The organism is Pseudocitrobacter vendiensis, assembly GCF_943590815.1.
Taxonomy (GTDB): Bacteria; Pseudomonadota; Gammaproteobacteria; order Enterobacterales; family Enterobacteriaceae; genus Pseudocitrobacter; species Pseudocitrobacter vendiensis.
Genome location: NZ_CALSBS010000027.1, coordinates 1 through 57,622, shown reverse-complemented (window position 1 = coordinate 57,622; position 57,622 = coordinate 1). Strand labels below are relative to the sequence as shown.

The 57,622-nt window shown below is 54.3% G+C and carries 51 protein-coding genes; 16 read left to right on the top strand and 35 right to left on the bottom strand.

The window, feature by feature from the left end:
- Positions 1 to 182 precede the first annotated feature (182 nt).
- On the bottom strand, positions 183 to 746 hold the full coding sequence (gene gmhB, locus NMC31_RS21245; RefSeq protein ID WP_253899008.1) for a D-glycero-beta-D-manno-heptose 1,7-bisphosphate 7-phosphatase: 564 nt from the start codon (positions 744 to 746) through the stop codon (positions 183 to 185).
- Between the two features lie 189 nt (positions 747 to 935).
- Between gmhB and metN the strand changes: the two genes are divergently transcribed.
- From metN to proS, 6 genes are all read left to right on the top strand, one after another.
- On the top strand, positions 936 to 1,967 hold the full coding sequence (gene metN, locus NMC31_RS21240; protein WP_108476946.1) for a methionine ABC transporter ATP-binding protein MetN: 1,032 nt from the start codon (positions 936 to 938) through the stop codon (positions 1,965 to 1,967).
- On the top strand, positions 1,960 to 2,613 hold the full coding sequence (locus NMC31_RS21235; protein WP_015965818.1) for a methionine ABC transporter permease MetI: 654 nt from the start codon (positions 1,960 to 1,962) through the stop codon (positions 2,611 to 2,613). Before metN ends, NMC31_RS21235 begins: the two co-directional genes overlap by 8 nt.
- A 39-nt stretch (positions 2,614 to 2,652) precedes the next feature.
- The gene (gene metQ / locus NMC31_RS21230) at positions 2,653 to 3,468 is read left to right on the top strand and encodes a methionine ABC transporter substrate-binding lipoprotein MetQ (RefSeq protein WP_149463200.1); all 816 of its coding nucleotides are present in this window, start codon (positions 2,653 to 2,655) and stop codon (positions 3,466 to 3,468) included.
- Positions 3,469 to 3,576: 108 nt separating this feature from the next.
- A complete protein-coding gene (gene rcsF, locus NMC31_RS21225; RefSeq protein ID WP_149463199.1) occupies positions 3,577 to 3,981 on the top strand; it encodes an Rcs stress response system protein RcsF in 405 nt (134 codons plus the stop codon).
- Positions 3,978 to 4,685, top strand: a complete 708-nt coding sequence (gene tsaA, locus NMC31_RS21220) for a tRNA (N6-threonylcarbamoyladenosine(37)-N6)-methyltransferase TrmO (protein ID WP_253899007.1) — start codon at positions 3,978 to 3,980, stop codon at positions 4,683 to 4,685. The genes rcsF and tsaA overlap by 4 nt, the downstream gene beginning before the upstream one ends.
- 110 nt (positions 4,686 to 4,795) lie before the next feature.
- Positions 4,796 to 6,514 carry a proline--tRNA ligase gene (gene proS / locus NMC31_RS21215; protein ID WP_149463197.1) on the top strand — a complete coding sequence of 573 codons (1,719 nt, stop codon included), beginning with the start codon at positions 4,796 to 4,798 and terminating at the stop codon, positions 6,512 to 6,514.
- A gap of 93 nt (positions 6,515 to 6,607) precedes the next feature.
- Here proS and nlpE read toward each other — a convergent pair whose 3' ends face one another.
- The 3 genes from nlpE to NMC31_RS21200 are packed head-to-tail and all read right to left on the bottom strand — an operon-like array spanning position 6,608 to position 8,299.
- Positions 6,608 to 7,306 carry an envelope stress response activation lipoprotein NlpE gene (gene nlpE, locus NMC31_RS21210; protein ID WP_436650899.1) on the bottom strand — a complete coding sequence of 233 codons (699 nt, stop codon included), beginning with the start codon at positions 7,304 to 7,306 and terminating at the stop codon, positions 6,608 to 6,610.
- Positions 7,307 to 7,343: 37 nt separating this feature from the next.
- A complete protein-coding gene (arfB, locus tag NMC31_RS21205) occupies positions 7,344 to 7,757 on the bottom strand; it encodes an alternative ribosome rescue aminoacyl-tRNA hydrolase ArfB (RefSeq protein ID WP_015965824.1) in 414 nt (137 codons plus the stop codon).
- Positions 7,754 to 8,299 carry a YaeQ family protein gene (locus tag NMC31_RS21200; RefSeq protein ID WP_231825322.1) on the bottom strand — a complete coding sequence of 182 codons (546 nt, stop codon included), beginning with the start codon at positions 8,297 to 8,299 and terminating at the stop codon, positions 7,754 to 7,756. The genes arfB and NMC31_RS21200 overlap by 4 nt, the downstream gene beginning before the upstream one ends.
- A gap of 194 nt (positions 8,300 to 8,493) precedes the next feature.
- On the opposite strand from NMC31_RS21200, the gene NMC31_RS21195 reads away from it, so the two are divergent.
- Together NMC31_RS21195 and rof are read left to right on the top strand one after the other, a co-directional pair.
- The gene (locus NMC31_RS21195; protein WP_015965826.1) at positions 8,494 to 8,694 is read left to right on the top strand and encodes a YaeP family protein; all 201 of its coding nucleotides are present in this window, start codon (positions 8,494 to 8,496) and stop codon (positions 8,692 to 8,694) included.
- Positions 8,681 to 8,941 carry a Rho-binding antiterminator gene (rof, locus tag NMC31_RS21190; RefSeq protein ID WP_149463194.1) on the top strand — a complete coding sequence of 87 codons (261 nt, stop codon included), beginning with the start codon at positions 8,681 to 8,683 and terminating at the stop codon, positions 8,939 to 8,941. The genes NMC31_RS21195 and rof overlap by 14 nt, the downstream gene beginning before the upstream one ends.
- A gap of 16 nt (positions 8,942 to 8,957) precedes the next feature.
- Here the strand turns inward: rof and tilS are convergent, their stop codons facing one another.
- The 21 genes from tilS to rpsB form a co-directional block, all read right to left on the bottom strand.
- Positions 8,958 to 10,253, bottom strand: coding sequence for a tRNA lysidine(34) synthetase TilS (tilS, locus tag NMC31_RS21185; protein WP_253899006.1), 1,296 nt, complete (start codon positions 10,251 to 10,253; stop codon positions 8,958 to 8,960).
- A gap of 61 nt (positions 10,254 to 10,314) precedes the next feature.
- Positions 10,315 to 10,704 carry a VOC family protein gene (locus NMC31_RS21180; RefSeq protein ID WP_253899005.1) on the bottom strand — a complete coding sequence of 130 codons (390 nt, stop codon included), beginning with the start codon at positions 10,702 to 10,704 and terminating at the stop codon, positions 10,315 to 10,317.
- A gap of 45 nt (positions 10,705 to 10,749) precedes the next feature.
- A complete protein-coding gene (gene ldcC, locus NMC31_RS21175) occupies positions 10,750 to 12,903 on the bottom strand; it encodes a lysine decarboxylase LdcC (RefSeq protein WP_149463187.1) in 2,154 nt (717 codons plus the stop codon).
- Between the two features lie 164 nt (positions 12,904 to 13,067).
- The gene (locus NMC31_RS21170) at positions 13,068 to 13,322 is read right to left on the bottom strand and encodes a DUF4282 domain-containing protein (protein ID WP_149463186.1); all 255 of its coding nucleotides are present in this window, start codon (positions 13,320 to 13,322) and stop codon (positions 13,068 to 13,070) included.
- 190 nt (positions 13,323 to 13,512) lie between these two features.
- Entirely contained in the window at positions 13,513 to 14,472 is a 960-nt protein-coding gene (gene accA, locus NMC31_RS21165) for an acetyl-CoA carboxylase carboxyl transferase subunit alpha (RefSeq protein ID WP_015965831.1), read from the bottom strand.
- 12 nt (positions 14,473 to 14,484) lie between these two features.
- Positions 14,485 to 17,967, bottom strand: a complete 3,483-nt coding sequence (dnaE, locus tag NMC31_RS21160) for a DNA polymerase III subunit alpha (RefSeq protein ID WP_253899004.1) — start codon at positions 17,965 to 17,967, stop codon at positions 14,485 to 14,487.
- 39 nt (positions 17,968 to 18,006) lie between these two features.
- On the bottom strand, positions 18,007 to 18,603 hold the full coding sequence (rnhB, locus tag NMC31_RS21155) for a ribonuclease HII (protein ID WP_149463183.1): 597 nt from the start codon (positions 18,601 to 18,603) through the stop codon (positions 18,007 to 18,009).
- Positions 18,600 to 19,748 carry a lipid-A-disaccharide synthase gene (lpxB, locus tag NMC31_RS21150; RefSeq protein ID WP_149463182.1) on the bottom strand — a complete coding sequence of 383 codons (1,149 nt, stop codon included), beginning with the start codon at positions 19,746 to 19,748 and terminating at the stop codon, positions 18,600 to 18,602. Before lpxB ends, rnhB begins: the two co-directional genes overlap by 4 nt.
- The gene (lpxA, locus tag NMC31_RS21145) at positions 19,748 to 20,536 is read right to left on the bottom strand and encodes an acyl-ACP--UDP-N-acetylglucosamine O-acyltransferase (RefSeq protein WP_253899003.1); all 789 of its coding nucleotides are present in this window, start codon (positions 20,534 to 20,536) and stop codon (positions 19,748 to 19,750) included. The genes lpxB and lpxA overlap by 1 nt, the downstream gene beginning before the upstream one ends.
- 3 nt (positions 20,537 to 20,539) lie before the next feature.
- A complete protein-coding gene (gene fabZ, locus NMC31_RS21140) occupies positions 20,540 to 20,995 on the bottom strand; it encodes a 3-hydroxyacyl-ACP dehydratase FabZ (RefSeq protein WP_015965836.1) in 456 nt (151 codons plus the stop codon).
- Between the two features lie 145 nt (positions 20,996 to 21,140).
- Positions 21,141 to 22,166, bottom strand: a complete 1,026-nt coding sequence (gene lpxD, locus NMC31_RS21135; RefSeq protein ID WP_253899002.1) for a UDP-3-O-(3-hydroxymyristoyl)glucosamine N-acyltransferase — start codon at positions 22,164 to 22,166, stop codon at positions 21,141 to 21,143.
- Between the two features lie 3 nt (positions 22,167 to 22,169).
- Positions 22,170 to 22,655: a molecular chaperone Skp gene (gene skp / locus NMC31_RS21130; protein WP_149463179.1), complete on the bottom strand. Its 486-nt coding sequence runs from the start codon at positions 22,653 to 22,655 to the stop codon at positions 22,170 to 22,172.
- Positions 22,656 to 22,779: 124 nt separating this feature from the next.
- Complete coding sequence (bamA, locus tag NMC31_RS21125; RefSeq protein WP_149463178.1) at positions 22,780 to 25,200, bottom strand: outer membrane protein assembly factor BamA; 2,421 nt, start codon at positions 25,198 to 25,200, stop codon at positions 22,780 to 22,782.
- A 29-nt stretch (positions 25,201 to 25,229) separates the two neighbouring features.
- On the bottom strand, positions 25,230 to 26,582 hold the full coding sequence (rseP, locus tag NMC31_RS21120; protein WP_149463177.1) for a sigma E protease regulator RseP: 1,353 nt from the start codon (positions 26,580 to 26,582) through the stop codon (positions 25,230 to 25,232).
- Between the two features lie 11 nt (positions 26,583 to 26,593).
- Positions 26,594 to 27,451: a phosphatidate cytidylyltransferase gene (cdsA, locus tag NMC31_RS21115; RefSeq protein WP_149463176.1), complete on the bottom strand. Its 858-nt coding sequence runs from the start codon at positions 27,449 to 27,451 to the stop codon at positions 26,594 to 26,596.
- Between the two features lie 18 nt (positions 27,452 to 27,469).
- On the bottom strand, positions 27,470 to 28,222 hold the full coding sequence (ispU, locus tag NMC31_RS21110) for a (2E,6E)-farnesyl-diphosphate-specific ditrans,polycis-undecaprenyl-diphosphate synthase (protein ID WP_015965842.1): 753 nt from the start codon (positions 28,220 to 28,222) through the stop codon (positions 27,470 to 27,472).
- Between the two features lie 189 nt (positions 28,223 to 28,411).
- A complete protein-coding gene (gene ispC / locus NMC31_RS21105; protein ID WP_149463174.1) occupies positions 28,412 to 29,608 on the bottom strand; it encodes a 1-deoxy-D-xylulose-5-phosphate reductoisomerase in 1,197 nt (398 codons plus the stop codon).
- Positions 29,609 to 29,714: 106 nt separating this feature from the next.
- The gene (gene frr / locus NMC31_RS21100; protein ID WP_015965844.1) at positions 29,715 to 30,272 is read right to left on the bottom strand and encodes a ribosome recycling factor; all 558 of its coding nucleotides are present in this window, start codon (positions 30,270 to 30,272) and stop codon (positions 29,715 to 29,717) included.
- Positions 30,273 to 30,415: 143 nt separating this feature from the next.
- Positions 30,416 to 31,141, bottom strand: a complete 726-nt coding sequence (pyrH, locus tag NMC31_RS21095; protein ID WP_015965845.1) for a UMP kinase — start codon at positions 31,139 to 31,141, stop codon at positions 30,416 to 30,418.
- A 146-nt stretch (positions 31,142 to 31,287) separates the two neighbouring features.
- Complete coding sequence (tsf, locus tag NMC31_RS21090) at positions 31,288 to 32,139, bottom strand: translation elongation factor Ts (RefSeq protein ID WP_015965846.1); 852 nt, start codon at positions 32,137 to 32,139, stop codon at positions 31,288 to 31,290.
- 138 nt (positions 32,140 to 32,277) lie between these two features.
- A complete protein-coding gene (gene rpsB / locus NMC31_RS21085) occupies positions 32,278 to 33,003 on the bottom strand; it encodes a 30S ribosomal protein S2 (RefSeq protein ID WP_015965847.1) in 726 nt (241 codons plus the stop codon).
- Between the two features lie 321 nt (positions 33,004 to 33,324).
- Between rpsB and map the strand changes: the two genes are divergently transcribed.
- The 4 genes from map to NMC31_RS21065 all read left to right on the top strand — a co-directional run bounded on the left by map (position 33,325) and on the right by NMC31_RS21065 (position 38,266).
- Complete coding sequence (gene map / locus NMC31_RS21080; RefSeq protein WP_108476968.1) at positions 33,325 to 34,119, top strand: type I methionyl aminopeptidase; 795 nt, start codon at positions 33,325 to 33,327, stop codon at positions 34,117 to 34,119.
- 120 nt (positions 34,120 to 34,239) lie between these two features.
- The gene (glnD, locus tag NMC31_RS21075; RefSeq protein ID WP_253899001.1) at positions 34,240 to 36,912 is read left to right on the top strand and encodes a bifunctional uridylyltransferase/uridylyl-removing protein GlnD; all 2,673 of its coding nucleotides are present in this window, start codon (positions 34,240 to 34,242) and stop codon (positions 36,910 to 36,912) included.
- 31 nt (positions 36,913 to 36,943) lie between these two features.
- A complete protein-coding gene (gene dapD, locus NMC31_RS21070) occupies positions 36,944 to 37,768 on the top strand; it encodes a 2,3,4,5-tetrahydropyridine-2,6-dicarboxylate N-succinyltransferase (protein ID WP_108476970.1) in 825 nt (274 codons plus the stop codon).
- A 108-nt stretch (positions 37,769 to 37,876) separates the two neighbouring features.
- Positions 37,877 to 38,266, top strand: coding sequence for a DUF3461 family protein (locus NMC31_RS21065; protein ID WP_015965851.1), 390 nt, complete (start codon positions 37,877 to 37,879; stop codon positions 38,264 to 38,266).
- Between the two features lie 123 nt (positions 38,267 to 38,389).
- On the opposite strand, the gene cdaR is transcribed toward NMC31_RS21065, so the two are convergent.
- The 3 genes from cdaR to dgt form a co-directional block, all read right to left on the bottom strand.
- Positions 38,390 to 39,547, bottom strand: a complete 1,158-nt coding sequence (cdaR, locus tag NMC31_RS21060) for a DNA-binding transcriptional regulator CdaR (RefSeq protein WP_015965852.1) — start codon at positions 39,545 to 39,547, stop codon at positions 38,390 to 38,392.
- A gap of 159 nt (positions 39,548 to 39,706) precedes the next feature.
- Positions 39,707 to 41,140, bottom strand: a complete 1,434-nt coding sequence (gene degP / locus NMC31_RS21055) for a serine endoprotease DegP (RefSeq protein WP_253899000.1) — start codon at positions 41,138 to 41,140, stop codon at positions 39,707 to 39,709.
- 135 nt (positions 41,141 to 41,275) lie between these two features.
- Positions 41,276 to 42,790, bottom strand: a complete 1,515-nt coding sequence (gene dgt, locus NMC31_RS21050; protein ID WP_253898999.1) for a dGTPase — start codon at positions 42,788 to 42,790, stop codon at positions 41,276 to 41,278.
- 83 nt (positions 42,791 to 42,873) lie between these two features.
- On the opposite strand from dgt, the gene mtnN reads away from it, so the two are divergent.
- Genes mtnN through NMC31_RS21035 form a run of 3 tightly spaced genes read left to right on the top strand, consistent with a single transcriptional unit; the run spans position 42,874 to position 45,005 of the window.
- Positions 42,874 to 43,572 carry a 5'-methylthioadenosine/S-adenosylhomocysteine nucleosidase gene (mtnN, locus tag NMC31_RS21045; protein ID WP_253898998.1) on the top strand — a complete coding sequence of 233 codons (699 nt, stop codon included), beginning with the start codon at positions 42,874 to 42,876 and terminating at the stop codon, positions 43,570 to 43,572.
- On the top strand, positions 43,565 to 44,365 hold the full coding sequence (gene btuF / locus NMC31_RS21040; protein ID WP_253898997.1) for a vitamin B12 ABC transporter substrate-binding protein BtuF: 801 nt from the start codon (positions 43,565 to 43,567) through the stop codon (positions 44,363 to 44,365). Before mtnN ends, btuF begins: the two co-directional genes overlap by 8 nt.
- A 16-nt stretch (positions 44,366 to 44,381) precedes the next feature.
- Positions 44,382 to 45,005 carry a TRIC cation channel family protein gene (locus NMC31_RS21035; RefSeq protein ID WP_149463166.1) on the top strand — a complete coding sequence of 208 codons (624 nt, stop codon included), beginning with the start codon at positions 44,382 to 44,384 and terminating at the stop codon, positions 45,003 to 45,005.
- Between the two features lie 40 nt (positions 45,006 to 45,045).
- Here NMC31_RS21035 and erpA read toward each other — a convergent pair whose 3' ends face one another.
- Both erpA and clcA read right to left on the bottom strand, forming a co-directional pair.
- The gene (gene erpA / locus NMC31_RS21030; RefSeq protein WP_015965859.1) at positions 45,046 to 45,390 is read right to left on the bottom strand and encodes an iron-sulfur cluster insertion protein ErpA; all 345 of its coding nucleotides are present in this window, start codon (positions 45,388 to 45,390) and stop codon (positions 45,046 to 45,048) included.
- An 81-nt stretch (positions 45,391 to 45,471) separates the two neighbouring features.
- A complete protein-coding gene (gene clcA, locus NMC31_RS21025; RefSeq protein WP_253898996.1) occupies positions 45,472 to 46,890 on the bottom strand; it encodes a H(+)/Cl(-) exchange transporter ClcA in 1,419 nt (472 codons plus the stop codon).
- Between the two features lie 183 nt (positions 46,891 to 47,073).
- Here clcA and hemL point away from each other — a divergent pair, with 183 nt between their 5' ends.
- Complete coding sequence (gene hemL / locus NMC31_RS21020; protein ID WP_253898995.1) at positions 47,074 to 48,354, top strand: glutamate-1-semialdehyde 2,1-aminomutase; 1,281 nt, start codon at positions 47,074 to 47,076, stop codon at positions 48,352 to 48,354.
- A 184-nt stretch (positions 48,355 to 48,538) separates the two neighbouring features.
- Here the strand turns inward: hemL and fhuB are convergent, their stop codons facing one another.
- The 5 genes from fhuB to mrcB all read right to left on the bottom strand — a co-directional run bounded on the left by fhuB (position 48,539) and on the right by mrcB (position 57,251).
- The gene (gene fhuB, locus NMC31_RS21015; RefSeq protein ID WP_253898994.1) at positions 48,539 to 50,521 is read right to left on the bottom strand and encodes a Fe(3+)-hydroxamate ABC transporter permease FhuB; all 1,983 of its coding nucleotides are present in this window, start codon (positions 50,519 to 50,521) and stop codon (positions 48,539 to 48,541) included.
- On the bottom strand, positions 50,518 to 51,408 hold the full coding sequence (gene fhuD / locus NMC31_RS21010; RefSeq protein ID WP_253898993.1) for a Fe(3+)-hydroxamate ABC transporter substrate-binding protein FhuD: 891 nt from the start codon (positions 51,406 to 51,408) through the stop codon (positions 50,518 to 50,520). The genes fhuB and fhuD overlap by 4 nt, the downstream gene beginning before the upstream one ends.
- Complete coding sequence (gene fhuC, locus NMC31_RS21005; protein WP_436650885.1) at positions 51,408 to 52,310, bottom strand: Fe3+-hydroxamate ABC transporter ATP-binding protein FhuC; 903 nt, start codon at positions 52,308 to 52,310, stop codon at positions 51,408 to 51,410. Before fhuC ends, fhuD begins: the two co-directional genes overlap by 1 nt.
- Positions 52,256 to 54,466 carry a ferrichrome porin FhuA gene (gene fhuA, locus NMC31_RS21000; RefSeq protein WP_253898991.1) on the bottom strand — a complete coding sequence of 737 codons (2,211 nt, stop codon included), beginning with the start codon at positions 54,464 to 54,466 and terminating at the stop codon, positions 52,256 to 52,258. The genes fhuC and fhuA overlap by 55 nt, the downstream gene beginning before the upstream one ends.
- Positions 54,467 to 54,707: 241 nt before the next feature.
- Positions 54,708 to 57,251 (bottom strand): bifunctional glycosyl transferase/transpeptidase, encoded by a 2,544-nt coding sequence (mrcB, locus tag NMC31_RS20995; protein ID WP_253898990.1) that lies wholly within the window; start codon positions 57,249 to 57,251, stop codon positions 54,708 to 54,710.
- Positions 57,252 to 57,622: the final 371 nt, after the last annotated feature.

Sequence of the window (57,622 nt, the reverse complement as noted above, 5' to 3'; positions counted from 1 at the left end):
GCGGCTGTTTGTGTGAAGTAATTCACATCTGCCGTGTCGATGGAGGCGCATTATAGGGAGTTATCTCCAGGCCGCAATAGAAAAATGACAGAATAATGACTGACTGCTGCATTCCACAGCAACACCCCACTTTATACCCACTTACCCACAAAGTTATCCACAAAGCACCGTTTAAACAGGGCTTAGTGATGCGGTTTAACGAGTGCGGGAAGGTCTGCAAGGCTGTTAATCACGATATCTGCCGACTGTTCTGCTTCCGCGGTTACCGGCTTGCCGGTGCGAACCAGAACCTTCGTGCCGACATTGGCTGCCGCTGCGGCCTGCATGTCTTCCTGTTTATCGCCCACCATATAAGAAGAAGCCATATCGATGTGCAGATACTCCTGGGCGGATTTGAACATTCCCGGATGCGGTTTACGGCAATCACACACCTGGCGATACTCTTCTACCGTTCCCTGCGGGTGATGCGGGCAATAATAGATGCCATCCAGGTCAACACCACGATCGGCCAGCGACCAGTCCATCCACTCAGTCAGGGTTTCAAACTGCGCTTCGGTAAATTTGCCGCGCGCAATCCCGGACTGGTTAGTCACCAGCACCAGGGCATAGCCCATTTCTTTTAATTTACGCATGGCATCGATAACGCCATCGATAAATTCGAAATCATCGATTTCATGGACGTAACCATGATCGACATTAATCGTGCCATCACGATCGAGAAAAATAGCGGGTACAGACTTTGCCACCGTGTTGCTCCTGAATAAGGCGTGTGACGCTAGTATCTCATGTTTCGACGGGCAATAAAGTGCTGATCGTATAAAGCCGGATTGATTTAGACGTCTGGATGCCTTAACATCCGTTCAGTTGACGGCTATCGACCGTTTCTGGCAGAAGAAAATGCCACGGCAAACCCATAAGCGATAATAAATAGTCTAATGATTAAACTTTCGAATATCACCAAAGTGTTCCAGCAGGGGAACCGCACCATACAGGCGTTGAACAACGTTAGCCTGCATGTTCCCGCCGGGCAAATCTACGGCGTCATTGGCGCATCGGGCGCGGGTAAAAGTACGCTGATTCGCTGTGTGAACCTGCTTGAGCGCCCAACCCAGGGCAGCGTTGAAGTAGGCGGTCAGGAGCTGACCGCGCTTTCTGAAGGTGAGCTGACCAAAGCACGTCGTCAAATTGGCATGATTTTCCAGCACTTTAACCTGCTCTCTTCCCGTACCGTTTTTGGTAACGTGGCATTGCCGCTGGAGCTGGACAACACACCTAAAGAGGAAGTGAAACGTCGCGTCACAGAGCTGCTTGATCTGGTCGGTCTTGGCGATAAACATGACAGCTACCCGGCAAATCTCTCCGGTGGCCAGAAACAGCGCGTCGCGATTGCCCGCGCACTGGCAAGCAACCCGAAAGTGCTGCTGTGCGATGAAGCCACCAGCGCGCTAGACCCGGCGACCACCCGCTCGATTCTCGAACTGCTGAAAGACATTAACCGCCGTTTGGGGCTGACTATCCTGCTCATCACTCACGAAATGGACGTAGTGAAGCGCATCTGCGATTGCGTGGCCGTCATCAGCAACGGTGAGCTGATTGAACAGGATACGGTGAGCGAAGTCTTCTCCCATCCGAAAACCCCGCTGGCACAGCAGTTTATTCAGTCCACGCTGCATCTGGACATTCCGGATGACTATCAGGCGCGCCTCAAAGCCGAGCCGTTCGCCGACAGCGTGCCAATGCTGCGCCTGGAGTTCACCGGTCAATCTGTTGATGCGCCGCTGCTCTCAGAGACCGCTCGTCGCTTCAACGTCAACAACAACATTATTAGCGCGCAGATGGATTACGCCGGCGGTGTGAAGTTCGGCATTATGCTGACCGAAATGCACGGCGAACAAAACGATACACAAGCCGCCATTGCCTGGCTGCAACAACACCATGTAAAAGTAGAGGTACTGGGTTATGTCTGAGCCAATGATGTGGTTACTGGCGCGCGGCGTCTGGGAAACGCTGGCAATGACCTTTGTGTCCGGCTTTTTCGGTTTTGTGATAGGTTTACCGGCGGGTGTACTGCTGTATGTCACGCGTCCCGGGCAAATTATTGAGAACGCAAAGCTCTATCGCATTCTGTCGGCGCTGGTGAACATCTTCCGTTCTATCCCTTTTATTATCTTACTGGTGTGGATGATTCCGTTTACTCGCGTCATCGTCGGTACGTCAATCGGCTTGCAGGCGGCTATCGTTCCGCTGACCGTTGGCGCTGCGCCGTTTATCGCCCGTATGGTTGAAAACGCCCTGCTGGAAATCCCGACCGGGTTGATTGAAGCCTCCCGCGCAATGGGCGCCACGCCGATGCAGATCGTCCGTAAGGTTCTGCTGCCGGAAGCGCTGCCTGGCCTGGTGAATGCCGCAACCATCACGCTGATTACGCTGGTTGGCTATTCCGCGATGGGCGGTGCCGTTGGCGCAGGTGGCCTGGGCCAGATTGGCTACCAGTACGGGTATATCGGCTATAACGCGACGGTAATGAATACAGTACTGGTATTACTGGTCGTTCTGGTTTATTTAATTCAGCTATCTGGCGATCGCATCGTTCGGACTGTGACTCATAAATAACGTAATAGACAACACAACTCGAAGAGTTAAGGAAATAACATGGCGTTTAAGTTTAAAACTTTTGCGGCGGTCGGCGCTTTGATCGGTACTCTGGCACTGGCGGGTTGCGGTCAGGACGAGAAAGATCCCAACCATATTAAAGTCGGCGTGATTGTCGGCGCCGAACAGCAGGTTGCTGAAGTTGCGCAGAAAGTGGCGAAAGAAAAATATGGCCTGGACGTAGAACTGGTGACCTTCAATGATTACGTACTGCCTAACGAAGCGCTGAGCAAAGGCGACATCGACGCAAACGCCTTCCAGCACAAACCGTATCTGGATCAACAGATCAAAGACCGCGGCTACAAACTGGTCTCCGTTGGCGCGACCTTCGTTTACCCTATCGCGGGCTACTCGAAAAAAGTTAAATCACTGGACGAACTGCAGCCAGGTTCTCAGGTTGCCGTACCTAACGATCCGACCAACCTTGGCCGTTCCCTGCTGCTGCTGCAGAAAGTGGGTCTGATCAAACTGAAAGACGGTATTGGCCTGCTGCCAACCGTTCTGGATATCACCGAGAACCCGAAAAACCTGAAGATTGTCGAACTGGAAGCACCGCAGTTGCCGCGTTCTCTGGATGACGCGCAAATCGCGCTGGCGGTCATCAACACCACTTACGCCAGCCAGATTGGCCTGACCCCGGCGAAAGACGGCATCTTTGTTGAAGACAAAGACTCCCCGTACGTTAACCTGATCGTGACTCGCGAAGACAACAAAGACGCGGAAAACGTGAAGAAATTCGTTGAGGCTTACCAGTCTGACGAAGTGTACGAAGCGGCTAACAAAGTCTTCAATGGCGGCGCGGTAAAAGGCTGGTAAGTTACCCCTGCTAAGCACTATCTTTCAGGACGGGCGCATGCCCGTCTTGTCATTTCTGCAAGCACCTGATTCAATAAGCACTGGTCTATCATAATTCGAGGAAATACTATGCGTGCTTTACCGATCTGTTTAATAGCACTGATGTTAGGCGGCTGTTCGATGCTAAACAGATCTCCCGTTGAACCTGTTCAAAGCACCGCGTCTACGCCTAAAACGGAAACCGTAAAACCAAAAACTGTCCGCGCAACTCCGGTGAGAATCTACACCAAGGCGGAAGATTTGGTCGGTAAACCTTTCCGCGATTTAGGTGAAGTCTCCGGCGATTCCTGCCAGGCAACCAATCAGGACTCCCCGCCAAACATCCCAACTGCCCGCAAACGTATGCAGATTAACGCCTCTAAAATGAAAGCGAACGCAGTTCTGCTGCACAGCTGCGAAGTCACCAGCGGTACACCGGGCTGCTATCGTCAGGCCGTATGTATCGGTTCGGCGCTCAACGTTTCGGCGAAATGAGCACCTTTCAGTTCGAGCAGATAGGCGTTATCCGCTCACCGTATAAAGAGAAGTTTGCTGTGCCGCGCCAGCCAGGTCTGGTGAAAAGTGGCGGCGGCGAACTTCACTTGATGGCGCCTTATAACCAGGCCGACGCCGTTCGCGGCCTGGAAGGGTTCAGCCATTTGTGGGTGCTGTTTGTTTTCCATCAGACGATGGAAGGCGGCTGGCGCCCCACGGTTCGCCCTCCTCGTCTGGGCGGCAATGCCCGCATGGGCGTCTTCGCAACGCGTTCGACCTTTCGCCCGAATCCTATTGGTATGTCTCTGGTTGAACTGCGGGGGCTCCGCACCCACAAAGACCAGGTGATTCTGGAACTGGGGAGTCTGGATTTAGTGGATGGTACGCCGGTGGTGGATATCAAACCCTATCTGCCGTTTGCCGAAGCCCTGCCGCACGCCAACGCCAGCTATGCACAGGACGCGCCGCAGGCTGCGGTCGACATCGCGTTTACTGCAGAAGTACAACAGCAAATTTTATCCCTGGAAAAACGTTACCCGCGGTTAAAACAATTTATTCGCGAAGTTCTGGCACAGGACCCACGTCCGGCCTACCGTAAGAATGAAGAAGAGGGGAAAACCTACGCCGTGTGGCTGCTTGATTTCAACGTGCGCTGGCGCGTAACGTCCGCAGGCTTTGAAGTCTTTGCGCTGGAAGCCAGGTAAATTCACGACACTCTCTTTTGACATCCCCTTCTCGCTGGTAAACTAAATCACTTTTTTTGCGTCAGGCTTTATTTGAGCCTGTTCGATCGTCCAACTGGAACCGTAACAACATGCGTACTAGCCAATACCTGCTCTCCACTCTGAAGGAGACACCTGCCGACGCCGAGGTTATCAGCCACCAGCTGATGCTGCGCGCCGGGATGATCCGCAAGCTGGCCTCCGGGTTATACACCTGGCTGCCGACCGGCGTGCGCGTCCTGAAAAAAGTCGAAAACATCGTGCGTGAAGAGATGAACAACGCCGGTGCTATCGAGGTGTTAATGCCGGTAGTTCAGCCCTCTGAACTGTGGCAAGAGAGTGGTCGTTGGGAACAGTATGGCCCGGAACTGCTGCGTATTGCTGACCGTGGCGACCGTCCGTTCGTACTCGGCCCAACTCACGAAGAAGTGATTACCGATCTGATTCGTAATGAGCTCAGCTCTTACAAACAGTTGCCGCTGAACTTCTACCAGATCCAAACGAAATTTCGTGACGAAGTTCGTCCGCGTTTCGGCGTGATGCGTTCCCGCGAATTCCTGATGAAAGATGCATACTCTTTCCACACTTCTCAGGAATCCTTGCAGGAAACCTACGACGCCATGTACGCCGCTTACAGTAAAATCTTCAGCCGTATGGGTCTGGATTTCCGTGCTGTGCAGGCTGATACCGGTTCTATCGGCGGTAGCGCATCTCACGAATTCCAGGTCCTGGCGCAGAGCGGTGAAGATGATGTGATCTTCTCTGACTCGTCCGACTATGCGGCAAACATCGAATTCGCTGAAGCCGTAGCGCCGAAAGAACCGCGCGCTGCCGCGACTCAGGAAATGACGCTGGTTGATACGCCGAACGCAAAAACCATCGCCGAGCTGGTAGAGCAGTTTAATCTGCCGATCGAAAAAACCGTCAAAACACTGCTGGTAAAAGCGGTTGAAGGCAGCGCTTATCCGCTGGTTGCCCTGTTGGTTCGTGGTGATCACGAGCTGAACGAAGTCAAAGCTGAAAAACTGGCACAGGTTGCCAGCCCGCTGACCTTCGCGACCGAAGAAGAAATCCGTGCTGTTGTTAAAGCAGGCCCGGGTTCTCTCGGCCCGGTAAACATGCCGATTCCGATGGTTATCGACCGTACCGTTGCCGTCATGAGCGATTTCGGCGCTGGCGCGAACATCGATGGTAAACACTACTTCGGTATCAACTGGGATCGCGATGTCGCAACGCCTGAAGTGGCGGATATCCGTAACGTGGTTGCTGGTGACCCGAGCCCGGACGGTAAAGGTACGCTGCTGATTAAACGTGGTATCGAAGTCGGCCACATCTTCCAGTTGGGTACCAAGTACTCTGAAGCAATGAAGGCTTCTGTACAGGGCGAAGATGGCCGTAACCAGATCCTGACCATGGGCTGCTACGGTATCGGGGTGACTCGCGTGGTGGCTGCGGCCATCGAACAGAACTTTGATGACCGTGGGATCCTGTGGCCAGAAGCTATCGCACCGTTCCAGGTAGCGATTCTGCCAATGAACATGCACAAATCCTACCGCGTGCAGGAGCTGGCTGAGAAGCTGTACGCTGAGCTGCGTGCGCAGGGTATCGAAGTGCTGATGGACGACCGTAAAGAGCGTCCGGGCGTGATGTTCGCAGATATGGAACTGATCGGTATTCCGCACACCATCGTGCTGGGCGACCGTAACCTCGACAACGACGATATCGAATACAAATACCGTCGTAACGGCGAGAAACAGCTGATTAAAACCGGCGATATCGTTGATTACCTGGTGAAAGCCATCAAAGGTTAATTCGGGTTTACGATACGAAAAAGCCTCGCGATTGTGGATTGCGAGGCTTTTTTTTGTCGGGTGGCGCTACGCTTACCCGACCTACAGACTTGATCAGTTACAATCTTTCCCCGGAATAAATTTGGTGTTGCTATCCGGTTGCAACGTTTTCACCATCTCGCCCGTATCCGGGTTAGCTTCCAGGGTGAAATGCCCTTCCACCACCAGCAGTACAGGCTTAGTTTCCGTGCCGCGCGCCACCGCATAATCACGTTCTAACTGCGCATTGCTGGCCACCGCCATCTTCTTGCCCGTGGCGCAATCGGTAAAGATTGCCGCATCCGCCATGTAGAAATACATCCCGCGCATCGCCATTGGCGTTGTCGGCAGGCTCGCCTTCACCGGTGCCAGCGTGTAGTTAAGCGTGGACTCAATTGGATTACCTTCCTGGTCGAGCATCTCCAGGTTATCACCTTTCACCCGATACCAGGACTTCTCACCTTTACTGTCGGTTAACACCAGCTTCCCGGCGGTACGCGCCCAGGTACCATAGCTGGCAAACGATGACGGCTCTTTCGTCACGCCCTGATAACGTTCATTCATGACCCAGGTGCCGTCTTTGGCGAGGAACAGCGAGGTTTCGATACCTTCACAGTCGGCGCAAGGTAAGATACCGCGCCAGCTTTGCTGCATCGGCTTCAACTCGGCCATTTGGGTCGGCGTCAGTGTTTCCACTTCCGCACGATTGTTACACCCAAACAGTGCAAACAGCATACCGGCGGCCGCTATCGTCAATATTGCTTTTTTCACCATCAATTCCCTCTTTGATTTCTTATTACGTCCGCAGTCGTTAGTAGTTCACCTTGCCACGCAATGTTTTTACATTCGATTTTTGCGCTTTGGCATTCAGCCTGCGTTCTTTGGATGCACGCGTTGGCCGGGTTGCACGACGACTTTTCTGTTCTGCCGTTAATTCCTTAATGACAGCCACCAGTCGCGCAATCGCCGCTTCGCGGTTCATCTCCTGACTGCGATACTCCTGCGCTTTAATGATAAACACACCGTCGGCAGAAATTAAGTGGTGGCTGGCAGCCAGCAGCTTCTCTTTATAATAGTCCGGCAGGCTGGAAGCGCGGATATCAAAACGCAAATGGATAGCCGTCGAGGCCTTATTGACGTGCTGGCCCCCCGCCCCCTGCGCCCGGATGGCGGTAATGGTTATCTCTTCATCCGGGATACTGACCGCCCGTGAGAGAACAATCATGCCGGTTGCTGCCACGGCGTAAAATGAATTTCCAGATTATTCTGAGCATCCGATAACCAAATCGCGCCTTCCTGCAATGTCGCCTGAAGCGTCATGGTGCGAGAGGCAAAGGCGCTGAGCTTCGCCAGTTGCTCGTCATCCAGATACCAGACGCTCAGTTTGTCGAATGACGCCAGTTTGCTCTGATTTTGTTGCCACCAGATTTCAGCCGCGCGACTGTTATAGGTGAACAGCGCCACCTCCTTCGCCAGGCTGCACGCTTTCTTGATGCGGCGCTCGTCCGGCAGGCCGAGTTCTATCCACAGATCAATGCCCAGATGATCGTTACGCAGCCAGATTTCCGGTTCATCGTCGGCGCTCAGGCCACGAGTGAACTGAAGACGTTCATCGGCATATTTTATCCATGCCAGCAGACGCAACATCATGCGTTCCTGCGTTTCAGACGGATGCTGCGCCAGCGTCAGGGACGCGTCGAGAAACTGGTTGCGGTCGATGTCGGCCACATTGACCACCGCCTTGTAAATTGTCGCTTTCAGTGCCATATATTAGCTCCTGTAAAAATGGCGCTCATTGTAACGAAATCAACGGTAAAAGGCTGTCGGGATTTACAGCAGCCGACGTTCATCCTGCTGATAATGCTTAAATGAGTATGATATAGTCACCTTGCTAAACAGAGTTTATCTTCGTAGGCTTAACTTGCATCCACGGTTGAGTCAGAACGCTGACAGGAGGGCATGTGGACAATTATTGTGAGTTGATTCGTCAACGCTATGCGGAAATTGCCAGCGGAGATTTAGGGTACATCCCGGATGCGCTGGGCTGTGTACTGAAAGTATTGAACGAAGTTGCGGCGGATAGCGCCCTTTCAGAGTCGATCAGGGAAAAAGCGGCCTATGCGGCGGCAAACTTACTGGTGAGCGATTATGTCAATGAATGAGACCTATCAACCTATCAATTGTGATGACTATGACAATCTCGAGCTCGCCTGCCAGCATCACCTCGTGCTGACGCTGGAACTTAAAGATGGCGAAGTGCTGCAAGCGAAAGCCAGTGACCTGCTCTCGCGTAAAAACGTGGAGTATCTGGTTGTTGAAGCTGGCGGAGAGAGCCGCGAAGTGCGTCTCGACCGCATTACCAGCTTCAGCCATCCGCAAATCGGCACTGTCGTGGTGAGTGAATCCTGACAGTACAACGGGCAGCTTAGCTGCCCATTTTTGTCCATTCCAGCTGTAAACCGGTTCCAGGCGTTATCGTCCCTTCCTGTGTCACAAACCGCCCCGCCGCTGCCATCAATACATCGTTATAAAACAGCAGCGGCGTGGTATCGCGTAGCCACGGCGGAACACCCAGTTCCTGCCAGATTTTTTTCAGCTTGCGACCACCATTGCGCCCCACAATATGCAGCGTGCCGGGGGCTTTAAAGCGAATAGTGACGGTTTCATCTTCACGCGGTGGACGGATATCGCCCCCCGAAACCAAACGCACATTTCCCACAGGTAAACTCAGGTACTGCGCAATATCAGGCCAGGGAAACGTTTTATCCCCCGGCGATACGATCGTTTTCACCCACCAGAGCTGTTGCTGATAGCGACGAATCTGGTGATCGCCATGGCGCAGACACGGATCTGCGTCCTCACGCGCTTCGACAACTTCCTGCCAGATGCGCGTCAGCATATCGCGCGACGGCATCGCCGCATGATGTAATGCCAGCCAACGGCGTAACAACGCGGCGCGGCGCGGCGCGCTCATAGCCTGCATCGGCGGCAAACTCAGCGCTCCTTGCGGCGTCACCAGGTGGGTCAGTTCCCCGGCCAACAGCTCATCCAGCAGTTGCTCCTGTTCAGCGCAGAGCGCCGCGCTTCGGGCCGTGGCTTGCGCAAAATGCGGCCAGCGCTGGCTCAGCAGCGGTACGACATGCAAACGGAGGAAGTTACGATCGTAGGCATCGTCCTGATTGCTCTCATCTTCAATCCACGAAAGCTGGTGCACTTGCGCCCATGCCAGCAATGAGGCACGCGACGCATTCAGCAAGGGACGAAGCAGGTGCCCGTTCGCAAAGGGCATACGAGCAGGCATGGCAGAAAGCCCCGCCGGGCCGCTTCCGCGTTTAAGCGCCAACAGGAAGGTTTCACACTGATCGTCCAGATGCTGCGCCGTAACCAGCGCCTCGCCATCCTGTAACACTTCACTGAACGCCTGATAACGCGCCTGCCGGGCCTGCGCTTCAATTCCCAGCCCTTCCTGCGCCAGCGTCACGCGTACAACGTCTAACGGGACATTCCACGCTAAACATTGTTGCTCACAATGCGTAACCCAGGCATCCGCATGCTGGCTCAAGCCGTGGTGAATATGTATTGCCCGCAGCGTGATGGACGGATTTTCCTGCCGCCAGCATACCAATTGATGCAGCAATACCGTGGAGTCCAGACCACCACTAAAGGCCACCAGAAACTGGCGGTGAGGCTCAAGGGATGAAGTAAAAGCAGGCGTCGTCATGATGTTGTCACTAGATGGCTAAGCCCGGCACGTTACCGGGCCGGGATCAGGGTTGCAAGCCCTACTGCTGGTAGAGTTCCAGCGGCAGGCCGTCGGGGTCATTAAAAAAGGTAAAACGTTTGTCCGTAAAGGGATCAACGCGAATCGCTTCGCAGGTTACGCCATGCGCCTGCAAATGCACGACCGCCGCATCGAGATCGTCAACGCTAAAGGCCAGATGACGCAGGCCACAGGCTTCCGGGCGACTTGGACGCGCAGGCGGAAACGGGAACGAAAACAGTTCAATCACATACTGCCCGTTCAGCGCCAGATCGCCCTTCCAGGAATCGCGCTCTTCGCGATAAAACTCGCTCTGCAGGGTAAACCCCAGAATGTCGCAGTAGAAGGCCTTACTCTTCGCGTAGTCGGTGGCAATAATGGCAATATGGTGAATCCGTTTTAAACCCAACATTCTTATGCTCCTTTATCGTTTTCAACACGTTACCTGTGCCGGGGCTTAACGCGCAACCTCTTCGCCGCTTTTTAAGACTCGAACCCGGTAAACACCGTTCTCATCACGTTTCGCACCATGAATATCCGTCTCAAAGCCCGGATAGTGACGCCCCACCGAGCACAGCATAAGCAGGAAATCGAGCACCGCACGGCTCTCTTCGGTGATCATCTCACCCGGCATCAACAATGGTACGCCCGGCGGATACGGCAGGATCATATTGGCCGAAACGCGCCCCACCACCTCTTCCAGCGCCACCGTCTCAACATCACCTTTAATCTGACGCTGCCACGCCTGATGCGGCGTCATCTTCATTTCCGGCAGCACGTCAAACGCACGCAGCATTAAACGCGGCAGATCGTGCTGGCGGATCAGTTTGTGGATCCCCTGCGCCAGATCCTGAATGCGCATATTGCGGTAAAAATCCGGATCTTCCGCGTAGAGATCCGGCAGCATGTTTTTCACCCGCAGATTAAGATCGTAGGCGCGCTTAAACTCCGTTAACCCGCGCAGCAGGCCCATTGCTCGGGTTTTATCAATACCGATGCTAAAGAGAAACAGCAGGTTATAGGGCCCGGTTTTCTCCACTACCACGCCGTGCTCATCAAGATATTTCGCCACCAGCGCGGCAGGAATACCCTCGTCGCTCATGTTGCCCTGCTCGTCCATACCTGGCGTCAGGATAGTCACTTTGACCGGATCGAGGAACATATGATCGCTGTCGGCATCGGCAAATCCATGCCAGTCTTCTCCCGGCGAGACCGGCCAGCATTCTGCTTCGTCGATCTCTTCTGGCTGCCAGATGTCAAAGAACCAGCTATCCGACTCTTCACGCAACCGCTGAACCTCTTTGCGGAAATGCAATGCACGCTCCACCGAACGGGTGATCAGTCGCTTGCCCGGGTTGCCGCGCAGCATCGCCGCCGCCGTTTCAATTGAGGCGACAATCGGGTAACTCGGCGATGTCGAGGTGTGCATCATAAAGGCTTCGTTGAAGGTATCTTCATCGTAGTCGCCTTTGATGTGAATAAGCGAAGCCTGTGACAGTGCGGCCAGCATTTTATGCGTCGACTGCGTTTCGAAAAATACTTTCCCCGGCACACGATCGCCGCTCATGCCGCTTTTTCCCTGATATATCGGGTGGAAGTGAGTATACGGCACCCATGCAGAGTCGAAGTGAATCGACGGGACATCCAGCGTTTGCTTGATCCAGTTGGTGTTATACAGCAGGCCATCGTAGGTGGAATTCGTGATCACCGCATGCACCGGCCACTGTGCGTTTTTCGTCGCATCCACTTTTTGTTGCAGGCTATCGCGGGTAAATTCATGGCGCGGGATGCCCCCGAGAATACCGAGCGCGTTCCGCGTCGGCTTCAGCCACAATGGCACCACATCGCTCATCATCAGCAAATGGGCGAGCGATTTATGGCAGTTACGGTCAATCAACAACGTGCTGCCCGCTGGCGCGGCGTACATACCGACAATTTTGTTCGATGTTGAGGTTCCGTTGGTCACCATATAACTTTGTTCAGCACCAAAAGTACGGGCGATGTACTCTTCCGCTTCCAGATGCGGGCCGGTGTGATCGAGCAGTGATCCCAGCTCGGTGACGGAAATCGAGACATCCGCCTTCAGCGTATTGGCGCCAAAGAAATCATAAAACAGGCAACCAATCGGGCTTTTTTGATACGCCGTTCCCGCCATATGACCAGGCGTACAGAAAGTGTATTTACCTTCATTCACATAGGTAAACAGTGCCTTAGTGAACGGTGGCGTAATGTTATCGAGGTACTCATCGGTGTACTGGCGGATGCGGGTAGCGATATCACCAGACTGCCCCAGCGCATATTCAAAGAACCACAGTGCCATCCGCAGATCGTGAACGCTGACATCCATCGTCGAATGGGTATTAATGAACGCGTAGAGCGGAAGATATTCGTTCAGCTGATTAATGTCGCTACACAAATCAACATTGTATTCGTCCCAGTCGAAGATAACGCCGCAGATACGCGGGTTATGTTCGATAAATTTCAGCAGGTCTGCGCTGTTTTGTGGCCAGATAATTTTGAAGCCTTGTGCCAGCAACGCACTTTCCAGCTCCTTGATAGGTTCATCTTTGTAATAGACGCCGTGCGGCCCCATAATGGCGATGATATTCATGCGCTCCTCCTGACGGATCCCTGAGATAAGCATAGTAACAACCAGCCCAGTACTGTGCACAGATGTATTCATCTCAAATATCATTCGCACTGTCCTGCAGCGCAGAAATGAAAAAGGACCGAATCATCGGCCCTTTTGGGAAAGCATCTACATCTCTATCGTTATTATTCTGCTTTCGCTTTTTCCGAGTTCTCAGCGATACGACGCAAGTACTCGTTATTTTTGAACGCGACCATGATCAATTCAAAGGTCATTCGGCAGCCAATCAGGCTAAATATCATCCCAAAAAAGCCAGAGATGAGACTTACGGTGAACATGCTATATATACCTGCCCCCAGCACGATCACCATCGCGATCCAGTAAAAAAACACCAGAACCCGCGGCATTAACAGATGGTCAAATCCCAGAATTACTTTCAATGTTTTCATCCTTAAAAAAAACGAAATAACGCTATAGTTTAGCGTAGTTATTATAATATCAGATTCTCAAAATGGCAGTATTACAGCAGGTTGGATACGGACTCATAAGGTACGAATCAGGAGAGAAATAATCGAACGTCAAGCGATATAAAAAAGGCCACCCAGGGTGGCCTTTTCAGGAAAGTCATATTTACGCGTAGCCGTAGCTCATCAGGCGCTGATAACGACGATTTTTAAGGTCGTCTGTGCTCAGCACGTCGAGATCGGCCAGATCTTCCAGCAGTTGTGCTTTCAGTGATGCCGCCATGGCTTCCGGATTACGGTGGGCGCCGCCCAACGGTTCAGGAATGATAGAGTCAATCAGCTTCAGCTCTTTCAGGCGCGGGGCAATGATGCCCATCGCTTCTGCGGCCAGCGGAGCTTTGTCCGCACTTTTCCACAGAATGGACGCACAACCTTCCGGTGAAATCACCGAGTAGGTGCTGTACTGCAGCATATTCACTTTATCACCCACGCCAATCGCCAGCGCACCGCCGGAGCCACCTTCACCGATAACGGTACAGATAACCGGCACGCTCAGACGTGACATTTCACGCAGGTTACGGGCAATCGCTTCAGACTGACCACGTTCTTCCGCGCCCACGCCAGGATACGCACCCGGAGTATCGATGAACGTGATGATCGGCATGTTGAAGCGCTCAGCCATCTCCATCAGACGCAGGGCTTTACGGTAACCTTCTGGTGCTGGCATACCGAAGTTGCGACGGATTTTCTCTTTGGTTTCACGGCCTTTCTGATGACCAATGATCATCACCGGACGTCCATCCAGACGCGCGATCCCGCCCACGATAGCTTTATCGTCAGCATATGCGCGGTCGCCGGCCAGTTCGTCAAATTCGTCAAACGCCAGGCGGACATAATCCAGGGTGTACGGGCGCTGCGGATGGCGCGCCAGTTGGGCTACCTGCCATGCGCCAAGATCGGCAAAGATTTTGCGCGTCAGTTCTACGCTTTTTTCACGCAGACGATGCACTTCTTCGTCGATGTTAATATCCAGTTTCTCATCCTGACGGCTAACCGCAGTCAGAGAATCGATTTTCGCTTCCAGCTCTGCGATCGGCTGTTCAAAATCAAGGAAATTCAGACTCATAGTATTCCTGTATTAGTCAAACTCCAGTTCCACCTGCTCCGAACCAATAAGGCCACGCAGATCGTTAAGTAAACGATCGCTCGGAGAGACACGCCACGTTGCACCGAAACGCAACCGCGCACGTGCATCCGCCCTCTGATAGTAGAGATGTACTGGAATTGTCCCAGAGCGGTGGGGTTCCAGAGACTGACGGAGTCGGTTTAAAAGCTGGTCATCAATTTGCCTGTCCGTCAGCGAGATAGCAAGCCCGCGAGCATATTTTTCCCGGGCTTCGTCAATATCCATAACTTCGCGGGCCATCATTTTAAGCCCGCCGCTGAAGTCATCAAAGCTGACCTGTCCGCTGACGATAAGTATGCGGTCTTTTTCCAGCAAATGCTGGTATTTATCCAGTGCCTCGGTAAACAACATGACTTCGAGACGCCCGGAACGGTCATCCAGCGTGCAGATGCCGATACGATTGCCGCGCTTGGTGACCATTACCCGCGCAGCAATGACGAGCCCCGCAGCCGTGGTCACTTTACCACGTTCTGTCGGATGCATGTCTTTTAGCCTGTAGCCTCCGACATAGCGCTCAATTTCTTTTAAATACTGATTGATCGGGTGGCCCGTCAGGTACAGACCCAACGTTTCCCGTTCACCATCCAGCACCACCTGCTCCGGCCACGGCAGGCAGTTGGCGTAGGACTGTTCAATTTGTTCCGGCTCTTCCGCCAGCACGCCAAACATATCGGCCTGCCCGATGGCTTCCGCCTTCGCGTGTTGATCCGCCGCTTTCAATGCATCGCCAAGCGAGTTCATCAACGCCGCGCGATGCGGGCCTAGCCGGTCGAACGCGCCGGACATGATCAGTTTTTCCAGCACGCGACGGTTCAGCTTTTTGGTATCAGTGCGCGCGCACAGATCGAACAGTTCGCGGAAATAGCCGCCATTGTTACGCGCTTCGATGATAGCCTCAATCGGCCCTTCACCGACGCCTTTAATCGCGCCGATACCATACACGATTTCCCCGTCATCATTAACGTGGAAATGATATAAACCGGAGTTAATATCTGGCGGCAGGATTTTCAGCCCCATGCGCCAGCACTCATCCACCAGCCCGACCACCTTCTCGGTGTTGTCCATATCAGCGGTCATGACCGCGGCCATAAACTCTGCCGGGTAGTGCGCTTTCAGCCACAGCGTCTGATAGGAGACCAACGCATAAGCGGCGGAGTGAGATTTGTTAAACCCGTAACCGGCAAATTTCTCCACCAGGTCAAAGATTTTCATCGCCAGTTCGCCGTCAACACCGCGTTTTTTCGCGCCTTCTTCAAACGCGCCGCGCTGCTTGGCCATCTCTTCGGGCTTCTTCTTACCCATCGCACGACGCAGCATATCCGCGCCGCCAAGGGTATAGCCGGAGAGTTCCTGGGCAATCTGCATCACCTGTTCCTGGTACAGGATGATGCCATAGGTCGGCTCCAGAACCGGTTTCAGGCATTCGTGCTGCCACTGAACGTCCGGATAGGAAATTTCTTCGCGACCATGCTTACGGTCGATAAAGTTATCTACCATCCCTGATTGCAGCGGGCCCGGACGGAACAGGGCCACCAGGGCTATCATATCTTCGAAGCAGTCAGGTTGCAGACGTTTAATCAGGTCTTTCATGCCGCGCGATTCAAGCTGGAATACCGCCGTGGTTTCCGAGCGTTGCAGCATGTCGAAGCTTTTCTTGTCATCCAGCGGGATGGCGGCAATATCCAGCGGGGGCTCGCCATTTTTCTCGCGGCGGGCGTTGATCATCTCCAGCGCCCAGTTGATGATAGTCAGGGTACGCAAACCAAGGAAGTCGAACTTCACCAGCCCGGCGTATTCAACGTCGCTTTTATCGAACTGGGTAACCGGGTGCTGACCCGCTTCATCACAATAAAGTGGCGCAAAATCGGTGATCTTTGTTGGCGAAATCACGACACCACCGGCGTGCTTACCGGCGTTACGGGTGACCCCTTCCAGCTTACGCGCCATGTCGATCAACGCTTTTACTTCTTCGTCCGCTTCGTAGATTTCCGGCAGTTGCGGTTCTGCTTCAAACGCTTTTGCCAGCGTCATACCCGGATCGGGCGGCACCAGTTTAGAGATACGATCGACGAAACCGTACGGATGGCCCAGTACGCGCCCTACGTCACGGATAACCGCTTTTGCCGCCATTGTACCGAAGGTGATGATCTGCGATACCGCATCACGGCCGTACATTTCCGCCACGTGATCGATAACCCGGTCGCGTTTCTCCATACAGAAGTCAACGTCGAAGTCGGGCATTGAGACACGCTCCGGGTTAAGGAAACGTTCAAACAGCAGGTCAAATTCCAGCGGGTCAAGGTCGGTAATTTTCAGCGCGTATGCCACCAGAGACCCCGCACCGGAGCCTCGCCCCGGGCCGACCGGTACGCCGTTATCTTTCGACCACTGGATAAATTCCATTACGATCAGGAAGTAACCGGGGAAGCCCATCTGGTTGATAACTTTAAGTTCTGTTTCCAGACGTTCATCATACGGCGGACGGCGCTTTTTACGCTCTTCCTCGTCCGGGAACAGAAACGCCAGACGCTCTTCCAGGCCCTCATGAGATTTGGCGACCAGGAAGTCTTCGGTGCTCATATCGCCGGTTGGGAATTGCGGCAGGAAGTATTCACCCAGACGCACCGTAACGTTACAGCGCTTGGCAATCTCTACGGTATTTTCCAGCGCTTCCGGGATGTCGGCAAACAGCTCGCACATCTCCTCTTCGCTGCGCATATACTGCTGCGGCGAATAGTTACGCGGGCGTTTAGGGTCATCGAGCGTAAAGCCATCGTGGATGGCGACGCGAATTTCGTGTGCGTCAAAGTCGCCGGTTTCCAGGAAACGGACATCATTGGTTGCCACGACCGGCAGTCCACGCGCTTCCGCCAGCTCAACGGCGGCATGCAGATAAGACTCTTCGTCCGGACGACCGGTACGAATCAGTTCGAGGAAATAGCAATCAGGGAAATGTTCTTCATAGAACGAGACGCACTCCTCAACCAATTGCGCATTGCCACGCAGCAAGCAGCGCCCGACATCGCCCATGCGACCACCGGAGAGCAGGATCAGCCCCTCTTTCAGTTCAACCAGCCAGTCACGATCGATCCACGGCCCCGCGGCGCCGTACCCACGCTGATAGGCGCGCGAAATCAGCAGCGTCAGGTTCTGGTAGCCCGTATTATTGGCGGCCAGCACGGTGAGCTGCGTCATTTCATCGCCAAGCAGATCGCACTGCACGTGGAAATCTGCCCCAACGATCGGTTTGATCCCCGCACCATGGCCCGCACCATAGAACTTCACCAGACCACACAGGTTGGTGAAATCGGTGATCGCCAGTGCAGGCTGGCCTAACGCCGCCGCCTTTTTCACCAGCGGCGCCGTTTTCGCCAGGCCATCGATCATGGAGTAGTCACTGTGCACCCTAAGGTGTACGAAACGTGGTTCAGCCATTGTTAGATCCCGCGTTGCTTACTGAGGGCGTAGATAGGGTCAGGATACCAGACCCAGTGCCCGTTTAACCGGGCCAAAACTGCGTCGGTGGTGCTCGGTGGCACCGTATTCTGCCAGCTTTTCCAGATGAAAAGCGGTTGGGTAACCTTTGTGCTGGGCAAAGCCGTACTGCGGAAATATACCATCAAGGGCAGCCATTTCGGCGTCGCGCGTCACTTTCGCAATAATAGATGCGGCGCTGATTTCCGCCACCCGGCTGTCGCCCTTCACCACCGCCATTGAAGGCATCGGCAACGCAGGGCAACGGTTGCCATCGATGAGCACGTATTCCGGTGCGATACTCAAGCCCGCTACGGCGCGCTGCATCGCCAGCATCGTGGCATGCAAAATGTTCAGTTCGTCGATTTCATGGGGTTCTGCGCGGCCCAGACTCCAGCAAAGCGCTTTCTCTTTGATTTCATCAAACAGCGCCAGACGGCGTTTTTCGCTCAGCTTTTTAGAATCATTCAACCCAATAATCGGGCGGGCGGGATCGAGGATCACCGCCGCAGTCACCACGGCGCCGACCAGCGGACCGCGGCCAACTTCATCCACACCCGCCACTAAATGGGTGTGCGGATAAACAAATTCAATCATCGTGCTAACTCCAGAACCGCGTCAGCTGCCTGCTCATCGGCATTACAGCGGATTTGCAAATGCAGTTCGCGGAAAGTGTCGTGCATCGCGTGGCTGGTTTTGCCATTCGCCAGCAGCGGCAGCAGCGCATCAGCAAGCGCCTGTGGCTGGCATTCATCCTGCAACAACTCTTTCACCAGCTCGCGCCCGGCAAGCAGGTTTGGCAGCGACACATAATCAGTTTTGACCAACCGTTCCGCCAGCCAGAAAGTGAAGGGTTTCATACGATAACCCACCACCATCGGGCATTTCGCCAGCATGCATTCCAGCGCCGCTGTACCTGAAGCCAGCAGTGCCGCATCGCTGGCCACCATCGCTTCACGCCCCATGCCATCCAGCAGGTGAACGTGGAGATCCGGCGCAACCTCGGCCTTAATGCGTTCGAACTGTTCACGGCGTTTGGCATTCACCAGCGGGACCACCACTTCGAGATCCGGATAGTGATGACGCAGGATTTGCGCCGTTTTCAGAAAATCAGCGCTGAGCATTTCCACTTCCGCGCCGCGGCTGCCCGGCAGCAAGGCCAGACAGTGCGCATCGTGCGGAATACCCAGTACATCTCGCGCCGCATTTTTATCGGGGTCCAGCGGCATGGCGTCGGCCATGGTGTGTCCAATAAAGCGGCAGGGAACGTTAAATTTGTCGTAAAACGCTTTTTCGAAAGGCAGAAATGCGAGCACCAGGTCGGTGGCTCTGCCTATTTTGAAAACACGTTTCTGTCGCCAGGCCCAGACGGACGGGCTGACATAGTGAATGGTTTTAATGCCCTGCTTCTTCAGGTTGCCCTCAAGCGTGATGTTGAAATCCGGGGCATCAATGCCGACGAAAACATCGGGTTGCAGCGCAGTAAAACGCTTTGTGAGATCGGCACGAATGTGTAACAGACGACGCAAGCGCCCGAGGACTTCGACAATCCCCATCACCGCCAGCTCTTCCATCTCATACCAGGCTTCACAGCCTTCAGCCTGCATACGCGGGCCGGCAACGCCGACAAACCGCGCATCAGGAACCCGGGCTTTTAGGGCACGGATCAGGCCTGCGCCAAGAATATCGCCGGAAGTTTCTCCGGCGACCAGGGCAATCGTTAATGGACGCTGCTCAGTCATTAACGAATCAGACCGCGAGTTGAACGCGCGAAGAATTCCGTAAACGCTTTAACTTCCGGGTACTGCTCAGCCAGTTCAGCGATTTCAGCTTTCGCTTCATCCAGCGTTTTACCATTACGATACAGTGCTTTGTACGCGTTACGGATAGCAGTAATCGCCTCACGGCTAAAGCCGCGACGTTTCAGACCTTCGATGTTCACCCCAAACGGCGTGGCATGGTTGCCCTGCGCAATCACGAACGGTGGAACGTCCTGCGCAACGCCGGAACAACCGCCAACCATCACGTGCGCACCAATGATGCAGAACTGATGGACCGCGGTCATACCGCCGATAATGACGTAGTCGTCGAGCGTAACGTGGCCTGCCAACGTGGCGTTGTTGGCAAGGATACAGCGATCGCCAAGCAGGCAATCATGCGCAACGTGCGCGTTGATCATCAGCAGGTTATCGCTACCCACCTTCGTCAATCCACCGCCCTGTACTGTGCCACGATGAATGGTGACGCTTTCGCGAATGCGGTTGCGATCGCCAATCTCCACACGGGTAGGTTCGCCAGCATATTTCAGATCCTGGTTCACTTCACCGATGGAGGCGAACTGATAAATCTCGTTATCACGGCCAATTTTGGTGATGCCGTTAACAACAACGTGAGACTTCAGTACGGTACCTTCGCCGATTTCGACGTTGGACCCCACAATACAAAACGGGCCAATGTGAACGTTAGCGCCGATAACGGCACCGTCTTCAACAATGGCGGTAGGATGGATAAAGGCGGTTTTATCAATCACGGATCAGGCCTCCCGGCTACGCGCACACATCATAGTCGCTTCGCAAACAACCTTGCCGTCAACCAGCGCAACGCCTTTAAAGCGAGTCAGGCCGCGACGGGTTTTCTCGAAGGTGACTTCCATAATCATCTGATCGCCAGGCACAACCGGGCGCTTGAAGCGCGCTTCGTCGATACCTGCGAAGTAGTAAAGTTCGCCGGGTTCCAGTTTACCTACGCTTTTGAACGCCAGGATACCGGTCGCCTGCGCCATCGCTTCCAGAATCAGCACGCCTGGTAAAATCGGCTTACCAGGGAAGTGCCCCTGGAAAAACGGCTCATTTACGGAAATGTTTTTCACTGCGCGCAGAAAACGACCTTCTTCAAAATCCAGCACGCGGTCAACCAGTAAGAACGGGTAACGGTGCGGCAGAAGTTCTAAAATCTCTTCAATGTGCAGAGTATGAGTGTCGGTAGTCAAAATACTCTTCCTGTCAAAATATACTGAATGGCAATAATAACACGGCCTGCCGGATTTTCAGAAAGCCGACAGGCCGATAAATGTCGCTCCGTCATCACAAGGCTCAGCCCTGTCAATTCGGCGACAATCCAATGTGGGTGACTGTTTAGTCTTGTTGATTGATCTTGCGCTCTACAGCTTTCAGGCGCTTGCTCATATCATCAATATTCATCACCAATGCTGCTGTCTTACGCCACGCCTTATTCGGCTGAAGCGGAATACCAGAAGAATAGACGCCAGGCTCAGTAATCGGGCGCATCACCATGCCCATTCCGGTTACTGTCACCTTGTCGCAAATTTCCATATGTCCGTTAATGACGCTGGCGCCGCCAATCATGCAGTAACGGCCAATTTTCAGGCTACCTGCCATAATGACGCCACCGGCGACGGCGGTATTGTCGCCAATCACCACGTTGTGCGCAATCTGACACTGGTTATCAATGATAACACCGTTGCCGATTACCGTATCGTCAAGTGCGCCACGGTCAATGGTGGTACAGGCGCCGATCTCCACGCGATCGCCAATAATTACGCGACCTAATTGTGGGATCTTCACCCAGTTACCGCGATCGTTGGCATAACCAAAACCATCCGCGCCGATCACAGTGCTGGACTGGATCAGGCAATTCTCACCGATCTCGATGTCGTGGTAAATGCTGACGTTTGCCCACAGACGCGAGCCGGCTCCGATTTTCGTCTTTTTACCGACGAAAGAGCCTGCGCCAATCACCACGTTATCGCCAAGCACAACGTCAGATTCAATCACCGCATTCGCGCCGATAGAGACGTTTTTGCCGAGCGTCGCCGTAGGATCGATGACTGCGCTGGGTGCGATTTCCTGCGCCGGTTGCGGCGTGGTATCTAAAATTTGGGCCATACGGGCGTAAGTCAGGTAGGGATTCTTCACTACCAGCGCCGCGCTTTTGGCAAAAGGAAGATCGTCTGCGGTCATGACAACGGCAGAGGCCTGGCAAGCGGCCAGGTGCTCACGGTATTTAGGATTCACCATGAACGTAATATGGCCTGTGGTCGCGGATTGCATGGACGCGACAGCGGTGATGACGATATCGCCATCACCGTGTAATTCCGCATCCAACTGCTGCGCGAGATCAGCCAGTCGAATTGAAGGCATTACTTATTTAACCTGTTTCAGTACATCAGCGGTGATGTCTTTAACATCGCTGCTGTTGAATGCAACGGCGTTAGCGTCAACAACCAGGTCGATGCTCTGGCTGTTTGCAACAGATTTCACCGCAGTCTGGATACGAGTAACCAGTTTGCCGCGCTCTTCGTTGGTGCGACGCTGACGATCCTGCTCAAATGCCTGGGCTTTCTGAGCGAAAGTCTGGCGCTGAGAAGTGATGTCTTTTTCCAGCTTGGTGCGATCTGCACCTGCTTTCATGGACTGCAGACGCTGCATTTTAGACTGCAGGTCGCCTTCCATACGCTGAAGTTCACCGGCACGGCCTTTGAACTCATTTTCCAGCGTGCTGGAAACACCGGTTTTCTGTGCAACTTGTTGGAACAGGTTGCCCATGTTAACAATTGCGATTTTATCTGCTGCCTGAGCAGACGCAGCCATTGCTAAACCTAAACCTGCAGCTACTAACCACTTTTTCACAATAAAACTCCTTACCATCCCATGCGTACCCGAAGGTACCGTTTTTTATGTGGCCCGAAGGCCACTTAACGCTATGCCTATACAGCGTCACTACACTGCACTGCATTCCTTTGCAAGTGAGCAATTACCAGGTTTTACCAATGTTAAACTGGAACTGCTCGGCTTTGTCTCCATCGTATTTCTTGAACGGCTGGGCGTAGGAGAAGACCAACGGCCCCAATGGGGACATCCATTGTAATGCGATACCCGCAGACATACGGATGTTGCTTGGATCGCTGTAGTCAGGGATCCCCGCAGCACGCGTTTCTGCAGTGTCTTTCCAGTTAGTATCCCACACGGTACCCGCATCCCAGAAGACAGAAGTACGAATAGAGTTCGCGTATTTATCGCTCACAAACGGCGTAGGTACAATCAGTTCCATGCTGGCAACAGCCATGGCGTTACCGCCGACTGCATCATCTGAATCACAGATGCCTGGCTTACCGTCTTTAGTCACTTCGCAGTTATCGGTGCCAGGGCCATAGTAAGCGGCTTTAGGACCAATGTTGTTCGACTGGAAGCCACGCACAGTGCTGGAACCACCGGCATAGAAGTTTTCATAGAACGGCAATTCTTTGCCGCCCAGGCCATCACCGTAACCCCAACGCGTACGACCCAGAACAACCCACTTGTGGTCGTCATCAATTGGGAAGTAGGACGCGGTATCCAGCGTGACTTTATAGAACTCGTTATCAGAGCCCGGAATCGTGACTTTACCATTCAGGTTAACGCGCGAACCGTCCGTCGGGAAATAGCCGCGGTCCAGTTTGTTATACGTCCAACCATAGTTGAAGGTGAAGTCATCCGCCGAGAAGTTATTATCATCAGACGTCGTGCTGGCATTCTGACCAATAGAATCCAGATAACGGTTCATCGCTACCTGCGGCTGCATGTTAGACAGGTCGTTATGGACATAGCCCAGACCCGCACGCAGCGTGTTGTATTCGTTGATCGGGAAGCCAAGCGTGCCATCTACACCATAACTTTTGTTGGTGTAGGAGGAGAGGTCCGCATCATCTGCTTTAAAGTCATTGTAGAAGATACGACCGCCGAGGCTCACGCCATCGACCGTAAAGTACGGGTTGGTCACAGAAAACTCAGAATAGGTCTGGTAGTCGTTCTTGGTCCCGTTGATACCCACGGAGTAGCCCGTACCTAACCAGTTATCCTGCTGTACGCCAACCTGGAAGCTGACGCCGCTTTCTGTACCGTAACCAATACCGAAGTTGAAGCTACCGGTGTTACGCTCTTTCACCTTGTAAACCACATCCACCTGGTCCGGGCTACCCGGTACGCGTTGGGTGTCGGTATCAACGGTTTCGAAGTACCCCAGACGGTTCAGACGCTCTTTACCCTGGTCAACTAAATCGCTGCCCAGCCATGCCCCTTCCATCTGACGCATTTCGCGACGCAGAACGGCATCTTTAGAAGTATCGTTACCTTCAAAGCGGATTTTGCGCACGTAGAAACGGTTACCCGCATCAACGTTCACATGCAGCTTAACGGTTTTATCCGCATCGTTGATTTCCGGCTGAGACTGAACGCGCGGATAAGCGTAACCATAGCGACCCAGAAGCTTTTTAATATCATCTTCCATTTTGGTCACTTTGGTGCCGTTATACAGCTCGCCCGGCTCGATTTTAGTCAGCGCTTCGATTTCAGCGGAGTGCCCGGCCAGATTACCGCTCACCTGTACGCTATCGAGTTTGTACTGATCGCCTTCCGTCACGTTAACGGTGATGTAGATGCCTTTTTTATCAGGCGTCAGGCTCACCTGCGTGGAGTCGATGTTGAAACGTGCGTAACCGCGATCCAGATAGTAGCTGCGCAGGGTTTCAAGGTCGCCCGCCAGTTTCTGTTTCTGATATTTGCGATCGCCCACTACGTTCCACCACGGCACTTCATCACGCAGCTGGAAGTTCGAGATAAGATCTTCTGTGCTAAACGCGTGGTTACCCACGATGTTGATCTGCTGGATTTGCGCGGAGACGCCTTCCTGGAAGACCAGTTTCAGGTCGACACGGTTACGCGGCAGCGGGGTGACAACGGCTTTTACGCTCGCGCTGTATTTACCCACGCTGTAGTAGAAGTCTTCGAGCCCTTTTTCGATATCCGAAAGCGTGGTGCGGTCAAGAGATTCACCTACGCGAACGCCAGATGCTTCAAGGTTCTGCTTGAGCATGTCATCTTTCACCGACTTGTTGCCGGAGAAGGTGATGCTGGCAATCGTTGGACGCTCTTTCACCTGAACCAGTAACGTATCGCCGTCTCTCAGAACGCGAACATCCTCAAAGTTGCCAGTGGCAAACAGAGCGCGGATGGTATTACTGATATCGTCATCAGTTATGGTATCACCAGGACGTACTGGCATACTGAGGAGGGCCGCACCAACAGCGACTCGCTGCAAGCCTTCGAAATGAATGTCCTTCACTACGAACCCGTCAGCACCGTATACGGTCGCGCTGCTAAACAGCAGCGACGCTATAAGCAACTTTTTCATCGCCATCGTTATTATGCGTTCTTCCTAACTAACTCTCATAACCGAGAGAAATCATTGAAAAGTGCAAGCCCCATTAACAACACCAGCAATATTGAGCCAATGCGATAACTAAAGTCTTGAACTCGCTCGGATACCGGACCGCCCTTCAGCTTTTCAATCGCCAAAAACAGCAGATGGCCCCCATCTAACACGGGGAGCGGGAACAGGTTGATGATGCCCAGATTTACACTGATGAGCGCAAGAAACATCAGATAGTAAATCAACCCGTACTCCGCTGACATCCCAGCCCCCTGAGCGATCGAAATCGGCCCACTGAGGTTGTTCAGTTTGACGTCACCGGTGATCAATTTTCCCAGCATGCTAACCGTCAGCTTCATCAACTGCCACGTTTTATCCGTGGCCTGGGCGATGGCGCTGAACGGCCCGTACTGGCGCACTGTTTTGTATTCGTCAGGCAGCGGGATAACTTTTGGTACCACACCCGCAAACCCTTCCGCCTTTCCGTTACCGTGTTTTGTATCCGGTATCAGCGTTAAAGACAAGGGACTCCCCTGCCTTTCGATATCTAACCGCAGTCCTTTACCGGGATTATCACGCACCAGCGTGACAAACATCATCCAGTTTTCCAGCGGTTGACCATCGACTTTAACGATCCTGTCGCCCGCTTGCAAACCGGCTTTGCTGGCAGCAGAGTCGGCCTGAATCTCGGCAAGGACAGGTTCAATCTGCGCACCGCGCGGGCGAATACCGAGTGAAGCGATAGGATCTTCTTTATCCGGTTCGAACGCCCAGTGCTGCAAATTCAGGATTTTATCCTGGCGCTGTTCACTTCCGAAAGGGGCAACAGTGAGGGTGGCGCGCTCGTCGCCAATTTTAGCGACCATCGCCAAACGCACTGCATCCCAATCAGGCGTTTCGATACCATCTACGGCTTTTAGTTCCGTACCAGGTGCAATTTGTGCTTCTGCCGCAATCGAATTGGGAGTTATTTCACCGACAACCGGACGAATGCCAGGGACGCCGATGATAAACACCAGCCAGTAAGCGAAGATGGCAAAAAGGAAGTTGGCGACAGGGCCGGCAGCAATAACAGCGGCGCGTTGGCCGACCGTTTTATTGTTGAATGCGAAGTGGCGCATCTCCGGCGCAACCGGCTCGACGCGCTCATCCAGCATTTTAACGTAACCGCCCAGGGGGATAAGGGCGATAACAAATTCGGTGCCGTGTTTATCAACGCGACGCCAGAGCGATTTCCCAAAACCAATTGAAAAACGCTCTACGCGAACGCCACAGCGGCGAGCAACCCAGAAGTGACCAAATTCATGGACGGTGATCAATACACCCAGGGCAACAATAAATGCCGCCAGATTCCAGAGTATGCTCAGCATAGACCCATCCGTTAAATCGTCCTGAAAACTAACAACAGCAAGCACGCAAAGACCGGAACCGCCGCCGTCAGGCTATCAATACGGTCCAGAATTCCGCCGTGGCCGGGGATCAAATGTCCACTGTCCTTGATGCCGGCTTCACGTTTAAACATGCTCTCGGTCAAATCGCCAAGCACAGATGCCAACGCAGCGACAATGGAGCATATTAATAGCGTTGAGGGGGCTACGTCCAGATTTGCCCACAATCCATAGGCCCAGGAAATAACCGCAGCCGTTAACAGACCACCGATAAATCCTTGCCAGGTTTTTCCCGGTGAAACTTTGGGCGCCAGCTTATGTTTGCCAAACAGTTTGCCAAACATATACGCGCCGGAATCCGCACCCCATACGAGGATCATGACATACAGCAGCCACAGCGCACCGCTGTAGTGATTATCGTCGTAGTGCCATGCGCGCAACGCCACCATGCCCCAGAAAAACGGCACGATAGTCAGCAAGCCAAACAGCAGACGTAACGTCTTAGAATGACGCCACGACGCGGCTGAACCTGGATAGGTCAGAACCAGCACCAGCGCCACAATCCACCACGCAAGCGAGGCCCAGAGCGAAATCTCAACAACGGGTTGATGGAGATTATGATGATACTCCGGAAGCAAGAAGAGCATCACCGCCAACAACAGGCCGCAAAGTACCGCCAGCCATACCCGCTGCGTACGCGAGCTAAATCCGCTCAGTTGTCCCCATTCCCACGCGGCCAGCATACAGACGACCAGCGTAACAATGGCGAACCCGACTGGCGGCAGCAGAAACAGCGCCGCAATAACAACGGGTATTAAAATTAATGCAGAAATCAGGCGATACTTCAGCAAAAGCTACCCCCATCAGGCCTATTCGCCACCAGGCTCGGTGCCGCCGAAACGTCGCTCACGATTTGCAAAAGCATGCAGCGCACCCTCAAAGTCTTGTTCATCGAAATCGGGCCAAAGAACATCGGTAAAGTAAAGTTCAGCATAGGCAATTTGCCAGATAAGAAAATTACTGATGCGATGTTCTCCCCCTGTCCTAATTACTAAATCTACGGGAGCCAGTTCATGCATGCAGATTTGCTGACTCAGCAGATCTTCACTGATGTTGTCGGGACGGAGTAACCCTTCCTGAACCTGTTCAGCCAGTCGCTGAACTCCCTGAATAATATCCCAACGCCCACCATAATTAGCGGCGATATTTAACGTCAGCCCGGTATTATTTTCGGTTAACGCTTCCGCTTTACGGATGCGCTCCTGTAGGCGGGCATTGAACCGGCTGGTATCACCGATGATACGCAACCGCACATTGTGGCGATGCAGGCTTTTTACTTCGCTATCAAGCGCCCACACGAAAAGCTCCATCAATGCGCTAACTTCTTGCTCGGGGCGGTTCCAGTTTTCACTGCTGAACGCATAAAGGGTTAATGCCTCAATGCCATTATTCGCCGCATACGACACGGCGCGGCGAACAGACTTCGCCCCAGCTTTATGTCCAAAGGCGCGAATCTTCCCTTGTCTCTTCGCCCAGCGACCATTGCCGTCCATGATGATAGCCACATGGCGACACCCGTGGGCAGGCACATTTTCGCTGATTGGTTGATTAGCAGACAACATAACGCGTTTTTAGTCCATGAAAAGGAATGAGCGGTACCCCGGAATACTGATATTTCTGTCGCAAAAAAGCCGTGTTGAAGCACGGCTTGCACGATTGCCCCTGAAAATAGAGGCGCAATCGGTGGCGCAGACTATATCACTGAAGCCAGACGCTAACAAATACCATGACAGTTCACAGGCTGATAATCCTCAGCTTGCGAAACGCGTCACTTGTTTTCGCGCCACATCACGCGCATGCGCGTCAATTACCAGCACCTCATCGACGGAATGCGGCTCTGTAAGCGACATCGCGTCAAGCACAGCCAGGTTCGCCGCCGCAATATCGGTAAAGCGAATCTGCGAATCCAGGAATGCAGCAACGGTAATTTCGTTCGCCGCATTCAATGCGGTTGTCGCCGCCTGCCCCTGCTCGAACGCGTCCATCGCCAGCTTAAGGCAAGGATAACGATCGTAATCCGGTTCGCTAAACGTCAGTGCGCCCAGTTTGCAGAAATCGAGCGGCTTCACGCCGGATTCCGCACGTCCAGGCCAGGCCATCGCATTGGCGATAGGCGTGCGCATATCCGGCTCGCCGAGTTGTGCAATGACGCTGCCGTCTTTATAGCGCACCATCGAGTGAATCACCGACTGTGGATGAATCACCACTTCCATTTGCGCAGCGGAGGCGTTAAACAGCCAGCGGGCTTCAATGTATTCGAGACCTTTATTCATCATGGTGGCAGAGTCGACGGAAATTTTACGTCCCATCGACCAGTTCGGATGACGGCAAGCCTGATCCGGCGTCATTGCGCGCAGTTCACTGATTGGCGTCTCACGGAACGGACCACCAGATCCGGTAAGCAGAATGGACGTGACGCCATGCTGCCCGAGATCAGCGTACCCCAGGTCTTGCTGAAAAGTTTGCGGCAAACTCTGAAAGATGGCGTTATGTTCGCTGTCGACCGGTAAAAGTTGCGCGCCGCTGGCTTTCACCGCTTCCAGGAACAGGCGTCCGCAGGTCACCAGGGACTCTTTGTTCGCCAGTAAAACCGTTTTGCCGGCATGAATAGCGGCAAGCGTCGGGACCAGGCCCGCCGCGCCAACGATGGCGGCCATCACCTGATCAACATCGTCCAGCGCAGCCACTTCACACGCCGCCTGTTGCCCACACATCACTTCGGTGCGGCTACCGTGTTCACGCAGAGCGATTTTCACTGCTTCGGCGCTATGGGCGTCATCCATCACCGCGAAACGCGGGGAAAACTCCAGACACTGCTCGACCATGCGATCGACGTTTTTACCGGCAACCAGCGCGGCAACGGAGAAATGGTCAGCGTTATGGCGTACAACATCCAGCGTGCTACAGCCAATTGAGCCCGTTGAGCCAAGAACGGTTATTTGCTTCATGAAAGGTCCAGCTTAGCGACTTGAAGGGTGAAGAGTATAAATGCAAAACGCCGCCAGCAAAGCGATACGCTTCCTGTACGGCGTTATTCCTGCAAACAAATGCAGATTAGAACTGCATCAGTTCCGCTTCTTTCTCTGCCAGCGCCGCATCAATTTTCTTGATAGCCGCGTCGGTCAGTTTCTGCACGTCGTCCTGAGAACGGCGATCGTCATCTTCGCTGATCTCTTTGTCTTTCAGAAGCGCTTTCACTTTGTCGTTCGCGTCACGACGGACGTTACGCACAGAGACACGCCCCTGCTCAGCTTCACCGCGCACAACTTTGATCAGGTCTTTACGACGCTCTTCAGTCAGCGGCGGCAGCGGAACGCGAATGTCTGTGCCTGCAGAGCTTGGGTTCAGACCAAGATCAGACGCCATAATCGCTTTCTCAACAGCCGGGCCCATAGAGCGATCGAACACGTTGATTTTCAGCGTACGGGTATCTTCTACAGTGACGTTCGCCAGCTGACGCAGCGGAGTCGGGGTGCCGTAATACTCAACGACGATGCCGTCCAGCAGGCTGGGAGAAGCACGACCCGTGCGTATTTTGCTGATTTGGTTTTTGAACGCTTCTACGCATTTGTCCATGCGCACTTCAGCATCTTTTCTGATATCGCTAATCACGTTACGAATCCTTGAAAACTTGTCTCAGTCAGACCAGACGGTAGCACAGATGCGCTAAGTATAGTCCTGTTTAAAATATGCCACCGGGTAAGTGACCCGCATGATTAAAGCGGAATCTTACCCGTATTTGGCCTCGACGGAAATTATTCCGTGATTAAAGTGCCTTCTTTTTCGCCCATGACCACGCGACGCAGTGCGCCAGGTTTATTCATGTTGAAGACGCGAATCGGCAATTTGTGGTCACGAGCCAGCGTAAACGCCGCCAGATCCATGACTTTCAGTTCTTTATCCAGTACTTCGCTGTAAGTCAGCTGTTCGTACATGGTCGCCGTAGGATCTTTCGCCGGGTCAGCGGTAAACACACCGTCGACTTTGGTGGCTTTCAGTACCACGTCGGCTTCGATTTCAATACCGCGCAGGCAGGCTGCGGAGTCGGTTGTGAAGAACGGATTACCGGTACCCGCGGAGAGGATCACCACGCGGTTGTTGCGCAGCAGGCTAATCGCCTCTGCCCAGCTGTAGTTGTCGCACACGCCGTTCAGCGGAATGGCAGACATCAGGCGAGCGTTCACATAGGCGCGATGCAGTGCGTCACGCATTGCCAGGCCGTTCATTACCGTGGCCAGCATGCCCATGTGGTCGCCCACAACGCGGTTCATACCCGCTTTCGCCAGACCTGCACCGCGGAACAGGTTACCGCCGCCAATCACTACGCCAACCTGAATGCCCAGTTCAACAAGTTCTTTAATCTCTTGCGCCATACGGTCAAGGATGCTTGCGTCAATACCGAAACCTTCAGTCCCCTGCAATGCTTCGCCGCTCAGTTTAAGCAGAATGCGTTTGTAGACGGGTTTTGCGTTGGTAGCCATTTTCTTTCCTGCGAGTGTCACGAATGGGATGATTTAAATCAGGTGACATCATGCGCTTCCTGCCGATTTGCCCCTATAAGAGCTGGCTGATTTTCACATGACGGGTACAAAAAGGAGCCGCCCTGAGGCGGCTCCGAACAGTACAATTAAGACTGTTTAGACATTGCAGCAACTTCTGCTGCGAAGTCAGCTTCAACTTTCTCGATGCCTTCGCCCACTTCAAAGCGGATGAAGCCAGTCACGTCAGCGTTGTGCTCTTTCAGCAGTTGGCCCACGTTTTTGCTCGGGTCCATGACGAAAGGCTGACCAGTCAGAGAAACTTCGCCGGTGAATTTCTTCATGCGGCCTTCAACCATTTTCTCTGCGATTTCTTTCGGCTTACCAGACTGCATCGCGATGTCCAGCTGTACCTGGTATTCTTTCTCTACCACTTCAGCAGACACGTCTTCTGGTTTAACGAATTCTGGTTTGCTTGCAGCAACGTGCATTGCCAGGTGTTTAACCAGCTCTTCATCAGCGCCTTTAGCCGCAACCAGAACACCGATGCGCGCACCGTGCTGGTAGCTACCCAGAACGTCGCCTTCCAGGATTGCAACGCGACGGATGTTGATGTTTTCACCGATTTTAGCAACCAGTGCAACACGCTCTTCTTCGAACTGTGCTTTCAGGACTTCAACGTCAGTCACTTTGCCAGCAACAGCTGCGTCCAGAACTTTGTCTGCGAACGCCTGGAAACCACCATCTTTAGCAACGAAGTCAGTCTGGCAGTTAACTTCCAGAATCACGCCGAAGTTGCCTTCGATTTTGGTTTTGATCACGCCGTCAGCAGCAACGTTGCCTGCTTTTTTAGCTGCTTTGATCGCGCCAGATTTACGCATGTTTTCGATTGCCAGCTCGATGTCGCCGTTAGCTTCAGTCAGTGCTTTTTTGCAATCCATCATGCCTGCGCCGGTACGTTCACGCAGCTCTTTTACCAGGGATGCGGTAATTTCAGCCATTCTAAAATCCTCGGAAGAGTGATCCGCCCGGCCTGATAACCGAACGGATTTAAAAAAGTGAAAAAGGGGCCATAAAGGGCCCCTTAACCAAACTTGATACTACCTGGTCTATAAGGGGGCTCTAACGAGCGTTCCTTATTACTCAGCTTCTACGAAGCTTTCTTCAGCCTGGGAAGCCAGGTCAGAAGAACGGCCTTCACGAACGGTAGCCGCTACAGCGCTCAGGTACAGGGTTACAGCACGGATTGCATCGTCGTTACCCGGGATAACGAAATCAACGCCGTCTGGATCGGAGTTGGTATCAACGATAGAGAACACTGGAATACCCAGGTTGTTCGCTTCTTTGATAGCGATGTGCTCGTGGTCAGCATCGATGACGAACAGTGCGTCCGGCAGGCCGCCCATGTCTTTGATACCGCCCAGGCTGTTTTCCAGTTTCTCAAGCTCACGAGTACGCATCAGCGCTTCTTTCTTGGTCAGCTTGTCGAAAGTACCGTCCTGAGACTGAGTTTCCAGGTCTTTCAGACGTTTGATGGACTGACGAACGGTTTTCCAGTTAGTCAGCATACCGCCCAGCCAGCGATGGTTCACGAAGAACTGGTCGCAGCTGTTAGCAGCTTCTTTCACCGCTTCGCTTGCAGCGCGTTTAGTACCAACGAAAAGGATTTTACCTTTACGAGCAGAAATCTTGTTCAGTTCAGCCAGAGCTTCGTTGAACATCGGTACAGTTTTCTCAAGGTTGATGATGTGAACTTTGTTACGCGCGCCGAAGATGAAAGGCTTCATTTTCGGGTTCCAGTAACGGGTCTGGTGACCAAAGTGAACACCAGCCTTGAGCATGTCGCGCATGGAAACAGTTGCCATGATTTAAAACCTCTATAGATTAATTTGGGGTTATGCCTCCACGTATCCCATATTACCGACCCCGAAGGGCACCCCGGAACATGTGTCGATACGTGTGTGTTGTTACACAAAGTGAGATTGTCGCTTCAGTCCATTCTGTGTATATCAAATGGAACGGAAGTCCGGCGCGCTTTATACCACAAATACGCCACCGACACCAATAATTGTTGGCACTCTATGCTGTAACTGATTCTCAATCTGGTAGTGGATGCTTCAGACTGTTAACATTGATAGCACTTACACAATTATTGTCGATAAATTCGACCCTGATGGACAAACTCCATGGCTATTTCTATTAAAACACCTGAAGAAATCGAAAAGATGCGCGTCGCGGGTCGTCTGGCAGCCGAAGTGCTGGAGATGATCGAGCAGCACATCAAACCGGGCGTAAGCACCGGTGAACTGGATCGCATCTGTGACGACTGGATCGTCAACCACCAGCACGCGATCTCCGCCTGCCTCGGCTACCACGGTTATCCAAAATCAGTCTGCATCTCCATCAACGAAGTGGTTTGCCACGGGATCCCGGATGATGCTAAGCACCTGAAAGATGGCGATATCGTCAACATCGATGTGACCGTGATCAAAGACGAGTTCCACGGTGACACCTCAAAAATGTTCATCGTCGGTAAACCAACTATTCTGGGCGAGCGCCTGTGCCGCGTAACCCAGGAAAGCCTTTATCTGGGCATCAAGATGGTAAAACCAGGCATCCGCCTGCGCACCATCGGGGCGGCAATCCAGAAATACGCGGAAGCGGAAGGTTTCTCTGTGGTGCGCGAATACTGCGGTCACGGTATTGGTCGCGGCTTCCACGAAGAACCGCAGGTACTGCACTATGATGCAGATGACGGCGGCGTGGTGCTTAAAGAAGGCATGACCTTCACCATCGAACCGATGCTGAACGCCGGTGATTACCGCATCCGCACCATGAAAGATGGCTGGACGGTAAAAACCAAAGATCGCAGCTTGTCTGCTCAGTACGAGCATACTATTGTGGTAACGGCAAACGGCTGCGAAATTCTGACGCTGCGTAAGGATGACACCATCCCGGCTGTCATCTCGCACGACGAATAATTGATTTGCCTGATGGCGATGCTTTCGCATCTTATCAGGCCTACAAATTGCACTATCCCGTAGGCCGGATAAGGCGCTTGCGCCGTCATCCGGCTTTTTACATGGGTGGCGCAAACATAAATGAAAACTCTTCCTGAACAGCTCGCGAATACCGCACTCCCCACCCTTCCCAATCAGCCGCAAAATCCCGGTACCTGGCCTGCGGATGCGCTGAACATGGTCACAATCAAATCCCATCTTGATGATTTCCAGCGCTGGCTGGGTGAAGCCTTTGATAGCGGAATTTCCGCCGAACAGCTCATCGAAGCACGCACCGAATTCATCGACCAGCTCCTGCAACGCTTGTGGCTTCAGTACGGTTTTGGCGATGTGGAAGATGCGGCGCTGGTTGCCGTTGGGGGCTACGGACGCGGTGAGCTGCACCCGCTCTCGGACATCGACCTGCTGATTTTAAGCCGTAAGAAACTGCCCGATGAGCAGGCGCAGAAAATTGGCGAGCTGTTAACGCTCCTCTGGGATCTCAAACTGGAAGTGGGTCATAGCGTTCGAACGCTGGAAGAGTGCCTGCTGGAAGGTCTTTCAGACCTGACCGTCGCCACCAACCTGATTGAATCACGCCTGCTGATTGGCGACGTCGCCCTGTTCCTGGAACTGCAAAAACACATTTTCAGCGAAGGCTTCTGGCCATCAGAAAAATTCTTCCCGGCGAAAGTGGAAGAGCAAAACGCGCGCCACCAGCGCTACCACGGCACCAGCTATAACCTTGAGCCGGATATTAAAAGCAGCCCCGGCGGCTTGCGCGATATCCACACTTTACAGTGGGTCGCCCGCCGACACTTTGGCGCCACATCGCTTGATGAAATGGTCGGTTTTGGCTTTTTGACTGAAGCCGAGCGCAATGAGCTCAATGAGTGTCTGCATCTGCTGTGGCGCATCCGCTTTGCACTGCATCTGGAACTTAACCGCTACGACAACCGCCTGCTGTTCGACCGTCAGCTTAGCGTTGCCCAGCGCCTGAACTACGGCGGCGAAGGCAATCAGCCGGTTGAGCACATGATGAAAGATTTTTACCGCGTGACGCGTCGCGTCGGCGAGCTCAATCACATGCTGCTTCAGCTGTTTGATGAAGCGATTCTTGCCCTGACGGAAGATGAAAAACCGCGTCCAATTGACGATGATTTCCAGTTACGCGGCTCGCTAATCGACCTGCGCGATGACACGCTGTTTATGCGCGAACCGCAGGCGATTCTGCGCATGTTCTCTCTTATGGTGCGCAACAGCACTATTACCGGAATTTACTCCACGACCCTGCGCCACCTACGCCATGCACGTCGTCATCTGGCGCAGCCGCTATGTTATATCCAGGAAGCCCGCTCGATTTTCCTTAGCATGCTGCGCCACCCCGGCGCGGTGAAACGCGGCCTGCTGCCAATGCACCGCCACAGCGTGCTGTGGGCCTACATGCCGCAGTGGTCGCATATCGTCGGTCAGATGCAATTTGACCTGTTCCACGCCTACACGGTGGATGAACACACCATTCGCGTGCTGCTCAAGCTGGAAAGCTTTGCCGAAGAAGAGACGCGCCCGCGCCACCCTTTGTGTGTCGATCTCTGGCCGCGTCTTACCCATCCCGAACTGATTCTGATGGCCGCGCTGTTCCACGACATCGCCAAAGGACGCGGGGGCGATCACTCGATTCTTGGCGCGGAAGACGTGCTGAAATTCGCCGAACTGCACGGTCTGAACTCCCGTGAAACGCAGCTGGTTGCCTGGCTGGTACGTCATCACCTGTTAATGTCCGTCACCGCCCAGCGGCGTGATATTCAGGACCCGGAAGTGATTAAACAGTTCGCTGAAATTGTGCAAACGGAAAACCGTCTGCGTTATCTGGTGTGTCTGACGGTTGCCGATATTTGTGCCACCAATGAAACCCTGTGGAACAGTTGGAAGCAAAGTCTGTTGCGCGAACTCTATTTCGCCACCGAAAAACAGCTGCGCCGGGGAATGGATAATACGCCGGATATGCGCGAACGCGTGCGTCATCATCAGATGCAGGCGCTGGCCCTGCTGCGCATGGATAACATCGACGAAGAGAAGCTGCATCAAATCTGGAACCGCTGTCGCGCTAACTACTTTGTACGCCATACGCCAAATCAGCTCGCCTGGCATGCCCGACATCTGTTGCAGCACGATCTCGCGGAACCGATGATCCTGTTAAGCCCACAGGCCACCCGTGGCGGTACCGAGATTTTCATCTGGAGCCCGGACCGCCCTTACCTCTTTGCGGCGGTATGCGGCGAGCTGGATAGACGTAACCTTAGCGTGCACGACGCACAGATTTTCACCACCCGCGATGGCATGGCGATGGATACCTTCATCGTGCTGGAGCCCGACGGCAGCCCGCTCTCATCCGATCGCCATGAGGCTATCCGTCTTGGGCTGGAACAGGCGATTACCCAACGTAGCTGGCAGGTGCCGCAACCGCGTCGCCAGCCGGCAAAATTGCGTCACTTCTCCGTCGATACCGAGGTGAGTTTCCTGCCAACCCATACGGACCGAAAATCATTTCTTGAACTGATTGCGCTCGATCAGCCAGGTCTGTTAGCGCGCGTCGGGAAAGTGTTCGCTGACCTCGGAATTTCCCTTCACGGGGCCAGAATTACGACAATTGGTGAACGAGTAGAAGATTTATTTATAATCGCCACCGCCGACCGGCGTGCGCTTAATAATGCGCTGCAATTAGAGGTACAACAACGGTTGACAGCAGCCCTCAATCCAAACGATAAAGGGTAATCATTTTTTTACACAGATGGAAAGAGTAACAATGCAGCAATTACAGAACGTTATTGAGTCCGCTTTCGAGCGTCGCGCCGACATTACCCCAAACAATGTCGACACCGTAACCCGCGAAGCGGTAAACCAGGTTATTTCATTACTGGATTCCGGCGCGCTGCGTGTCGCTGAAAAAATTGACGGCCAGTGGGTCACTCACCAGTGGTTGAAGAAAGCGGTTCTGCTCTCTTTCCGTATTAACGATAACCAGGTTATCGATGGTGCGGAAAGCCGCTACTTCGATAAAGTGCCGATGAAATTCGCCGACTACGACGAAGCGCGCTTCCAGAAAGAAGGCTTCCGCGTGGTTCCGCCAGCGGCCGTTCGTCAGGGTGCGTATATTGCTCGCAACACCGTATTGATGCCGTCTTACGTTAACATCGGTGCCTACGTTGACGAAGGCTCCATGGTTGATACCTGGGCAACCGTTGGCTCCTGCGCGCAAATCGGTAAAAACGTTCACCTGTCTGGCGGCGTCGGCATCGGCGGCGTACTGGAACCGCTGCAGGCTAACCCAACCATCATCGAAGATAACTGCTTCATCGGCGCGCGCTCTGAAGTAGTCGAAGGTGTGATTGTCGAAGAAGGCTCTGTTATCTCCATGGGCGTATACCTGGGTCAGAGCACCAAAATCTACGACCGCGAAACCGGCGAAGTCTTCTATGGTCGCGTTCCGGCGGGCTCCGTTGTCGTCTCCGGCAACCTGCCGTCGAAAGATGGCAAATACAGCCTCTACTGCGCGGTTATCGTGAAGAAAGTGGACGCCAAAACCCGCGGTAAAGTGGGCATTAACGAACTGCTGCGGACTATCGACTAAGGTGCAGAAAAAAAGCGGGGGCGACCCCGCTTTTTTTTCGTTCCAAACTGGCGGAAAACGATTTTTTCACTGATTATTCAATAGGTAAATTACAGCAAGGGTACCGCTATGTACGATAATCTGAAAAGTTTGGGCATTACCAATCCTGATGAAATCGATCGTTACAGCCTCCGGCAGGAAGCCAACAACGATATCCTGAAAATCTACTTCCAGAAGGATAAGGGTGAGTTTTTCGCTAAAAGCGTGAAATTTAAGTACCCGCGTCAGCGCAAAACCGTTGCCGCCGATGGCGTTGGGCAGGGTTACAAAGAGGTGCAGGAGATAAGCCCTAACCTGCGCTATGTGATTGATGAACTGGATCAGATTTGCCAGCGCGATCGCACCGAGGTGGATCTGAAGCGTAAGATCCTGGACGATCTGCGTCACCTGGAGTCGGTGGTGACCAATAAGATCAGCGAGATTGAAGCGGATCTGGAAAAACTGACGCGGAATAAATAGCCCCTCACCCCGGCCCTCTCCCACAGGGAGAGGGAGAAAACCGGCGCGCGAAATAACCGTTGTGCACAGTCAGTCCCCTCTCCCTCAGGGAGAGGGTTAGGGTGAGGGTGGTCCGCGGTTCAGCTACGGCTGCTCATCCAGCTGCAACGCCACATACAACAACAACCGATCGTCAAAATTACTCAAATCCAGCCCCGTTAATTCCGAAATGCGATTCAGGCGGTACTCCAGCGTATTACGGTGAATAAACAGCGCCTTCGATGTTGCCAGCGGCTGCACATTATGGCGGAACCACGCCGCGAGAGTGCGCCTGAGTAATCCGTTGTTATCCATCGCTTTTAACCGCGTTAACGGGCGAGCCAGCTCATTGGCCTGCCAGCCACCGCGCAGGCTATCGAGCAGCACTGGCAGCATTAAATCCTGATAAAAGTAGCTGCGGCTTTCCGGCATGCGCTGTTTTCCCACCATCATGGTGGTGCGCGCCGTGCGGTAAGAACGCGCAATGCTGCCCGGCCCGGTGAAATAGTTTCCCAGTGAGACGCGAAAACGCAGTTGTCCGTTCTCTTTCATTCGCGCGATAAGTTGCTCGACGCGTTTGCGGTGATCTTCCGCATCCCAGCGGCCAAACTGATTCAGCGCCGGTTTCAGCACCACCATTTCAGTCAGTGAGACAATCGCAATCAGGTTATTTCGCTCGGGCGTCGTCAGCGCATTTTGCAATTGCTGAAGCTCAGCCATCGCGCTATCCACTCCAAGCTGCCCGCTGTCCACTTCCACCACCGCCACCACGCGCGGCTGGTTTAAATCGATGCCCAGACGCTGGGCCCATTCGGTTAACGCGGGCGTATTCTCTTCCGCCTGAATCAGGTTCATCACCAGCTCTTCACGCAGGCGGCTATCCTGCGCCAAAAGATGCATCAGACGCGACTGTTCGAGCATCATTTCGGCGGTCATGCACACCAGTTCGCCATATTTACGCAGGGTCTCCGGTTCGCCAGTCAGGCCGATGACGCCAACAATCTCGCCCTCCAGTCGCAGCGGCAGGTTGATCCCCTGACGCACGCCGTGCAGATGCCTGGCAACCGCATCATCAATGTCCACCACCCTGCCCTGAGAAAGCACCAACAGCGCACCTTCGTGCAATTCACCAATACGCTCGCGATCGCCGCTGCCGATGATGCGACCACGGGCGTCCATGACGTTAATGTTGGTGTCGATAATGCGCATGGTTCGCGCCACGATATCCTGCGCCATTTTGGTATCAAGATGCCAGCCAGCCATGTAATCCTCCTGTGAGCAGCTTACAGCATAAGGAAGATGGCTAACCGTCGCACTGTGCAAATGCACAAAGCCAGGGTGAGAAATATGGAGTTGTGGAAGGCTTCACAGAACAAGGAGAAAACCCTTTCCCCAGGACAGGGAAAGGGTTGGCTGAGGGGATTACTGCATCAACAGGTAGATAGAGCTATCGCCACGCTGAATGTTCAGCGCCAGTACCGACGGTTTGCTGTCGAGAATTTTGCGCAGCTCTGCGATGTTTTTCACCGCCTGCTGGTTCGCGCCCACAATCACGTCACCTTTTTTCAGGCCAATCTGTGCAGCAGGGGAACCGGCTTTCACCGTATTCACCACCACGCCTTTATCCTGGCCTTTATTGCTCATTTCCGCCCCTTCAATGCCGCTGAAGATGGAGCTGGAATCAACCTGATTCTGGCTGCTTTGCTGCAGTTCCAGGCTCACGGTCACCGGTTTGCCGTCACGCAGCAGGCCGAGGCTGATTTTGCTGCCGATCGGCATGGTGCCAACCTGTGCACGCAGCGCCGCGAAGCTGCTGATTTGTTTACCGTTCAGGGAGGTGATCACATCACCCGCTTTAATCCCCGCTTTTGCTGCGGAAGAGTTCGGCATCACCTGGCTGACAAAGGCCCCGCGCTGAGCGTCAACTTTCATCGCTTTCGCCAGTTCGGAGTTCAGCTCGGTCCCCATGATCCCCAGCTCACCGCGTTTCACCTGACCGAATTCCACCATCTGTGAGGTCAGGTTTTTCACCATGTTACTCGGGATAGCAAAGCCGATACCGATGTTGCCGCCGTCCGGTGCCAGAATCGCGGTGTTGATACCGATCAGTTCACCGTTCAGGTTCACCAGCGCACCACCGGAGTTGCCCCGGTTAATCGCCGCATCGGTCTGGATAAAGTTTTCATAGTTTTCAACGTTCAGGCCGCTACGTCCCAGCGCAGAAACGATACCGGAGGTCACGGTTTCGCCCAGACCAAACGGGTTACCGATGGCAACGGTATAGTCACCCACGCGCAGCGCGTCAGAATCAGCCAGTTTAATCGCCGTCAGATTTTTCGGATCCTGAATCTGGATCAGCGCGATATCGGATCGCGGATCTTTGCCAACGATTTTGGCATCAAACTTACGGCCGTCACTCAACTGCACTTTAATGGTTGTCGCGTTATCCACCACGTGGTTATTCGTGACGACGTAGCCTTTCGCCGCGTCAATCACGACGCCAGAACCCAGCGCCTGGAATTTTTGTTGCTGACCGCCGCCCTGGCCGCCATCAGGCCCGCCGCCCTGACAGAACGGTGAGTTCTGGAACGGAGAACCGTCCTGGCAGAAAGGCGAGTTGTCGCCGAAGAACTGCTGGAAGTTACGCCCCATGCGCGGGATGTTCACGGTCGTGCTGCCTTCAACGTTGATACTGACTACGGACGGCATCACTTTTTCCAGCATTGGCGCCAGGCTTGGCATTTGCTGTGCTGTCGTGGCGGATGACGCCGTCTCAGCCGCGCTAGCGGACAACGGAGACAATGCCAAACTTAAACTAAGAGCCAGTGCACTCATTGCTAACGTGGTTTTTTTCATGTGTTTCAATCTCAATTTCAGATTATGCAAAGTTGCTGTGTACGTGACTATCAGAGTCGTATTCTGACGCGAAGTTCCGCGCTTAAGGCGCTGGAAAAAGTAAAAATTTATTGTCTGTCTTTACAAAACTCGTGGTTATTCCACCGCCATCAGACGACGATATTCATCCCACGCGTAAAGATCGGTCATTCCGCTGATATAGTCCTGAATCAGGCGACAGCGATAATAGTATTCCATCACCGGGAATTCTGCTGAGTCACGCGATACTTTATTTACCGCCTCAATATACGCCAGTCGATGGTTACGCGAGAGTTTCTGGAAAAGGCGCGATTCTATCGGCAGCGATACGATGCGTTCTTTCTCAACCAACAACGTGAAGTCACTTTGCGATAATTTCAACAGGGGAGAATAGATTTCCAACAACCCACTAATCACCCGATAACCCTGAAGTTCAAGCATCTCGACATCAGAATGACTAAAGACATGTTTTATCGCGACTTTTTTATAGAGATCCAATAACTGGCTATAATCGCTTTCATCTTCCAGCAGGGCATGATTAAAGTCGCCACGATAGATATCCGGCAGATTATCAATAAAGCGCTGGGCGGCGAAGGGCACCAGTTTATTTAGCGTATTGACGCGTAAATACATAAAGAACTGATCGACCGTACTGCGACTTAATGAATTGGAACGCGATTTATCCCAGGCATTTTCGACCACCTGCGCGAACAGAGAACCTTTCCCATGTTCGGGCCAGGCATCATGTAAATGTTGATAAAGCTGCTCGACGCTAAAGATACGTTTTTCTACCGCATCCTCAAGATCCGCCACACAATAGGAGATATCGTCCGCCGCCTCCATAATCCAGGTTAGGGGGAAGCGATTGTAAGGCGCTAAATCCAGTTCTTTACGTAAGCGCGTAATATAGTGTTCTTCGGCTAAATAATAGCCAGGTTTTTTCATTAAATAGCTGTGGCTTGCCGGCACGTCGCTGGCCCACCAGGCGGGGCGAGTATATTTCAGAATACAGCCGACCTGCGCCCACGTAAGATTCATGCGCATTAAGGTATGTACCATGCGAATGCCCTGCGCATTGCCTTCAAAATGACAGAGATCCTGACGCACCTTCCGACGCAATTCATTCTGCGTCTCATCGCCTTCTTGCAAACGCAGTGTAGCAACCACACAGCGATCGTGGCTCAGCGGCTGCTGGGTGGCATCCGCCGGAACCAGCCGTTGGCGGAACCAGTCATTGATGGCCGCTTCGCCAAAATGACCAAACGGTGGATTACCAATGTCGTGCATCAGGCAGGCCATCTCAACGATGCTTTCGAACGGCCCGGTCAGCTCATTCAGCCCATAAGTGGCTAACAGCTTTTTCTCTTTCAGACGGCTGAGCACTTCTTTCGCGATGTAACGCCCTACCTGCTGTACTTCCAGCGAATGGGTAAGACGCGTGCGCACGGCAGCATTGCGCTCCAGCGGGAAAACCTGGGTTTTCTGCTGTAAACGACGAATCGCCGGTGAGTTGATAATGCGCCCGCGATCGCTTTCGAATATTTGCAGAATTTCATGCTCAGAGCTGATGCCTTCTGGCGAGCGATAACGCCGGCCCCAGTTAATCTTGTTGCGAAAATCAATCTTAGCCATAGCCTCTCCATCGCGAGAAATGCGCTTCCCCTGAACCCCATGGTAGACTATGCATCCAATTAGGGCATATCGCGAGTAAATCTATGAAAATCGGCATCATTGGCGCAATGGAAGAAGAAGTTACGCTGCTACGTGACAAAATCGAAAACCGTGAAACTCTCTCCATCGGCGGAAGTGAAATTTATACCGGCCAGCTTAACGGGGTGGATGTCGCGTTACTGAAATCCGGTATTGGTAAAGTCGCTGCCGCGATGGGTGCAACCCTGCTGCTGGAGCGTTGCCAGCCGGACGTGATTATCAATACCGGTTCTGCGGGTGGCCTGGCGCCGACGCTGAAGGTGGGTGATATCGTGGTTTCTGATGAAGCGCGCTATCACGATGCGGATGTGACCGCGTTCGGCTACGAGTTTGGTCAGCTTCCGGGTTGTCCGGCAGGTTTTAAGGCTGACGAAAAGCTGATCTCTGCGGCAGAAGAGTGCATTAAAGCGTTAAATCTGAATGCGGTACGCGGCCTGATCGTCAGCGGCGATGCCTTCATTAATGGCTCCGTAGGCCTGGCGAAAATTCGTCACAACTTCCCGCAGGCGGTAGCTGTTGAGATGGAAGCGACCGCCATCGCACACGTCTGCCACAACTTTAACGTCCCGTTCGTGGTGGTTCGCGCGATCTCCGACGTCGCTGACCAGCAGTCTCACCTGAGCTTTGACGAGTTCCTGGCGGTAGCGGCAAAACAGTCCACCCTGATGGTGGAAACCCTGGTGCAGAAGCTGGCGCGTGGTTAAGTCGCTGCTTAAAGGGCTTCTCGCCCTCGCACTGGTTGCCCCGGCGTGGCTTGGTGCCGCGCCGCGGGTCATTACTCTCTCTCCAGCCAATACGGAACTGGCCTTTGCGGCCGGGATCACCCCGATTGGCGTCAGCAACTATTCCGACTACCCGGAAGCGGCAAAAAGTATTGAGCAAGTCGCCTCATGGCAGGGGATTAACCTCGAACGCATCGTGGCACTTAAGCCCGATGTGGTGCTTGCCTGGCGAGAAGGCAACGCCGAACGTCAGGTTAACCAGTTGAGTTCATTGGGCATTAAAGTCGTATGGATAGACAACCATACGGTGGAAAGCATTGCCGCTACGCTGCGCGAAATCGCCCGATGGAGCCCACACCCGGAAAAAGCGGAACAGGCCGCCAGCCAGCTGCTGCGCGACTACACCGAACTCAAAGCCCGCTATGCAAATCAGTCCAAAAAACGGGTATTTCTCCAGTTCGGTTTTAATCCTATCTTTACCAGCAACAAAGCCGCCATTCAGAACCAGGTGCTGGAGATTTGCGGGGGTGAAAACATCTTCGCCGACAGCCGCGTTCCCTGGCCACAGGTGAGCCGCGAACAGGTGCTTACACGCCAGCCACAGGCGATTGTGGTTGCCGGCGGCGCGAGTCAAATTCCGAAAATCGAGCAGTATTGGGGCAGTCAGCTCACAATCCCGGTGATTCCTCTCAATAGCGACTGGTTTGAACGTGCAAGCCCACGTATTATCCTCGCCGCGAAACAACTCTGTACTGCCCTGGCGCAGGTTAATTGATAGGTTAACTCAGGATATGCTCGTCTACTGGCTGGATATTCTTGGCACAATGGTATTTGCCGTTTCCGGCGTTCTGCTCGCCGGAAAGCTGCGTATGGACCCGTTTGGTGTGCTGGTGCTGGGCGTGGTCACCGCTGTCGGCGGCGGAACAATCCGCGATATGGCGCTCGACCACGGCCCGGTTTTTTGGGTAAAAGATCCCACTGACCTGGTGGTGGCGATGGTCACCTGTATGCTCACTATCGTGTTGGTGCGTCAACCGCGCCGCCTGCCAAAGTGGGTATTACCGGTGCTGGATGCCGTCGGCCTCGCGGTGTTTGTCGGCATTGGCGTGAATAAAGCGTTTCTTGCTGAAACCGGGCCACTGGTCGCCGTTTGTATGGGCGTTATCACCGGTGTCGGCGGCGGGATTATCCGCGACGTGCTGGCGCGCGAAGTACCGATGATCCTGCGAACGGAAATTTACGCCACGGCCTGTATCATCGGCGGCATCGTCCACGCCACGGCGTTTTATACTTTCAAGGTTCCGCTGGAAAGCGCCAGTATGATTGGCATGGTGGTGACGCTGGTCATTCGCCTGGCGGCGATTCACTGGCATCTGAAGCTGCCGACCTTTGCGCTGGACGAACCGGGGAAATAGCCTGATTTTACCGGATAGCGCGCACGCCATCCGGTAATCATCAGATACTGAACGAAGAACCGCAGCCGCAGGTGCTGGTCGCGTTCGGGTTGGTTACGATGAAACGGGAACCTTCCAGACCTTCGGTGTAATCAACAGAACCGCCAACCAGATACTGCAGGCTCATCGGGTCAACGACCAGGCCTACGCCCTGTTTCTCAATGGTCATATCGCCTTCGTTGATCTGATCGTCAAAAGTGAAACCGTACTGGAAACCGCTGCAACCACCGCCGGTGATATACACGCGCAGTTTCATATTCGGATTGTCTTCATCTGCAATCAGGTCTTTTACTTTAGAGGCTGCGGCGTCGGTAAACTCCAGCGGCAGCACAACTTCATCACTCATTTTTTGCTCCCATTAATACTGTAATCTGGGCAAATAATAACCCGATTCTTTTGGTCATTATCTAATACCCTGGTAATTCATTCAAGTATTCTGCCCGGCCGCTTGCTGGGCTTTTGCCGCCTGTTCTGCTTCCTGTTTCGCCAGCGTTCGCGCCAGGATCGTGGCGTAGAGCGGCTTGCCACCCAGGAACTGCGCTAATAGCGTGGCACCTAAGCAGGTAATAATCATTGGCAAAATGAGCTGATAATTGTCCGTCATCTCCAGCACCAGTACAATCCCGGTGAGCGGCGCACGCACCGACGCGGCCATTAATGCGCCCATGCCCGCGATAGCAAACGTACCCGCCTCAAGATGGTAGCCCGGAAAAACGTTCATCGCCGCCATGCCAAACGCGGTGCCCAGCAGTGTGCCCAGCGCCAGCATTGGCGCGAAAATGCCGCCCGGCGCGCCGGAGGAGAAGCAAAGCAGCGTGGTCAGTACGCGTGCGATAAAGATAAACAGCAGCAAACCTACGCTGTAGTTACCCGCAGCCGCAATCGGAATCAGGTTAAAACCGCCCCCCGCCGCCGCCGGTTCAATCAACCCGAGCACGCCGCACAGCCCGCCAATCAGGCCGCCGATTAAGACCCACTTTTTGATTTCGCCACCGTGAATACGCTGGAACATATCCTGCGTTCTCAACACCAGCGTATTGAAGATGGGGCCGACGATACCAAAAATCATCCCCAGCACCAGATAAAGCCACAGCGTGTTCACCGGTGCGTTGGTCAGTTTGCCCACTTCAATTACCGGCGTCTCGCCGTTAAAGATGCGAAACACGATGCTCGACATAATGACGCCGGTAAAGACAGCTTTTATGGAAACCAGGTTATAGCGAAACTGCGAGCGCATCTCTTCAATGATGAACAGGATCCCCGCCAGCGGTGCATTGAACGCCGCCGACAACCCCGCCGCTGCGCCGGTTGCCAGCAGGGTGTGACGCGCTTCGGCGCTGCGCATACGGAAGATATCGCCAATCATGCGCCCGATATTACCGCCGATTTGCACCGTCGGCCCTTCTCGCCCGAGTACCATCCCGGCCCCGAGTGTCCCCATCCCGCCGATGAATTTCACTGGCAGCACGCGCCACCAGCGCACCGGACGCAACTCTTCCAGCGCGCCCTCAATTTCAGGAATACCCGAGCCCCCTGCTTCAGGGGCAAAGCGCCGTACTAAGAAGTATCCCACCATCGCCAGCAACCCGGAAAGAATAAAGGCCAGCGGCCAGACGATAAACCAGTGATCCGCCACCTGCGCGATCGACGCCATACGGAGGTTAGACACCCAGTTCACCGCCTTTTCGAACGCCACGCCGACGAAACCGGCGACGGTGCCGACCAGCGCGGCCATCAACAGAACTTTTAGCGGCGTTTTATCGCGGTTCAATAACCGGCGTATCGTATCGCCACGACGTAAGCGTGTAATTTGCTGTGACTCAAAAGAGGAAGAATCTGCTTTCATCTGCTTATCATAAATTGGTAATACAAATTCGAAGGAGGCATTCTAACGGGCCTCTCGCCCCTCGTCGCGTAAAAAATCCCCTGAATGACCGAGTGTTTCATTTCGGCAAAACTTTCATAACCTTCCTGGAATAATTAGAATAGCCCGTTAATCATTTTCCTCCCCCGAATCAGGAGCCGTTTCATGAGCAAATCGGAAAACCTCTACAACGCCGCACGAAAACTTATTCCCGGCGGCGTCAACTCACCGGTACGCGCCTTCACCGGCGTGGGTGGCACACCGCTGTTTATCGAACGTGCGGACGGGGCTTACCTGTATGATGCGGATGGCAAAGCCTACGTCGATTACGTCGGCTCCTGGGGTCCTATGGTGTTGGGCCACAATAACCCGACCATCCGTAACGCGGTGATTGAAGCCGCCGAACGTGGTCTGAGCTTCGGGGCGCCAACCGAAATGGAAGTGAAAATGGCGGAACTGGTGACTGAACTGGTGCCGACCATGGACATGGTTCGCATGGTGAACTCAGGAACGGAAGCGACCATGAGCGCCATTCGCCTGGCGCGTGGTTTCACGGGCCGCGATAAAATCATCAAATTCGAAGGTTGCTACCACGGTCACGCCGACCACCTGCTGGTAAAAGCCGGTTCCGGCGCGCTGACCCTCGGCCAGCCAAACTCCCCAGGCGTCCCGGCAGATTTCGCCAAACACACACTGACCTGCACCTATAACGATCTCGCCTCCGTGCGCGAGGCGTTCGAGCAGTTCCCGCAGGAGATCGCCTGCATTATCGTGGAACCGGTCGCGGGCAACATGAACTGTGTACCGCCGCTGCCGGAATTCCTGCCGGGTCTGCGCGCCCTGTGTGATGAATTTGGCGCGCTGCTGATCATCGATGAAGTCATGACCGGTTTCCGCGTCGCACTGGCGGGCGCGCAGTCTTACTATGACGTCGTGCCGGATCTCACCTGCCTTGGCAAAATCATCGGCGGCGGCATGCCAGTCGGCGCTTTTGGCGGACGCCGTGATGTGATGGACGCACTGGCGCCAACCGGCCCGGTTTATCAGGCGGGTACGCTTTCCGGTAACCCGATTGCAATGGCCGCAGGCTACGCGTGCCTGACGCAGGTGGCGCAGCCAGGCGTGCACGAAACCCTGGGCGAGCTTACGACTCAGTTAGCAGAAGGGCTACTGGACGCCGCTGAAGAGACGGGTATTCCTCTGGTGGTCAACCACGTTGGCGGCATGTTCGGGATTTTCTTCACCGATGCAGAAACGGTGACCTGCTATCAGGACGTCCTGAAATGCGACGTTGAACGCTTCAAGCGTTTCTTCCACCTGATGCTGGACGAAGGGATTTATCTGGCGCCATCGGCGTTTGAAGCGGGCTTTATGTCCGTGGCGCACACGCCGGAAGATATTAATAAAACCATTGATGCCGCGCGTAAGGTGTTTGCGCAGCTGTAGCCCCTCACCCTAACCCTCTCCCACAGGGAGAGGGAACCGACCGTGCAATTGTTTTCTCCCTCTTACACAGGGAGAGAGTACCGACCGGGCGCTTGTTTTCTCCCCCCACACACAGGAAGAGGGAACCGACCGGCGCTTGTTTTCCCCCTCTCCCTCAGGGAGAGGGCCGGGGTGAGGGTCTTTTCTAACGACTCTGCTTTCTCAGCAAATAAATAAAGTACGGCGCACCGATAAAGGTCGACAGCAACCCTGCCGGGATCTGATACGGGAACATGATCATGCGCCCACACCAGTCGGCAAACACCAGCAGCAAGCCCCCAACCAGCGTAGACATCACGATATGCGGCGTTGTACGGCGGAAGCCCATCATGCGCACGATATGCGGTGCCATCAGGCCAACAAAGCTCAGCGGGCCAATGGTGAGCGTGGCCGCCGCCGTCAGACTGGCCGCCAGCAGCAAAAGCGCAATACGCGCAGGCGTTAGGGCGATCCCGACAGATCGTGCAGTATCCCCGCCCAGCGGCAGGATCGTTAACCAACGGCGACTCAACGGTACCAGCAGGAACAGCACCGCCATCACCACCGCCGATTGCAGCACCTGCGTGCTGGTCGCATTGTAGGTTGAGCCCGAAATCCACGTCAGGATTTGCGCCATACGCGGATCACCACTCGCCTGCAACATCATCAGCAACATGGTAAACGCAGTGCTAAGCGCCATCCCCGCCAGCAGCATGCGGTGCGGCGAAAAGCCACCGCGTCCGGCGGCGATCAAAATAATCAGTAGCGTCACTGCCGCGCCAATACTGCCCGCAGGCAACAGCCAGCCAAAGGCGTTACCCGGCACGATAAACAGCATCAACACCACGCCGAACGCCGCGCCGGAACTGATCCCCAGCACTTCCGGGCTGGCCATCGGATTCCCCGTCAGACGCTGGATAATACAGCCCGCCACCGCCAGCATCATCCCGGCGATCAGCGCGGAGAGAACGCGAGGCCAGCGCCATTGCAGCAGTTCATCCAGTAGCGTTCCGCTCGCCCAGCGCCAGCCGTCGGCATCACGGCCAAACGCCAGCGCGGCGAACATCGCTACCAGCAGAATCACCAGACCCGCGATGGCCCACGCAGGCACGTTGTAACGCTCCTGCGCAACGCTATCGCTGGCGTTCATGGCCGGTGCGGTCATGCTGCGTAAACGTGGGAGCAGCCACAGCAGCAATGGCGCGCCAATCAGCGCGGTGACTGACCCGGTCGAGACTTCCATCCACACGCGGGTGAGCCAAATAATGATTTGGTCGGAGAGCCAGAGGATCAGCGCGCCAATCAGCGGTGCCAGCATCAGACGCGCCAGAAGACGGCGCGCGCCGAGCATTTTCGCCAGCAGCGGCGCAAACAGGCCGATAAAGCCGATAATCCCAACCGCATTAACGAGGAAGGCGCTGATCACAATTGCCAGCGTCAACGCCGCCAGACGCGCCAGCGATAAGGCCAGCCCCAGGTTGCGGGCCACGCCATCATCCAGCCCCATCAGCGTCAGCGGGCGTAGCAGCAGCAACGTGAGCATCACCCCACCCAGCAGTTGCGGCCACAGACGTTCGACGATGCTCCAGTCGGTTTGTGTCAGGGTGCCGGTGCTCCACAGGAACATGCTTTGTAACTGGTCATGATGGAATATCACCATCAGTTGATTAATCGCGCCGCAGTAAAGGCTGACCACCAGCCCCGCCAGAATCAGCGTCACCGGCGAGAGTCGCTTGCCCCACGCCACACCAAATACCAGCGCACCGACAATACACGCCCCGGCCAGCGCGGCAAACTGCGAGGTCAACGCGCCCGGGATAGCCCACAATGTGGTGACGGTCATACCAAGCTGCGCGCCGGTCGCCACGCCAAGCGTAGTCGGTTCCGCCAGTGGGTTACGCAACACCTGCTGGAACAGAACGCCAACCAGCCCAAGCCCCGCGCCAACCAGCAGCGAAATCGCCAGTCGCGGCGTCAGGCTATAGTGGAACAGCATCTGGTCGATAGAATCGATGTTTGGTTGACGAAGCGCCTGCATCCACTGCCCTCGCGGCAGCGCAATGTTAAAGTTAAACCAGGTCAACGTCAGTGCGACAATAAACAACGCCAGCAGCAACAGGGCGGCAAACGGGGAGATTTTGGTTCTCATGCTTTGCCTCCCAGCGCGTTATCCAGCACGCGGCCAAAATGCATTGCCGAGAGCGTCGCGCCGTAGAACCAGACCGCCGGCACACGCTGAAAACGGTTGGCCCGTACAAACGGCATCGCCTGCCACAGCGGCGTTGCCATCAGCTTACGCATCTCCGGGTCGTTGCCGTGGTCGAAGCAGAGCACATCCGCATCTTTGTAGGCCGCCAGGCGGTCAATACCCACCGCCACGCTGCCCCAGAAGTTGGTTTCGCCCTGCCAGGCGTTTTTAACGCCAAGCGTGTCGAGCATCTCCTGAAACAGGCAGTTCGGCCCGAAGACCAGCATATGCCGCGCATCCAACAGCGTGACCATCAATAATGGGCGATCGCCACGCATCGCAAAACGCGGCTTCAGGCTTTCTACAAAGGCATCATAATCCCGCAGGTGCTGTTGCGCCTGCGGCTCGCGGCCAATCAGTTGTGCCATTTCAATAAGCGAATGACGCGCCTGCGTCAGCGGTTGCTTACCATCGCTAAAGGCAAAACCGCGCCCTGGCGCAATTTTCGCTAGTGTATCGGCCGAAGGGCCATAGCCCGCCGACCAGACCAGAAACGACGGTTTCATCTGAGTCAGCAGTTCGAGGTTGGGTTCGGTACGCAGGCCAACGTCAATCACCGAATCCGGCAACGCGGGTTCATTCACCCACAGCGTATAGTTTGGGATATCGGCAATACCGTAAGGCGTGACGCCCAACGCCAGCAGCAGCTCAACCGGGAGCCACTCCAGCGCCACAATACGGTGAGGATCGACCGTCGCCGCCTGCGCGATGCGCATTTGCCAGAGCAGCGGCGAGAGCGCCATTGCCGTCAGTAAGCGCCGACGGCTAATCAAAGAGGAGGCATCCATCAATAGACAAAACTTACCGGCGCAGCGCCTGCCGGGTGTGGCAGTATTCCCATCGGAATACCGTAAATGTTTTCCAGCGTTTCGCTGCGCATCAGCTCGGCAGGTGTGCCCTGAGCGATCATCTCGCCGCCACGCAGCGCCACTAAATAGTCACAGTAACGCGCAGCCATGTTGATGTCGTGCAGTACCGCCACCACCGTCAGCCCGCGCTGCTGGCTTAAACGGTGCACCAGCGCCAGCACATCAACCTGATGCGCGATATCCAGCGCAGAAGTGGGCTCATCCAGCAGCAGGCAGCGGCTGTCCTGCGCCACCAACATGGCAATCCACGCCCGCTGACGCTCGCCGCCGGAGAGGCTATCCACCAGGCGATTGGCCAGCGGTTTTAACCCTACCAGGGTTATCGCTTCTTCCACTTTTTCGCGGTCGGCTACGCCAAAACGCCCCAACGCCCCGTGCCACGGATAGCGACCAATCGCCACCAGCTCACGCACGGTCATCCCTTCCGCCTGCGGCAACTGCTGCGGCAGATAGGCGACTTTACGGGCAAACGCTTTGCTGTTCCAGCTGTCGAGCGGCTGCCCGTCCAGCAGAATCTCACCTTCCGACGGCGGCTGATGACGTCCAAGCATTTTCAGCAGCGTGGATTTACCGGAGCCGTTGTGGCCGATAAGGCCGGTGACTTTTCCCACCGGGAACGTGAGGGAGAGAGGGTGAAGCAGCGTGCGACCTGGAACCCGAAACGAGACGCTATCGAGTGCAAAGGTGGTATCTGGAGGGGTTGTGATGTCCTGCATAGCCGTCAACTTGTCAAAGGGCGCGGATAAACCGCGCCCGATAGGAGTGATTAGAAGCGGAAGGTCGCTGTCGCGACAACCTGACGTTCCGCGCCCCAGTAGCATGCATATTCGCTATAGCAGCTGGAGACATATTCACGGTCAAACAGGTTGTTGACGTTCACAGCAACAGACGACCCCGGCAGGCCGAAACGCGCCAGATCGTATTTCACCATCGCATCCGCCACGGTGTAGCTGCCGACATTGAACGACTCGTTTTTCTTCCCGGTCGAGGTATCGTTTTTGTAGTAGCTGACGGTTGAACCCGTATAACGCACACCCGCACCGAAGGTCAGACCGCTCAGAACGGTATCGTAGAAGGTATAGTCCGTCCACAGGGAAGCCTGATTACGCGGAACTTCCGCCGGACGCTTACCTTTGAAGATAGTATCTTCAGTATACTCTGCGTCGGTGTAGCTGTAGGCAGCCGTCAGGTTGATGTTCGCATTCAGCGCCGCTTTTGCTTCCAGCTCAACGCCACGAGAACGGATTTCACCCGCCTGTACGCTATACATACCGGTAGGATCGTTCGGATCCGCCGTCAGGTTTTTATTCTTGGTGAGCTCGTACAGCGCCGCAGTCAGCACAATCGGTCTGTCGTTAGGCACGTACTTCACGCCCGCTTCGTACTGCTTACCGCGAGACGGATCAAACGGCGTGCCCTCTTTCGTTGAGCCAGAGGTCGGCTCGAAAGATTCGCTGTAGCTGAAGTACGGAGAAATACCGTTATCGAACAGATAGTTCAGGCCACCGCGCCAGGTGAACTGCTGGTCGTTCTTCTCAGCTAAAGAGTTGCCTGAACGGGTGAGGGTTGAGGTTTTCGCGTAGTCGTAGCGCCCCCCGAGCGTCAGTACCCACTTATCCCACTCGATTTGATCCTGCGCGTAGAGCCCCGTCTGTTCCATACGGTTGAGTACCGCATACGGGAAGTTGACGGACACATTCGCATTACCATACTGCGGGTTGCTCATATCCAGCGGGCTGGCAGAGCCGTAAAGCGCATCAACGTCGTTACGCATACGCGAGTAATCGACGCCGGTCAGCAGCGTGTGGTCCACGTCGCCGGTAGCAAAGTTGGACTGGAGTTGCGTATCAACGGTAAAGGCATTCAGCGCTTCGTCAGAACGAACATAGTTGCGGTTAATTTTACCCGCGCCGTTATAGCCAAAACCGTATACCGCTTTATAAAGCGTTTTCACCTGGTCGTAGCGCAGATTCTGGCGCACGGTGAAGGTATCGTTAAATGCGTGAGAGAAGTTGTAGCCCACCATCTGCTGGCGACGCTGCATCTTGTTGTCTTTCTCGCCTTCGTTGAAATCGGTCGGCAACTTATGTGAGTTACCATTCGCATCGACATAAGGCACAACGGTGCCTTCGCGCGGCAGCCAGCCATAGTAACCTGCATCAGGATCGCTCTGGAAGTTGCTCAGGAAGGTGAAGTCGGTTTTATCATCCGGACGCCAGCTGAATGAAGGTGCGATGGCGTAGCGGGTTGATTTCGCCATCTCCTGCTGCGTGTCCTGGCTGCGGCCTAAACCGGTCAGACGATAGGACCACACGCCCGCATCATCGATCGCGTCGCTGAAGTCAAAGCCGGTCTGCCACAGGTTGTCCGTACCCATTTTAAACTGAATTTCGCGCAGGGGTTCGGTGGTCGGGCGTTTGCTGACCATGCTCACGATACCGCCTGGGTTGCTGTTGCCGTACAGCACCGACGTTGGCCCGCGCATGACTTCAACGCGTTCCAGGAAATAGGGGTCCATGGAGACTTCAGAATAGTTGTTACCCTGAAGTTTCATACCGTCCAGATACTGGTTGGTGTTTACGGTAGTAGGCGCAGTAAATCCGCGAATAGAAACAACATCATAAGTGGAAGAGCTACCGCGGGTAGAGAAAACGCTCGGCGTGTAGGCCATCGCTTCCTTTACGGTCGTCGGCTGACGCATTTCCATTTCCTGGCGCGTGATCACCGAAACAGACTGCGGCGTCTTTTCAATCGGCGTGTCGGTCTTGGTTGCGGTCGCTGAACGTTTCGCCGCGATTGTCGGTGCCGGGCCCCACGCGCTTTCCTGAGAAACAGGTGCCGCAGTGACGGTAATGGTTTCTTCTTTCGGTTGGTCCGCCGCCTGTGCATAGACAGACATGCCGCTAACCGCTGTGGCTACTACAACTGCGATTTTACGCAGCGAGTGGTTTGGCTGAGCAGTTTTCAGATGCGCCATTGGTATATCTCTGATGAAATGATGAATGATAACGTAAACGAGAATTATTATTATAACCGCCGAATAATAGGCCAAACGGCGGCGATATAGCAAGCAGTAAAGGGAGTGTTGTGGATTAAAGGTTCAAGAAACAACCAGATGAAAACAGAGGGTTAATAGATTGGTTTTAGTCATTACGTCATTCTGACAATCGCGCATAAAAAAGCCCGCTGACATAAGCGGGCTTTGCGCGTTGACGATATTAATTACCGCCAAACATATCCTTGATCCAGCCAGCGACGCCATCGCTGTCTTTCTCTTCTTTCTTCGGCTGCTCTTGTGGCTGCTGCTGTTGCTGCGGCTGAGAAGACTGGTCGAACAGGTTGCCCGACTGCTGCTCCTGTTGCTGCTGCATCATCTCACCCTGCTGGCAGAGCGCATCCGGCTCGGTCGTCCACACCGGTAACATACGTGAACCGCCAGAGCACACAAAGTTACCGTTGTAATCTACGCCCATATCAACAATATCTTCCGGCGGCGTCAGCACCAGCGGAATCGGTGACTGGTTTGCCAGATAGCGTTGATAAATCGACATTGCGCCGCTCGCCCCGTACAGCTTAGTCGGCTGGTTGTTATCGCGACCGACCCAGGTGATCACCACTTCACGGCCATCGATCCCAGCAAACCATGTATCAACGTTGTTGTTGGTGGTGCCCGTTTTACCCGCCAGATGCAGGCCCGGATATTTTGCGCCCAGCTGACGACCCGTACCCCTCTGCACCACCTGCTGCATGGTCCACAGGGTCATGTACGCGGCCTGCGCCGGAACAGCACGCTCAGCCTGCGGGTAGCTCTGATACAGCACCGTACCGTCTTCCGCAATCACCGAACGCAATGCAGAAAGCGTCGCACGGTTACCGCCGCTGGAGATGGTCTGGAACGCCTGCGCCACTTCGATTGGCGTCAGGTTCAGAGCCCCCAGGATCATCGCCGGAACCGGGTGCAACTGATCTTTCGGCACGCCCAGTTTTTGCCAGGTATCGGTAATCGCTGGCAAGCCCAGCGCCATACCAAGGTTAACTGTCGGCACGTTCATGGAACGCGTTAGCGCATCCACCAGCATCACCTGACCGCTAAAGCGACGGTCATCATTCTGCGGCGACCACACCTGACCATTTGGCTGACGCAGAGAAATCGGCGCATCAGCAATCCAGGTGTTCAGGCGATACTGATTCGGCTGGCTTAACGCCGTCAGATAGGTGGCCGGTTTCGCCAGCGAGCCAATGGAACGACGGGCCTGCATCGCGCGGTTATAACCGGCGAACTGCGGCTCTGCGCCCCCTACCATCGCCCGAACTTCACCGCTAAAGCGGTCAACCACCACCATCGCCGTTTCGAGATCGCTCAGCTTACGCTGCTTCTTCAGTACCGGAATACCCTCGGTCGCCGCTTTTTCTGCCGCATCCTGCGCCACGGAGTCGAAGGTAGTGAAGATCTTCACGCCGGAGAGATCTTTAACTTTATCGCCCAGTTTCGCCTGCAACTCCTGACGCACCATCTGCATAAACGCTGGCTGAGGTGAAATCACCCCACCGCGCGGCTGCACGCCCAGAGGACGCGCGCTGAGCATGTCATACAGTTCCTGGTCGATGACGTTCTGCTGCTGAAGCAGACGCAGCACCAGGTTACGGCGTTCCAGTGCCAGTTTCGGGTTACGCCACGGGTTGTAGATGGACGCCCCTTTCACCATCCCCACCAGCAGTGCTTGCTGATCAAGACTCAGCTCTTCAACCGGACGGCCAAAGTAGTACAGGCTCGCCAGCGGGAAACCACGAATTTCATTATCGCCGCTCTGACCGAGATAGACCTCGTTCATATACAGCTCAAGGATACGATCTTTGCTGTAGCGCGCATCCATCAGCACAGCCATGTACGCTTCGTTGGCTTTACGCCAGTAGGAACGTTCGCTGGAGAGGAACAGGTTCTTCACCAGCTGCTGCGTCAGCGTACTCGCGCCCTGCACCGTACGCCCAGCAGTCAGGTTCGCCAGCACCGCACGACCGATAGAGTAGAGGCTCACGCCATCATGCTCGTAGAAGTGACGGTCTTCGGTTGCCAGCAGAGTGTCTACCAGCAGGTCCGGGAAACCACTACGCGGCACAAAGAGACGCTGCTCGCCGTTTGGCGACGACAGCATGGTGATCAGGCGCGGATCGAGACGGAAGAAACCGAACTGACGGTTGTTCTCCATGTTTTCGATCGTATCCAGATGATCGCCATCAAAGGTCAGACGTGCGCGTACCTGCCCTTCTTTACTGTCCGGGAAATCGAAGGGACGGCGGATCATCTCAATGCTGTTAGCCTGCACGGTGAACTCGCCCGGACGCGTCATCGCGGTCACCTGGCGGTACTGTGTCGCCGTTAACAGCTGCACCATCTCTTTCTTGCTGATGGGCATATCCGGCTCAAGGTTAACCATACGGCCATAAACAGCCGCCGGCAGTTGCCAGACTTTACCGTCGATACGGCTGCGAATTTTCTGGTCAAGATAGACACCGTAGATCGCCAGCAGAACGGCAAAAACGATAGCCAGCTTCACCAGCAGCCAGAACCAACCGTGTTTTCTACGAGGCTTGCCGCCCTTGCCTTTTCCTTTACGTGGTGGCATTGGCTCATCATCCTCATAGTCATCATCATAATCGTCGTCGTAATCCTCATCTCTGAGGCGACGACGGCTCACCTTTTGTTTCGCCGGACGCGCAGGCTTGCCTTTACGTCCAATCGGCTCGCGGTCATTCCCCGCCATGCTTTCTCTCCGCAACATTCAGGCGCAAAGGCCTGATTCTCAGTTCTTCTGTTTTGGAACAGAAGAAGATATCTCTCAATTTTGCTCGATCTATCCCCTCTCCCAAAGGAAGACGGGGAAAACCCGTGCTGAACTTAGCCACAAGCACTGTCTGTCTCCTCTCCCTTGAGGGAGAGGGTTAGGGTGAGGGGGAACGTGCGCGCTGTTGCCCTCACCCCGGCCCTCTCCCACAGGGAGAGGGGGAAAACCCGTGCTGAACTTAGCCACAAGCGCTGTCTGTCCCCTCTCCCTTGAGGGAGAGGGTTAGGGTGAGGAGGGAACGTGCGCGCTGTTGCCCTCACCCCGGCCCTCTCCCACAGGGAGAGGGGGAA

Bases quoted from the DNA above. Each gene is read 5' to 3' on its own strand.
- metN (WP_108476946.1), top strand. From the start codon at position 936: ATGATTAAACTTTCGAATATCACCAAAGTGTTCCAGCAGGGGAACCGC.
- NMC31_RS21235 (WP_015965818.1), top strand. From the start codon at position 1,960: ATGTCTGAGCCAATGATGTGGTTACTGGCGCGCGGCGTCTGGGAAACG.
- metQ (WP_149463200.1), top strand. From the start codon at position 2,653: ATGGCGTTTAAGTTTAAAACTTTTGCGGCGGTCGGCGCTTTGATCGGT.
- rcsF (WP_149463199.1), top strand. From the start codon at position 3,577: ATGCGTGCTTTACCGATCTGTTTAATAGCACTGATGTTAGGCGGCTGT.
- tsaA (WP_253899007.1), top strand. From the start codon at position 3,978: ATGAGCACCTTTCAGTTCGAGCAGATAGGCGTTATCCGCTCACCGTAT.
- proS (WP_149463197.1), top strand. From the start codon at position 4,796: ATGCGTACTAGCCAATACCTGCTCTCCACTCTGAAGGAGACACCTGCC.
- nlpE (WP_436650899.1), bottom strand. From the start codon at position 7,306: ATGGTGAAAAAAGCAATATTGACGATAGCGGCCGCCGGTATGCTGTTT.
- arfB (WP_015965824.1), bottom strand. From the start codon at position 7,757: ATGATTGTTCTCTCACGGGCGGTCAGTATCCCGGATGAAGAGATAACC.
- NMC31_RS21200 (WP_231825322.1), bottom strand. From the start codon at position 8,299: ATGGCACTGAAAGCGACAATTTACAAGGCGGTGGTCAATGTGGCCGAC.
- rof (WP_149463194.1), top strand. From the start codon at position 8,681: ATGTCAATGAATGAGACCTATCAACCTATCAATTGTGATGACTATGAC.
- tilS (WP_253899006.1), bottom strand. From the start codon at position 10,253: ATGACGACGCCTGCTTTTACTTCATCCCTTGAGCCTCACCGCCAGTTT.
- NMC31_RS21180 (WP_253899005.1), bottom strand. From the start codon at position 10,704: ATGTTGGGTTTAAAACGGATTCACCATATTGCCATTATTGCCACCGAC.
- ldcC (WP_149463187.1), bottom strand. From the start codon at position 12,903: ATGAATATCATCGCCATTATGGGGCCGCACGGCGTCTATTACAAAGAT.
- accA (WP_015965831.1), bottom strand. From the start codon at position 14,472: ATGAGTCTGAATTTCCTTGATTTTGAACAGCCGATCGCAGAGCTGGAA.
- dnaE (WP_253899004.1), bottom strand. From the start codon at position 17,967: ATGGCTGAACCACGTTTCGTACACCTTAGGGTGCACAGTGACTACTCC.
- rnhB (WP_149463183.1), bottom strand. From the start codon at position 18,603: ATGATTGAATTTGTTTATCCGCACACCCATTTAGTGGCGGGTGTGGAT.
- lpxB (WP_149463182.1), bottom strand. From the start codon at position 19,748: ATGACTGAGCAGCGTCCATTAACGATTGCCCTGGTCGCCGGAGAAACT.
- lpxD (WP_253899002.1), bottom strand. From the start codon at position 22,166: ATGCCTTCAATTCGACTGGCTGATCTCGCGCAGCAGTTGGATGCGGAA.
- bamA (WP_149463178.1), bottom strand. From the start codon at position 25,200: ATGGCGATGAAAAAGTTGCTTATAGCGTCGCTGCTGTTTAGCAGCGCG.
- rseP (WP_149463177.1), bottom strand. From the start codon at position 26,582: ATGCTGAGCATACTCTGGAATCTGGCGGCATTTATTGTTGCCCTGGGT.
- ispU (WP_015965842.1), bottom strand. From the start codon at position 28,222: ATGTTGTCTGCTAATCAACCAATCAGCGAAAATGTGCCTGCCCACGGG.
- ispC (WP_149463174.1), bottom strand. From the start codon at position 29,608: ATGAAGCAAATAACCGTTCTTGGCTCAACGGGCTCAATTGGCTGTAGC.
- pyrH (WP_015965845.1), bottom strand. From the start codon at position 31,141: ATGGCTACCAACGCAAAACCCGTCTACAAACGCATTCTGCTTAAACTG.
- tsf (WP_015965846.1), bottom strand. From the start codon at position 32,139: ATGGCTGAAATTACCGCATCCCTGGTAAAAGAGCTGCGTGAACGTACC.
- rpsB (WP_015965847.1), bottom strand. From the start codon at position 33,003: ATGGCAACTGTTTCCATGCGCGACATGCTCAAGGCTGGTGTTCACTTT.
- map (WP_108476968.1), top strand. From the start codon at position 33,325: ATGGCTATTTCTATTAAAACACCTGAAGAAATCGAAAAGATGCGCGTC.
- glnD (WP_253899001.1), top strand. From the start codon at position 34,240: ATGAAAACTCTTCCTGAACAGCTCGCGAATACCGCACTCCCCACCCTT.
- dapD (WP_108476970.1), top strand. From the start codon at position 36,944: ATGCAGCAATTACAGAACGTTATTGAGTCCGCTTTCGAGCGTCGCGCC.
- NMC31_RS21065 (WP_015965851.1), top strand. From the start codon at position 37,877: ATGTACGATAATCTGAAAAGTTTGGGCATTACCAATCCTGATGAAATC.
- cdaR (WP_015965852.1), bottom strand. From the start codon at position 39,547: ATGGCTGGCTGGCATCTTGATACCAAAATGGCGCAGGATATCGTGGCG.
- degP (WP_253899000.1), bottom strand. From the start codon at position 41,140: ATGAAAAAAACCACGTTAGCAATGAGTGCACTGGCTCTTAGTTTAAGT.
- dgt (WP_253898999.1), bottom strand. From the start codon at position 42,790: ATGGCTAAGATTGATTTTCGCAACAAGATTAACTGGGGCCGGCGTTAT.
- mtnN (WP_253898998.1), top strand. From the start codon at position 42,874: ATGAAAATCGGCATCATTGGCGCAATGGAAGAAGAAGTTACGCTGCTA.
- NMC31_RS21035 (WP_149463166.1), top strand. From the start codon at position 44,382: ATGCTCGTCTACTGGCTGGATATTCTTGGCACAATGGTATTTGCCGTT.
- erpA (WP_015965859.1), bottom strand. From the start codon at position 45,390: ATGAGTGATGAAGTTGTGCTGCCGCTGGAGTTTACCGACGCCGCAGCC.
- clcA (WP_253898996.1), bottom strand. From the start codon at position 46,890: ATGAAAGCAGATTCTTCCTCTTTTGAGTCACAGCAAATTACACGCTTA.
- hemL (WP_253898995.1), top strand. From the start codon at position 47,074: ATGAGCAAATCGGAAAACCTCTACAACGCCGCACGAAAACTTATTCCC.
- fhuB (WP_253898994.1), bottom strand. From the start codon at position 50,521: ATGAGAACCAAAATCTCCCCGTTTGCCGCCCTGTTGCTGCTGGCGTTG.
- fhuD (WP_253898993.1), bottom strand. From the start codon at position 51,408: ATGGATGCCTCCTCTTTGATTAGCCGTCGGCGCTTACTGACGGCAATG.
- fhuC (WP_436650885.1), bottom strand. From the start codon at position 52,310: ATGCTACTGGGGCGCGGAACGTCAGGTTGTCGCGACAGCGACCTTCCG.
- fhuA (WP_253898991.1), bottom strand. From the start codon at position 54,466: ATGGCGCATCTGAAAACTGCTCAGCCAAACCACTCGCTGCGTAAAATC.
- mrcB (WP_253898990.1), bottom strand. From the start codon at position 57,251: ATGGCGGGGAATGACCGCGAGCCGATTGGACGTAAAGGCAAGCCTGCG.